Raw genomic sequence first — 56818 nt, 5'->3', positions numbered from 1 at the left:
CCACCGAGTGGCAAGACGCGCAAAAGGCAGACGGCACATACGTATCTGATTACGCGAAAGAGCATCCAGTGCGAGAGGACTTGGCCGAGACAGCCATTTTTGCGTGGACACTGCTTAAGCACCCGGGGCGTTTGCCCCAGGATCTAGAAATCGGCTTGAAACGGCTTATTCCGAACCGACTACGGGTTTTGAATTCTGTGTTCGCCGACTATCAGCGCTCTCATCACACCAAGAAGTCTTTTGATTTTCCATCCTGTCAATCAGAGGAACTGATATTGCCGCCTTAATGGTCCTGCGGGCGCGCCCTTGTGTTCCAACTGGGCTGCAATGCAAAAGTGCTGGAACCGTCACTCCTTAGAGTGTCATTTCGCCCCCAGCCGAAACCGACCCAATTACTCCCGTGTCCGTTTAACCACCAAGACGGCCCCGTTTACCGCTCGCCAAAGCTGTCCTGAAGCGCTTTTACGATTGGTTCGAAAAAATAGCTGATGAGCCGCCGTTCACCGGTAACGACGTCGATCGTGGCGGTCATACCGGGCACGAATTTCATATGCCGTCCAGTAAGATTAATACCAGTCTGCTCAAGCCGCAACCGCACAGCATATACCCATTTTCCAGTGTCGACATTATCGCGTGCGTCGGCGCCAACATTTGTCACCCGCCCGCGCACGATTCCAAAGCGCTCTGCGGGAAAGGCGTCGAATTTGACGAAGGCCTTCTGACTCACTTCGAGGAAGCCGACGTCACGGTTGTCGAAAAAGGCTTCAATCTCGATATCATCTCCAGAGGGAACGATCGACATAAGAGTCGATCCGGCTTCAACAAAACCGCCTACGGTAAAAACCGATAGCCCCTCCACGCGCCCGCTGACCGGCGCTTTGAGTGACAGGCCTTCGAGTTGACTATTGGCAGCGTTCAATTCCGCCTTCAGGCTCTGAAGGGTAATATCGGCTTCATTCAACTGCTTTCTGTAAGTGGAGAGCGCCATCGAAATTACGCTTGCTCGCTGACTGGCAAGCACCTTGACTTCAGCGGCAAGCCCATCCAGTTCGTGCTGAGCGACCAGCCCCTCGCCTTCGACGGCCTTGAGCTCCCTCAGTCGCTCAAGATAATCAAACTCACTAAGCGTCCCGCCCTTCCGCAATCGCTGAGTAGATTGGAACTTCGCTCCAATTATTTCCTGATCGGCGCGGATTTTATCAAGTCTGGCTCTTTGAGTTGCCTGATTTTCCTTGACACGATTGAGTTGCGCACCGGCCTCCTCGACCTGATCGCGCAACGCCGAAAGGACGGCGACAATGAGAGCCTCTGCTTCACGAGCTTGAGGCCTGTTTTCAGAGTGCTCCCGTCGAAAAACGGCCTTACCAGCTTCGACAAAGCCAGGGCTGGTGGGGTCATCATTAGCGAGTGGCTCGACAATCGATCGGGCAACCGCGGCGTCTTGGCGCTGGCGTTCCCTGTTTGCTTCGATACGTTTGATTTGGCTCTCGACCGCCGCGGTGTCGATGGTTACCAGCAGATCACCGGCCCTGACGAATTGGCCTTCCGTGACCAAAATCTTAGTGACCTTGCCATCCAACAACGGCTGTACGGCCTGAACGCGCCCGGAAGGAATAACTTTGCCTTGCCCGCGCGCAACGATTTCGGTCGTAGCGACATAACTACCGGCCGTGGTCACAAGGACAATGAAAACAAGCAACCATGCGGTCAAGCGAATGGTTGGCGAGGCCGGAGGCCCTATCTGATCTTTACTCATACGCTTTTCAGTTCCGTTTGAACCTCAGCGTGAAGCGTCCCCCCGGCCAGAGCGATGACCCGTACCCCCTCACCGAGCAGATTCGGATTGTGCGTGATGACGACAAGGGTCTTTTCCAACGCCAAATGTCAGTACCGGAGCAATACTCCCCAATAGTGCCGTTTGAATCTTCCCCAGGTGCTGCGGCCGCCGGTCTTCCGGGGCGCGCCCCGGAAGACCGGCGGCGCGTCATCGCCGATACTCCTTCCGATGGTCGGAAGGGGGATTTTGGTGATCAAGCTGAGGGAGACAATCATGATCCTGGATCTGCATCAGCAGGGCCTGACGGTATCGGCCATTTCCAGAGAAACGGGCATCGATCGCAAGACGGTGCGCAAATACATTGAGCGAGGCCTTGAGGCTCCGGCCTATGGTCCCAGGAAGGCGCGGGCAACGGTGATCGATCCGTTTGCTTCTTACCTGCGGGAGCGGGTGAAGACCTATCCGGGCCTAACCGGCAGTCGGCTGCTACGAGAGCTCAAGGAGCGAGGCTATACGGGCGGTTACACGGCTGTAACGGATTTTCTTCGCGATGTGCGACCCGCTGCACACCAGGGATACGAGGTTCGTTTCGAGACGCCACCAGGCGAACAGGCCCAGGTCGATTTCGCCCAGTTCCACGTCGTCTTCACCGACGAACCGATGACGCCGAGGATCGTTTGGCTGTTCTCAATGGTGCTGGGTCACAGCCGCCTCATCTGGGCGCGCTTCGTCATGCATCAGAACCTGCCAACCGTCCTGCGCTGCCACATCGCTGCTTTCGAGGCCCTTGGCGGCGTTCCAAGGGAGGTGCTCTACGACCGGATGAAGACTGCCGTCATCGGCGAAGGGCAGACGGAAGGTATCATCTACAATCGCGCACTCATCGACCTGGCACGCCACTACGGCTTCCACCCGAAGGCGTGCAAACCTTATCGTGCAAAGACCAAGGGCAAAGTCGAGCGACCGTTCCGGTACATCCGCGAGGACTTCTTCCTGGCCCGCTCGTTTCGCAATCTCGACGACCTGAACGCCCAGCTCCGGCACTGGCTGGACACCGTCGCCAATCCAAGGAAGCACGCGACGACCCAGCGTGTCGTCAACGAGGCCTTCGCCGAGGAGCGGCCGCACCTGCGACCGTTACCGCTGGCACCGTTCAAATCCGTTCTGAAGCTGGAGCGCCGCGTGTCACGGGAGGGCATGGTCAGCGTCGGTGGCAATACCTACAGTGTTCCGGATGCCACGCGAAGCCGAATGGTTGAGGTCCATTCCCTCGCCGACGAGGTCCGCATCTTCGAGAACGGCATGCTGATCGCAACTCACCCGGTCCTGGAGGGCCGTAAACAGCGCCGGGTTCATCCGGATCATCGGCGACCCATTCAGCCGCAACATGGGCCGGGGAGACGGCAGGATACTCATCTCTTCAAACCCGCCGGCGACACCGTGCTGCAGCGATCGCTTGCCTTCTACGATGCCGTCGGCAAGGTCCTCGCACAGGAGAACCGACCATGAGCGCCACCCTCGACCCCATTCCGTCGATGATCGACCGTATCCGTCATGATCTCGTTGGCCTGAAGATGCCGCGCGCATTGGAAGCTCTCGACCATGTCGTGCGCCGCCTCGAGCATGGTGAGCTATCGGCCCTTGAGGCCATCGATATCCTCCTGTCGGAGGAACTGACCCTGCGCGAGAACAGCCGCATCAAGACCGCGCTGCGCATGGGCAGACTTGCAACGATCAAGACGCTCGCAGGCTTCGACTTCACCTTCCAGCCTTCGCTGGACCGGGATCGCATTTTTACCCTGGCCCAGCTCGGGTTCGTCGACCGTCACGAAGCGGTTCATTTCCTCGGCCCACCGGGAACGGGGAAGAGCCATCTTGCCACGGCGCTCGGCGTCGAAGCCGTCAAGGCCGGAAAGAGCGTGTATTTCACGACGCTCGCCGATCTGATCGGTTCGCTTGCCCGTTCAGAACGGGAAGGCAAGCTGCAGGAACGCATTCGCTTCTTCTGCAGGCCGAGCTTGCTCATCGTCGATGAGATTGGCTATTTGCCGGTCGTCCAGGGCGGCGGCAATCTGTTCTTCCAGCTCGTTAACGCACGCTATGAACGCAGCGCAATGATCCTGACGTCAAACCGCGGTTTTGCAGAATGGGGTGATGTCTTCGGCGACCCTGTCGTCGCCACCGCACTGCTCGACAGACTGCTGCATCATGCCGTCGTCGTGCAGATCGAAGGATCCAGCTACCGGTTGAGGCAGCATGCCGAACTTATGCCGGAGCATGTTCGCTCCAAAGCCCTCATCGCTCCCCCAGCTTTCGCCCCACCACAAAAGCCGCGCGGGCGGCCGCCGAAAAATCCTCAATTCGCCATGTCGTCGACGTCGGCATAACTGGGGAATTTTACTTCGGCACTTCTGGGGAAAATTCACGCGGCATTGACACCAAACGCTTCAGCGTCTTGACAATCTGGTCTGTTGCGTGCGCATCGAGTGCGCTCGTCGGTTCGTCCAGAATGAGTGCTTGTGGATCGCTTAGCAGAGCCCGAGCCAAGGCAATGCGCTGGCGCTGACCGCCGGAAAGTTGGCTGCCCCGCTCGCCAACCTCCGTATGGATGCCCTCAGCCAGTTGCGCGATGACCCGGTCACTCGCGCTGTCGGTGAGAGCGCTACTGATTTCGCTCTGTGTGGCCTCCGGTTTCGCCAGCAACAGATTGTCGAGGATCGATCCGGAAAAAAGCACTGGTTCCTGTGGTAGATAAGCGATCGCCCGCCTTACACTGTGGGGGTTGCAATCCGCCAGATCCTGGCCATTCGCTTCCACGCGGCCTTTCTCCGGTTCGTAGAGGCCGCTCATCAGTTTGGCCAGTGTAGATTTGCCGCAACCGGAATCACCGATGATCAGTGTCGGAACGGCAGGATCGATGTCAATGCAGAGGTCGCTAATGACCGCCTCATCGGGAACGTAACTAAACGACACGTTCTTGAGACTTAGCGACAAGCGTCCGTCAATCCGCAATGCGGGCTTCGCGACATCGGTTTCGGTCGGAAAGTTCAGAAAGTCCCCCAGCCGCAACCGGGCAACCTTCAATCCTTGCCATTGCTCCCAGACCGTCGACAATGAAATGATCGGTCCTGAAACTTTCTCGGCCAGAAGGTGAAAGGCAATCATTTCGCCAAGCGTGATCTCGTTGCGGAACACCGCTTGCGAGCCGAGGAAGATGATCAGGATGACCGAGCCGTTGCCCAGAAGATTGCCGAGAAACTCGTTTATGATGTTGAGCTTCGTGACGCGGAAACCCGCAACAAGGCTTGCGTTTAGCGTTTCGTGAAATCGCCCGACCTGCCGTTCCTCGCAGGCTAACGCCTTCACCGTCACGACGTTCCCGAAGGCCTCCACCATCCGCGATTGATGGTGTGAGCCGGTAAAAAACGATACCTGCATACGACGGCGCAGAAATGGTCCGACAACGCCGAAAGCCATAATCTGCAACGGCAGCATGATCAACACGATCATCGTCAGGGAGGGACTTATAGCTAGAAGCGCGCCGATGTAGACCGCCGCGAACAGAACATCGAGCAACACTCCGGAAATAGTTCCTGTTAAGAACCCTCTGATCGTATCCGTATCTCCGATGCGCGCCAGCGTCTCGCCGACCGGCCATCGCTGCAAGAATTGAAGTGGAAGATTGAGCACATGGCGGAATGTCCGGCGCGCAAGTTCCGCGATCAGCCGGTTAGCGGTGTGGTTCTCAAGATAAGACGCGAGCGCGTCGAGGCCGGCCGAGAAGAGCGTAGTCAGTGCCAGAACAACAACGATAAGTACCAGTGTCGCCTCACGCTGGAAAGGCAGCACCCGGTCAATGATCGTTTGGAACACAAAAGGCTGCACCAATCCGAGAAGCCGAAGCACAATAGCTACCACCATAATCTCGGCAATGAGGGGCGTATATTTGAGAGTTGATTTTGTGAACCACGACAGACGGACTGGATGCGAGGCTAGATCGACCAATGTCTCTATTTCCTGACAATGTATTTATTGTGGCTATAAATCGAACGCACTGGCATTTTTGCTCAAGGCATTTCGCCATCGGCGATAGCGGCGAACTGAACCATCTGGATTACGGTAGATCGAATGGGCGCCATCAGCAGCTGGAAACATTACGCGCTGCAAATCCCTCACAACACTCAAAGCATTGCCAAAAGGGGCAACAATATCGATAAACCAAAGATGGTGCCCTAAATTCCATTTCTCATGCTCTGGCGTATTCCCGTCTGCTAGCAATTTGAGGTGAGTCTCGTCATCAACCAGAGCCCAAGTTGCAAATGCACAGGGGTGGCGCTCTCGATCAAAATATACTTTGCAATGACCCAAAATAATTGCTGGAATGAAATTCGCCTGTAAGTCGGAGATCGACCAAGCACGATGCAACTCGGACTCGAACGCCAGTGCCGTCATGATGCCCAAGACTTCGTAGAATCGAAGAGTTGGCTCAGCAGAATTTTCTCTGTCTGACATAAATGCAGACCCTCCATGGCTCTCTTTCTGCCACTTCATATCATGATCAGGTGCTACTTATAAGAGTAATATAGCATTGACAAATAAGCCGCTGTTCAGCGAATATAGGCCTCGTGGCCCTATGCCATTTGCCAATCAACTGATTGAAAGGGTAAAGTATGCGCATGTTTGGAAGTATCGAAGAACGCCTCGGCATCGCGATTACAAGGGGTGGATCGGGCGGCGGCGGCGGTGGCGGTGGCTCGTCCCAGTCAAAATCGTACGGATACTCGGGTACGTTATCGGGAATTACGCGCGGAATGGATGGGATAAAGCAAGGCACGGATTGCCACTACAGCACACCTGTCGGTAGCTTTACGGTTTCCAAAGGTGGATGGTCCGATTGCGACAAGACCAGTCCAGCACCACGAGGCATCGGCGGCTCGTTAAGCCGATAGCCGATAAGCATACACGCTACCATTAAGTGGGTGATCCTGTGGAAGTTAAGAATAACGTTCTGGTATCTCCGAGCGCTGAGAGAGTCTTACTGAAGCACTACATGGAACGCGACCAGGATCACCCATTTGATTTGAATGTCATGCCAAAACTAATATATGTTCTGGCTTATAAAGATGGCGACGGCAATGTGATTGATGGAGAGCCTTTGGGCTATCGGCTGGTAAGAGGAGAGCCAAAATACACAAACGACAAGTATGCGTTCCCATTTGAGAATGGGAAAAAGTTTTTTATAATTGAATTTTCGGAGGACGATTATGAAAGCGACTGCCAGTACAATTTAGATTATGATGGCGCTTTATTTTCTCTATTAAAGGATAAATTTGATTATCGAACTATGAAGCAACTCACATGATAACATCAAAGAAGTTTCATTTTTTTACTATTGTAATTATATTTTTACTGTTTTTCGTACCATATCTCTATTATATTTGGGTGAGCATCGATAGCGGTGCTCGCAATTCCGCGCTGAAGGTCGATACATTGCCGGACCTGATTTCGGTTCGAGAATTTTACGCCAATACTGACGCACGGTGGGGGTATATTCCCTCCCACGATGGTTCACTTCTTGCGTGGTGGGGGGTGCAATGGGGTCGTGAGACTGTGTTCATCGGTCGTGCCGACAGAATCGACAGCACAGGGCCAGAAGTGGTCTCAACGCTTGATGGCCCCGCCGCTACAATTTTCTGGTCAGCGTTTGAGAACAAGCTTCATGTTGTCAGCGAAGGCCGACTGTGGCTGGTGGACCCGAGTTTGCCAGGTCGCGACCTTTGGATTGATGTCACACCGCGCGGATTCCTGAACTGGGACTTTCTTAAGCAGGCGCGTAGTAGCGATAAATACAACGTCGTTATGTCAAACGATCGCGATCCGGCCCTCGTTGATCTTTACTCAGTGCGCCCAGATGGGGGTGGTAAGGAACTTCTCATTCGAAATGAAGGCACGACGCAAACATGGATAGCGGCGGCAGATGGTTCGCCCGGTATACGCGTCGATAAAGCCGAGAACGGCGATCGGATTTATAAGATCCGCAGATCGCTCGACGCGCCATGGCGGGAGTTTGCTCATGCAAGTCCGTCCGAAACGCTTATCGTGTCTAGCGTTCCACCTACGGGGCTACCCGTAGAAGCGCTTAGTAATCGAGATCGTGATCTTGTGTCGCTTGTAAAAATCGACGAGCAATCCGCCGTAGAAACAGTGACACTGTCGGACCCTCATACTGATGTTGATCAATTTCTCACGTTCTCGTGGGATGCCGGGCCGGCCGACATCGCTATCATTCGAGATGGCTATCCACGCTATGTTGGCCTATCTAAAATGGGGAGCGCCCTTTTACGTTTGCTTGAGACGGAGACTGACCCGACAGATTTCAATATCTTAGGCACCTCACCGGACGGGCGGTTCGTTACCATTGCGGTGTCGAAAGACGAAACGCCATTTCAGTATTTCCTCTTCGACCTTCAGACCGAAGCTTCGACGCATATCTCGGATTCTGCTCTTAGCAAATATAGGGATCAACTAGCCAAAACGAAGCCCGTATCGTTCAGCGCGCGAGACGGCCGTATTATCCCGGCTTTCTTGACGATACCTCACGGTGTGAAGCCGGAAAGACTGCCAACCATTGTGTTGGTCCACGGTGGTCCCGCCGATAGGGATGTCTGGCAGTATGACAATCAAAAGCAATTTCTTGCCAATCGGGGATATGCGGTGCTGTCGGTCAATTTCCGAGGCTCTACCGGCTATGGTCGCGCCTTCAAAGAGGCGGGCTACGGGCAATATGGTAAAGCCATGCAAGATGACATCGTCGATGCGGCCCATTGGCTTGTATCGCAAGGCATTGCCGATTCCAACGCGATGGCAGTTATGGGCGGCAGCTACGGTGGGTATGCCGCTGCGCTAGCAATGACGCGCGACCCGGGCGTGTTCAAAGCGGCGATTGCCGAATACGGCGTGATGGATGTCAAATACCAGATGCAAAACAATCCTTTCTCTTGGGGCTTATTTCTTGACGGGATGAACCAGTATTTCGGAGACCCTGGGAAGCCCGATAGCCTTCAAGAGATGACAGACCGTTCACCGATTTCCCATGCTCAAAATGTGACCGGAGCAATCTTGCTAACAGCGGGTAAGGAAGACCGTATCGTCGGCTTTGAACAATCAGAAGAATTTGAACGTGCACTCAAATCAGCCGGTAAAGATGTCGAATCCGTTTATTTCGAGAAGGAGGGTCACGGGTATCGGCGCTGGCAGACTGAGGTAAAACGGGCACGTCTCCTTGAGGACTTTTTGGCAAAGAAGCTTGGGGGAAGGACCGGTAATTTTGATTTGGCAGAGATTGCCGCAAACTACCTCAATTAAGCTGCTGTGCGCATTCAGCGTATCAGTGCTCAACACTTGTCCATCAAACCACCGGAAAACGAACGCCAAAACCTGTCAGGAAACTATGTCATGAATTCACCCTCATGAAATGCAGGGCAGGTCGAACACCAGCCAACCAACTTCTCCCAGGTGCAACTGGGCCGCTACCCTGCCGGTAGGGTCAAGGACTGCCGTAGGTCCTAGGGACACCCGCCCATCGCGCTCACCAGTAACATCGGCCGAGGCGAGCCAGAGGCCGGTTTGCCGGCATCTGTCACCTCGCGCCTTGTTGTGCAAATCCTTGTACTCCTCCGCTGTCTTGCGTTTGAGCATGTTATTGGCAGGACACACAATCAGAGAGGCGCCAAGGGCCGCAACCTTCTCGGCCGCCTCCGGGAAGTTCGTGTCGTAGCAGATGTTAATTCCGAAACGGAGGCCATCGACCTCAAAGAGGCGGGTGTCGTTCCCAGCATCGAAACATTGCTCACCGCGAAGCAGATGCGTTTTTCGGTATCGTCCGATGAGGGTGCCTCTATGCACGACGGCGGCAGTATTGAACAATCGCCCGCTCTCAATCTCAATCAAGCCGAAGACGGTCATTGGCCCCGTTTTCGGTAGGCGTGCTAGGACAGTCTCGAATTCCCCTGAAGTAAGATCGATAGCGTGGCGTCGTGCCGATTGCTCATCGGTCAAGTACCCCTGAAGAAAGCCTTCAGGCAGACACAAGAGCGCCACACCTTCCGCTTCGGCCCGACCTACGACGATTGCCAGCCATGCTACGGCCGCGTCGATATCCTCCAGGAATTCGGGGGTCTGGGCAGCAGCAATCCTTACGGTTTTCAACTCTTTGAAATCCAAACTTGCAGCGGGGCAAGGCAGGTGATGCCGCTGTTTTGAATCCGTTCGTTGCTCAACGACCAAAACACAACTGGCACGCCAGGAAACCTTGACCCGATGACCTCAAGCGCTCCAATCCCTCCGAGGGGATCGTCGTTCACGGAAAACCAGTTCGACAGGCCGATAGAGGGTCCGGAGTGAAAACATGTAAAACCAGCTTCAATGGTGTCGTTCGGTTGCTTGAACCAGAATTCGACCCGCATATCCGCCAGCAGTGCATCCTGAAAAATACGATTTTCCTGATCCCCACCCCAAGCGGTCTCCCACCGAAGTAACTCATCGGAGGAGGCCACATTTTTCCAACTCGCTGGGAACTTGGATGAGGCTGCCGGAATGCCGCCAAACCAGCTCGCTTTTAGGACTTTTTCAAAGCCCAAATTTTCGAGTGCGAGATCGCAGAAACTATCTTTAATGCCCCATCCCTTGGGAATATCCAGAATTTTAAGACGCTCTATAAGCCGGACAACAGCCGATTGCGCGTTTGGCTCACGCGTAATTATGTTCGGATAAAATGGCGGAGACGGCTTCAGGTTGATCCACGCCGGAGGTGAAAGTTCTTCGACAGAGGCATTGGCGGCACAAACCGCGCTGCACCAAGACAGGTTGTCTGCAATCGCAACCTGAACACCGATTGCCGAATTTTTTGGAATGTTGAGAACTCTGTCGAGGGCAAGATTGATCATACAGTAATATGTGGCGATACCTAAGAACGGTCAATCGAAGACATGTGTTCATAAAACGACCGATTGTTGGACATCAATACCGAGAGGATCAAAGTGCGTCCAGGATTTGTCGTTCACGTCCAATAAATATGTCCAGTAATCTATTGACCAAAAATCGGTATTGAATCAGAATCTAGACATGCTCATCGGTTATGCACGCGTTTCAACCACAGATCAGAACCTCGACCTCCAGCGGGACGCGCTTCAACGTGCCGGTTGCCAGAAGATTTTCGAAGAGAAGAAATCTGGCAGGGCCGGCACCAAGCGGCCGGAGTTCGATGCCGCTCTTGCCTACCTGCGCGCTGAAGATGTTCTGGTCGTGTGGAAGCTTGACCGGCTGGGCCGATCGCTCGTCGAAATGATGCGCACGATCGACGGCCTTCAAAAGGGTGACATCAAGTTTCAGAGTCTGACCGAGCACTTCGATAGCGAGACTGCCCATGGCCGTTTTGCTCTTCAGATGCACGGTGCTATGGCCGAGTATTTCCTGGACCTCAATCGCGAACGCACCATGGAAGGCCTGAAAGCTGCCTTAGCACGTGGCAAGAAAGGTGGGCGGCCGCGCAAGCTGTCGGAGGCCGATCTTGAAGCCGGCAAGGCAATGCTCGTCGCCGGCACTATTCCCGTTGCACAAATCGCCAAGCGGCTGGGCCTCAGCCGGGCCGGGTTCTACAACTACTTTCCACAAGCCCGTGCAACATCCGTGGTCAAGGCGGATCCTTAATGCCGACCCGTTAACTCCTCCATAATCTCGACCAAGGCAGATCAAAGCGATGCTGAAAACTGATACCCGACAGGCGAATTGGCGTCGTGCCAATCCCGGCAAATATGATGCGCACCTTGCCGTGCAGAGAGCGGTGAAAGCTGGCGCACTGGAAAAGCAAACATGTGAGGTCTGCGGGGTCGAAGCAGTCGATGCCCATCATGATCGATACGACGAGCCTCTAACGGTACGGTGGCTATGCAGACGGCATCACACGAGGCTTCACCACTACGGGGAAGATATGTTTCCAATTACGACTCCATGAGTCGGAGGCTCGCCGGTCATGCGATCATAAAGCCGGGCAGAGCAGCTGGTCGGGCTTCAAATCTTGCTCGCCAGGTCGTTGATGTTGGCGAGATGCGCCCGTCGCCTCCCAATTGAGGCCGTGAGCAAGCCTTCAAGCGTATTGTTGTGTGCATCAACCTGCGCCTTCGAGTATCCGACATACTGGCGCAATATTTCCTCCTGACGGTCGATCTCCCGCTTGAGCGTCTCGGGGTCATTTCGCCCCTCCATGCCAATCGTGACGCGACCTGCTTGCACCTCGCCGTATGGAAGTACACTGGAGTAGGGATTGGTGCGCAGGTTGAAGAGGCCGGCATCCCCAGTGAATGCGAAACTGCGTGTGGCGCGCACACCGTCGATAGTCACCCGACCACTAAAGGTATCGCTGACCTGCACCCGTGCTTCACGGGCCTCCTTGTTCGGGTTGTCAAACTCGACCTGAAGCGGCTCGACGCGCGCCTCTGTCATCATGCTCTTCACGATCTCGGCGTCGATTTTTGTAAGATCATCTTTGCCAATATTGCGGCGCACGTGGTCGTCGATTGCACCGACTTGCGCGCGCAAATAGCCGTCAAGATCGTTGTTTCGAAATAGCGGCTTACCGATGATCAAGAGTACCTCCTATACATGATACAGGACATTATCACATATAGGAGGGGCTGCAACGGGCCGGCGACGGCGCTGTGGATTCTGGTGCAAAAGTCGCTATTCTGCGACGGTGCAAAACTCAGTTGCGAAATTGAAATTTTAATCGGGAGTTTTGCGAAAATTCTATCAGGGCCACAACGATGAATATTGGAGTTTTCGATTCTGGAAGCGGCGGACTGACGATCATGCGCGCCTTGGACGAGGCGTTTCCAGATCGGAGCCTTATTTACTTAGGGGACCATGCGAATGCTCCCTATGGGAATAGATCGCCAGATGAAATCTACGCGCTGACCTTGCGCAACCTGGAGCGGCTTTTCGGAGAGGACTGCGCACTCGTGGTCATCGCGTGCAATACCGCTGTTGCGCGGGGTCTGAGGCGGCTTCAAAGGGAATGGCTTCCCTTCTCATATCCCAATCACCGCGTGTTGGGGGTGATCGTCCCTGTCGTGGAAGACGTAACAGGAATGCAGTGGAACGCAGACCAATTGCCAGTTGCCCGCCTCGGCCATGCGCCGGATCTGAACGTGGCCGTCTTTGCGACCCATCACACGGCGGAGAGTGGAGTCTTTGCCGGGGAAATTCACAAGCGCTCGCCTCATATTGAAGTCTGGCAGCAGGCTTGTGCTCGCCTTGTTCCATTGATCGAAGAGGATGCGCCGGAGTTGGTTCTAAAGGAGTGTGTAGAGGGCTATGTTTCACTCCTGAAAAGCCGTATGTCCGGTAAGGAGCCCGATGTTTGCATTCTCGGCTGTACGCATTATCCACTGATCGAACCGCTGTTTCGGGAAATCCTCCCTCAAGGAACACGGATTCTGTCGCAACCATCCGTGACCGCCCGAAGCCTTGTCGCGTACTTGGATCGGCATCGGGAGTTTCCGGCCTCTGGCATTTGCTCGCGCACATTTCTGACGACCGGGAAGCCTGCCTTGGCTTCGCGGATCGCCTCACGCTTCTATGGTCGCGCCGTTACTTTCATTTCCGCAGAGAATATCAGAAGCGAAGAGTGGTCAGCAGCAGGAGCTTGAGTGACGCAAAAATCCTAAGACTTGTTACTTCACAGATTTTAGCCGCAAGAAACGGGTGGCCTGTGGGTCTGAAGATCAGGCCATCTGTCCTCATGTATTGAACATGAGGACAAACGATGTTGAATTCCATCCAATCTGCTCCACTACCCTCCGCATTCAAACGCATAGGCTGGTCGAATCTCTTCGCACAGTTTTCAGAGCAGATAGCGTTGGCAGCGGCTCCATTGGCGGCGGTTTTGTTGCTTAGTGCGGGGCCGGCTGAAACGGGTTGGCTGCAAATGGCGCAAACCCTTCCGTTTTTGCTGCTGTCCATTCCGGCCGGACTTGCCGTTGATCGGGCCTCGCGCAAAACATTGATGGTGGGATCGGAGGTCCTGCGCAGCTTTTCTCTTATTGTTATTGTACTGCTTTTGGCATTTGGGCTGCTGAATGTGCCGCTCCTCGCGGTCCTCGGCTTCATCGGGGCCGTCGGGACGGTTTGCTACAGCGTGGCCGCTCCTGCGATTATTCCCTCGATTGTACCCCGTACACGACTTGGCGATGCGAACCGCTGGCTAGAATTGGTGCGCAGCGCCGCTTTTGCCGCCGGCCCCGCTCTTGGCGGTGCGTTGGTCGGTTGGACCGGCGCTTCTACTGCCTATGTGCTTGCAACCGTGCTTTCCATTCTGGCCGCGCTGTATCTAGCAAGCATTCCAAAAGACAATGTGACAGCACGCCCCTTCAGCAACCCGTTACAAGACCTGAAGGCGGGAGCGTCATTCGTTGCACATCATAAATTCCTGCTTCCGATCCTGTTCACCGCGATTTTCTTTAATACCGCGTGGGTGATCCTGATGGCGGTCTTTGTTGCCTACGCCGTCCAGAACCTAGGCATGAGTGCAACCCAGGTCGGCATTGCGTTGGGAGTTGATGGTATCGGCATGATTGTAGGAGCCATGATCGTGACAATCCTCGCGCGGCTCTTTTCGGTCGGAACCATGATTGTTCTGGGGCCGCTCGGAGGATTTTGTGGGGCTTTCCTCATGTTGTTGACGCTGTGGTTTCCTTCATTCTGGCTGGTATGTATCAGTTTCTTCGTATTCGGCGTCGGGCCAATCCTTTGGAGCATCACGACGATGACACTGCGTCAGGCGGTTACGCCAAACGTCATGCTTGGTCGAGTTTCGGCGCTGATAATGACCGCCACCTATGGTTCAAGGCCGCTCGGGGCTGCGATCGGCGCTGTAGTCGCTGGCTACTTCGGCGTTGCAGCATGTCTGTTCTTGGCAACGGGAGGATTTTTGATTCAGTTTCTGATTATTCTGCTTTCGCCAGTACCGGGACTACGTGCCCTTCCGGTTGAACAAGAGACTGCCATTAGGCAAGTTTAAAGGCGGTCGTCGCAAAAATCCTAATTTTGCAACGCTGCAAAAGTCGGCTTATCATGTCGAGCAAATGTCGGGATTATTGCGACAACCCCCTGCAAATCAAAATACAGAAACCGCTCAGGCGAGCGATGAAAAAATGACGGGATGACCTGGTAAGTGCAAGGCAGCAGGGAACGTTTCTCCCACTCATTTCGGGTAAAGCCCGCCGTAGTGGACGGAGTGGATGCCGTCGAGGCCGACACGACGCTCGCCTACGGTCGCCATATGCACGATCAATTCGGGATCGGCTTGATCGACAGGGGCGCGCAAGTTTCGCTCAGCGGCCGGGGCATGGTCGAAGCAGAAGCGGGCGACATCATCACCGTCAATCCCGGCGAGGTGCATGACGGCGCACCCATCGGCGATGGCGGCCGGGCTTGGCAGATGCTGTATTTCGAGCCGCATACCGTCTCGGCCTTTTTTCACGACATGACGGAAGGACGAACAGGAGCCTTCGAACTGCCCAATCCGGTCATCCGGGATAGGGGCGTTGCGGAGCGCTACCGCTCACTTTTTGCCGCCATGACCGCAAGCTCGGTCACGGCACAAAACATGCAGGCTGAAGAGCGCCTGTTCCTCATGCTTGAGCAGCTTCTTGAGGACAACAAAACAATCAGGGAGGCACCATCCGTCCCGAAGGCGATTGCGGCGGCCATAGCGAAAATCGATGATGAGCCGGACGCGCGCTTCTCCCTGGACGATCTCGCACGACTGTGCGGAATGAGCCGCTTTCAGGTGCTGCGGGGGTTCGCCAGTGCGACCGGGTTGACGCCCCACGCCTACATGATCCAGCGCCGGCTCCAGATGACGAAAAGGATGATCGCGCGCGGGGATGATCTGGCGGAGGCTGCCGCGTCCAGCGGCTTTGCGGATCAAAGTCATATGACGCGACTGTTCGTCCGCACCTACGGCATGTCGCCGGGGTCCTATGCGGCGGCGCGGCGATAGGCTCTGCCTGCAATTTCGTTCAAGACGAAAGAGCGTCGTAGAAGCGACAATGGCTCAAAACCTCAGCGAGCCAGCCACATGTCTATAGATATTCAATATGCCGATACGATGCTGTCTGAATTCCCGGAGCTTGCAACGCGCACCCTCCATGTCGAATCCATCCATCCCGAAACCGATGGTTCTGATGCTATCGCCCGTTTTCATGCGGTTGCCGCCAGCCGGCTCTCCGCATCGTCAGAGGGCGAGTTCCCAGAGATACAGGCGTGGCGGCGTGCTTTCGCCAGGATGGGCCTGAAGCCAACACAATACAGGTGCGCCTCCGAAGCGCTGTTGCGCCGGTTTCGCAAGGAAGGCGATCTGCCGCGCCTTCATCCGCTCATCGACCTGTGCAACGCCGTTTCGCTGGCCTACGCGGTCCCGATCGCGGTCTTCGACGCAGCAACGATCGGCGGCGGGCTGGAAGTCCGGCCCGCAACCGGCGCGGAAATCTATGAGACGTTTTCCGGCGAGATAGAAAACCCGGAGCCTGGCGAAATCATTTTTGCGGATAGGAGCGGCCGAGCGCACGCCCGACGCTGGACGAACCGGCAAAGCGGGTACTCCGCCGTTCACAGCAAAACGATCGCCGCCTTCATCGTCGCAGAGGCATTGCACCCGACCGCAGCGCAAGACCTTGCAAACCTCATGGCGGAACTGAAAGCCGCCCTGCTTCAATCATGGCCGGCGTGCAAGGTGGCAGCGGCATGAGCATCGAGTTTCTGCTGACGACGTTCGTGATCGTCGCCTCTCCCGGCACAGGGGCCATCTACACGCTTGCCGCCGGCCTGTCGGGTGGCGTGCGGGCCACCCTCGTTGCTGCATTCGGCTGCACACTCGGAATAGTGCCGCATATGGTAGCCGCGATCAGCGGTCTTGCGGCTTTGCTCCACACCAGCGCAATGGCTTTCCAGATCCTCAAATGGCTCGGCGTGGCCTATCTGCTCTATATGGCATGGTCCATGTTCCGGGAGCGAGGTGTCCTGCGCATCGACGGCGCTCCAAGCGTCAAAAGCGACCGGCAGGTGATCGGTTCAGCGATCCTCATCAACCTGCTCAACCCAAAACTCTCGATTTTCTTTTTCGCGTTCCTGCCGCAGTTCGTCGCGGTTGGGGAGGCCAGCCCGATTATGCTGATGCTGAAACTCAGCCTTGTCTTCATGGCGCTGACCTTGTTCATCTTTGCGGCTTATGGCGTGTTCGCCGCTTACCTCCGCCGCCATATCGTCTCAAATCCGATCGTTCAGCGCTGGATGCGCCGCGGCTTCGCGGCGGCGTTTGGAGCGCTTGCCGCTCAACTCGCTTTTGCAACCAAATGACGGGCTAACATATCGAAACAAAATTCGGGACTTTTGCGAAAACGAGGTTTAGCAAACTTGATGAGCGAGACAAGCAGCTAGAAAAGAGGAGGTTTCATGTTCCTAATTCTTCCTCCTGCACCCAAGCTCGCCAGGCTGGTACACGCCTACTGGTTCATTGAAGACCTGCCGGGAGAATATGCAGGACACCTAACCCGAACAAGCCCCATCCCTCTGGCGGTGCTATCCGTCAACATGGGCCGTCCCAATGCAGCGGAGGATGGGGGTCTGGTCCCGAGCGTGTCTTTTCTCGGTTTGCAGTCACGAAGCCGCGCCTGGCGTTCGTGGTCAGACACCTATTTTGTCACGGCGATGCTGACGATTCCTGGGCTTGTCCGGCTGTTTCCCCATACCGGACTGGGTAGTGCCGACATGCTGCTTGATCTTGCTGCCCTCACCGGCGAGGCTCCCGCACTGACTTTGAAAAATGGCGTCGGGCTGGAACAGGAACCGAGACGGATCGCAGCCTTGCTGGATCATTGGCTGATTTCCAGGATGGGCAGCACGCGCCCTATTTCGGAGGGCCGGCAGATCGCTATGGCGCATTCAATACTGCAAGGTGGCGGAACCGTCGAAACAGCCGCAGAGACTGCCCAGGTTAGTCGCCGGCAACTCCATCGTCTTTTTATCCGACACCTTGGCATGGGGCCGAAGTCACTCGCAGATTTAGAGCGATTGCATTCCAGCGTGAAGAGCGTTCAGTCCGACAGCGGCGAGCCCGTGCATGGGTTCAGCGACCAAGCGCATCAGATAAGAAGCTGGCAACGGCGGTTGGGCGTAACGCCAGGAGCATATGCCCGTGAGGCTCGCACGCCACTGGCTGATCACTTCGGCGCGCACGGTGGCCCATCGGGGATCGCCTATTATTTGTGAGACCGATTGTCCCATTTATTCAATACTGGCAGCGCCTTTCGGCGAATATCAGATTTTCTCGAAGGGAGACCAAAATAGCCATGCGCCTTTATCTGCTTCACCTGGGCATGATGCAGCCTGGCGATGTGCCCGTTCCGGGTTACCTCGTTCAGACAACGAACGGCATTAACATCCTGATTGATACAGGCTGGCCACGGTCCTTTGTTGAAAATCCTCGTAATCCGCCGGGACTTTCAATCGAAATTAGGCCGGAGGATACGGTGGTCGCTCGCCTGGCGGCCATCGGACTCAAACCTTCCGACATTGATTATCTCGTATGCACCCACCTTGATGACGACCATTCCGGCAACCACGATCTGTTCGCCAGCGCCGAATTCGTCATCCAGCGAAAGCACTATGAACTGGCTAAAGGTGGGTATCCCCGGTTTTCGGCCAACCGAGCGGCGTGGGATCATCCGTCGCTTCGGTATCGTCTCATCGAAGGCGACATCGAGCTTGTGCCGGGTGTGGAATTGTTGGAAACCAGCGGTCATGTCCCCGGCCATCAATCTGTGCTGGTTCATCTTCCCAAGACGGGAGGCATAATGCTTGCTGCCGACGCCGTTATGCACCAGTCGATGGCGGACGCTGCGACGCGTCAAATGTTCATAACCGATATGGATGATGAACCGGCTATTAGACGAAGCACGCAGAAGGTGTCTGACATTGCGGAACGCGATGGCGTGGCATTTGTCGTCTACGGGCATGATGGTCAGCAATGGAGATCTTTACGTCATTCCCCGGCATTCTACGAATGATCTACCTGCCAATCTCCCCGCGAGGCCTCATGGCGGCCATGCCGATGCACAACTCCGGACTTCTGATGCGTTCACTGATCGGTTTGTCACATCATGGCCAAGGATGCTTGGTAGCCAAAAAGGCGCGGGACCATAATCGGACGACATTCATTGGAGGAATGCATGAAAAACTTTGCTGCCTTGCTCGCCACCGGACTGATCTTCTTCCCTCTCACCTCGTACGCGGCCAATAGCAATCCAGCACAAGGAGGCGCTGGCGGTCAAAGCGGCGGGAATGGCGGCATTGGTAGCGGCCATAACGGTGGAGACGGAACTTCAACCATGCCAGGGTGTGGTGGTGGAACCGATCCATCGCCGGACGGAAAGTTCTACATTCCAGGCACCGAGCAGGAATGCAATCCGAGTGATGATGATCGCCAGAAGCTGAAATAACTGCGACACGGGAGAAAGCGTTTGTAAGACGTGAGCATATCATCAATATCCTAATATTTGCGAAGCTGCGGCCTAAACTGTAGTTTCATGGAAATTGACGCTGCTGCGGGGAGCCTCATGGACGGTTGGACATTGCATTGGCTAAGCGCTTCGGGTGAGCTTGATGATCATCGGGCTGACATCGTAGGCAATTTCGAAGCGGCTTACCGGACGTTGTCCCTATTGCTGCCCCCGCCCCGCCTCGATATCCTCGTTCAACGGCTGACAGGGCAAACAATACCTGAAATGGGAATCGTTGGTCGTGCCTACCGTGACACGCTGTTTGCGATGACTGTCGATCCTGATAATCCCAACTTTGCGACCAGCCTTCAGGATGGGGCTTTGCATCGCCAGATCGTCCATGAAGTGCATCATTGCCTACGCATGGCTGGGCCTGATGGCTACGGTTCGACGCTCGGTGAAGCTTTGGTCAGCGAAGGGCTTGCCGGGCAATTTGTCGGCCGCCTGCTTAATACCCTTCCTGAGCCATGGGAAAGAGCTGTGCCGGCAGAACAGTTGCGAAACTCTCCGGTCGATCTGAAAGCGCTTTTTGCCATTAATTATGATCATCCCGCATGGTTCTATGGTAGCGGCTCGCATCCACGTTGGCTCGGCTATACCTTGGGGTATGAAATGGTCGGAAGCTGGCTGAAAATCGCAGGTGAGGTTGACGCCAGTATGTGGATCACGATTCCTGCTGCTACGATTGTCGAAGCCGCTGTGAAAGACGGTCTCGTTTCGCAATATCACTGACTTTTTGATGCATTGCAGAACTTGATACGTTAAACCGCAGCAGCAATAGGGGATGCCGCGCATACTGAAGCAGAACTGCTATTCAGCGATGATTTTGATGAGCCATCTCTGAATCTCCAAAACTGGTTTCCCTATTATCTCCCGCATTGGAGTTCGCAGGAGCGGACAAAGGCACGATATCAGATACAGGATAGTTATCTCCGCCTGTCTATTGAGCATGACCAGCAGCCGTGGTGTCCCGAATTTAACGGCGATGTGAAGGTATCAAATCTTCAAACCGGGCATTGGTCCGGACCGATAGGTAGCTCTCAAGGCCAGCATCGTTTCTGCCCGGCTCTGGTTGTTCGCGAAGCCTTGCCGGAAAGGAGACTTTTCCTACCCCGGTATTGCCGTTTGGAAATGCGCGCCCGCGCAAGGCTTAACCCGTGGAATCTTGCAGCCCTCTGGCTGATCGGATTTGAGGATAAACCGGAACACTCTGGCGAGATCACCGTCTTCGAAGCTTTCGGACATGGCGTAGACCGCGACGGTGTGAAGGTAGGACGCGGCATCAAAAAGATACATGACCCGCAGCTCACCAATGAACTTGACGATGGAAGACTGCCAATCACGGTGAGTGACTGGCACATTTACGGAATGAATTGGACACCCGACAGGATCGAGTTTCTTGTCGATGGAGACGTTGTAACCGTCACCCATCAGAGCCCTGCCTATCCAATGCAGCTTATGTTGAACTTCTACGATTTGCCAAGCGAGCATGACCGCCGCAACCCGATCGAGGGGGCGTTCGAAATTGACTACTTACGTGCCTGGTGTTGAATATTCTGACTTTACGCAATCCCTAGTATTCTCCGTCTATTTGTTTTCCTTCGCTTAAAGTCGTGGTTAGCCATTGCGCAAAGGCTATAGCAGCTTCGGGAAGTTCGGCGAAATTGCGAGCGACTAGCCAATAAGCCCCGTGGGAGACTGAAAGCTCGAACGGCTGGATTAGCCTTCCCGCATTCAGGTCGCGCCGCACAAAAAACTCGTCAATGAGAGCAATGCCCTCCCCTTGGAGAGCTGCCTGGAGGACGAGACCCCCATCAGCGTAGACGGTTCCCTTTTGGACAGTCGTTTGTATGCCAGCGGCGGCAAACCATCTCTGCCATAAATCGCGGCTTTCTTCATGCAGAAGGGGGAATTTCAGCAAATCAGATGGGTTGGTGGATGGTTCCGCCATCAGATGTGGCGCGACGACGGGGATCATGTTTGACGCCGCCAAGTGACGGCTCTCTACTCTGGGCCATTTGGTCTTGGAGGCGCTGTGACGAACGGCGATTACAGCTTGATCAGTTCTGAATTCTATCAGGCGGGAATCAGCGTCAAATATTATGTCGATATCTGGCTGCTCTTTTTGAAACGCCGACAGATTGCGGACGAGCCAAGCAGAGGCAAACGACGGCTCTGCGCTCACCGCGAGGGTTGAAAACCTTTTGGTTTCGCCAATGCCATCAAGCGATGTGGCGATGTCGTCGAATGCCTTGGTCAGAACGGCGAGCAACGTTTCGCCCGCGAGCGTCAGCGAGACACTGCGATGACGCCTTTCGAAAAGCGTTTCTCCTAAACGGCTCTCCAGCTCACGGACCTGACGGCTGATCGCCGCCTGTGAAATATGCAATTCTTCCGCTGCGAGCGTAAAGCTCTGTAGCCGGCCAGCAACCTCAAAACTGCGAAGAGCCGTTAATGGCAGACGCCCACGCTTCATGGATAACCTCAAGTCATGTGATCGGAACGATAAGGTCGTTTGAAAGCGGAAAACAAGTGGCGTCGAATGACGGTAAAGGAGTTGCCGTCATGCTAGGTGATATATTCGAAGTTCTCTGGGAGACCGTTCGCATCCTGACTTTCCAGCCAAGAAATGATAGTACCCATAGAGGGCTAAAATTTCGCGAAAATCAGTCGCGAAAATCAGACTTTTGCGAATGACTTTCGCGACAGAAACACCTCTGAAAATTCAACGTCAGCGATTTTGTCGCGAAAGTTAGGATTTGTGCGAAGAACGTCGATTGAAATTTAACTCGCCACAAACTCGACCTTGATCCGATCGGGGTCCTCAATAAAGAGTGCGTAGTAGTCTGATCCACCGTTCGCAAACGGGTACCTGTCATCGTAAAGGCTTGGTATGTCCTGTTCCAGGCAATACGCCCTAAGAGCATCGACGGCATCACGGTCTTTCACCTTGAAGGCGAGATGGTTGAGACCGACGCCGCTCCTATGGTAATTCTTGGAAGCGTGTCGTTCTTCCACCTGTACGAACGTCAAATACGCCTCATCGCCAATAGCCAGAGTGAAGCCACCATCCCAATGGGCTGTCTTTGCATATCCGATATTATTGAGGAGTTCTGACCAATATTTACACGATTTCTCTAAATTAGAGACATATATTTCAATATGATGAAGCATCTTTCCCTCCAAACTGATAGCAATCTCTCGAATTCGGCACAGATGATATGCACAAATTGTGCGACTGACGAATGTCAGGATTTCCGCGACAGCCCTAAAACATCTTGCATGTCATATTCACCGGGCGCGCGTCCTACGATCCAGCGCGCGGCGGCCAATGCGCCCCGCGCGAACATGCCACGATCGAGCGCCGAATGAGAAAGCGTCACGATTTCTTCAGCGGCTGCGAACATGACGCTGTGTTCCCCGACGATGCCGCCGCCCCGCAAAACCGAAAAGCCGATTTCTCCGGTAGGGCGTTCGCCTGTGATGCCGTCACGGCCCCGCTGCTCGACGGACGCGAGCGAAACGCCTCGGCCGTGTGCAGCGGCTTCGCCTAGCATCAATGCCGTTCCGGAAGGTGCGTCGATCTTCCTCCTATGATGAGCTTCCAGAACTTCTATGTCCCAATTCTCGGCCGGGAAGGTGCGCGCGACTTGGGCGACAAGCCCCACCAGCATATTCACGCCGATTGAGAAATTGCCGGAGCGCACGATTGGAATCTTGCGCGCGGCCTCGCCTATGCGGGCGACTTCCTCCGGCTCGAACCCTGTTGCCCCGATCACCAAGGCTGCCCCGCCCTTTTCCGCGCATAACCCGGCCAACTCTGCAGCGGCGCTCCCCGTCGAAAAATCTAAAATCACGTCCGCCGCCTCAATCGCGGCGGCACGATCGATCAACCCGTCGCCTATGCTACCGCTGCGCCCGATGCTGCCGACATGCAGGAAAGCTCGGTCGGTGGCGAGAAGCGAGATGACAGCACGGCCCATATGACCCCCAGCGCCAGCAACGGCAATTTTGATGGGTGACGTCAAATCATCTCCTTGTCGCGAAATTCCAGATTTTTGCGATGATCCACGCTCTAAACGGTCTCATAAAACTCAGCGATGTCGCTCATTGGGCCAATCTCGATAAAAAACGGCTCTAGCGCCGATCCGGCAGGCATCGTCCAAGCGAAACGATACTCGTTCTGATAAAGATATCGAAGGTTCTTGCTGAAAATCGGAATGAGCTGGTCCCTTCGGATCGTATACGGATCGTAATAGCTTAGCGGCCCATCGATCACTTCGCCGGAAGGAACCTTCGCTTTCACCGCATCGCGAACCCGTGAACTAAAGGCTTCCTGATCTCTGACGACGAGAACAGCTTCGGCCTCGAACTCATGAAACAGCCGGGCATCATAGCTAAGTCCACAGCACCAGACGTAAAAATCAGGGACCATCATGTACCGGAACAGCTCCTTCTTCTGAACCGGCACCTCGACTTCCTTGCCTTCCGCGTTCAAGCCGTAGAGTTTGAACATCAGGTGCTCGTTCGGTGTCACCGTGGCGTGTTCCAGCTCCTTGTCGGCCTGTGCCGAATTCAGGGAAGGATCGTCGTAAGAGCTGGCCGGCATGATCCGGAGAGCACCCCGCTCATAGGCAGCCCGAATGTGATCCCTCTTTCCAAATTTCGCATAGCAGGCCGGTGAGCCGGTGAACGGCGACTTGAGCCGAGGCGGAACGTATCCAGCGGCCGACGCATCACGGAGAGCTTGCTCGCTGAAGTCACGAGCGTCTTCTCCGCCTCTTCCCATCTGCTCGAGCTCCGTATGAAGTAGCAGTCGAAGGAGGCCCTGACGCGATTCAGAACTCCTGGGTGGCGTGACGTTTCCAGCGGCATCGGTGGACCAGAGATTGGCCGCGAGATCGTCAAATCGCCGCTTGAGAACCACGTCATGCACTTCGCGCAGATAGCGCGTCCGCTCATATTCGTAGCGCCAGGTTTCAGGTTCCATGACCTACACCTCTCTGTTCTCAACTCGATCGCGCGCCGGTCGGCGCAAAGCATTCTCTTAAGCGAAACGGCGCGATCTCAGGAAACCTTCTCGCGCAGCCACGATGCCATCACCGCATCGAGGCACATCCTCCGCCATTACCGCCATTACGACGCCATGCTGAATTTCAGCTCGATCCGATCGGCTGTCGTGTGAAGCACCCGCGCTAGTTCCGCTTTGGCCGAACTCAGCACCTCGTCCACGGTCATGCCCATGGAGACGCCGCCTTCGCCCTCTTCCAGAAACTTCTGCGGCACCCCTAGAGCCGTTGCCAGAGCAACCATATTGGCGGGGCGCGGGTAGGTTTGATCAGATTCCCAATTATAAATACACGTTTGGGACGTTCCCACGGCATTTGCCAGATCGGTCTGCGACCAATCCCGTGATTGCCGCGATACGCGGACTCTAGCACCGAAACTCATAGCATTTCCTCCCGAAACCGTCGTTTAGAAAACACCAAATACCCTCAAAAGTGATAAAATACAACATTTTTGTGGTCAGCCTAGAACAGAGGACGTATGGCACGATCCAGACTAATGGAGAACCCGCATCAAGGTGTCGGCTGCTGCTCCGACGCTGCCACGGTGATCGAGCATTTCTGATCCTTGCCGGTCTTGCCTGCTGCCTCCTGGCATGCCGCCACCACGGCCCTGTTCGCCTGAATGAGTTGGTCGGCGGCCGCCACCCGATCCCAGGAGGCCAGACTGTCGAACTTCATGAGGCTCATACCGGCCTGCCATGGCGGCTCCGCCATGATGACGCTGGCGACACGCGGAGCGACGGGGCCTGGCAACATTGCCGGCAGAAACAGGATCGCGAGAATGCCGGCGGCAAAGCCGGTCAGGCCGGAAACCCCAAGCCACCGGTTTTGCGTCCGCCGTTCACGGGCGCTCGCGATCTGTCCGGTCATTTCGCGCGCGACACGCTGGAAATCACGGCTCTCGTTCTGGGACTGCTGCGCGGCCGTCCTCACCAGGCTCTCGCCGCCACGCTCCAGCACGCGGGCATGGTGCTCGGGACCGTTCTTGAGGATCGGCGACGCCTCGACGGCCTTCAGCCGCTCCCCGACCACGGGCCAAGCCCTGGACGAGGCGGCCGAGATCGGCACTGTAGTCGGTGGGCTCCCCGAACGCCTCGAACCGATCGAACGCCGCCTCCACGCCTTTGCGGATCGTCGTCATTTCGCGGGAAAGATCACCGGCGAGGTCTTCGACCGTCTCGCGCAGCGCCTCGAACGCGGCAGCCGGATCGCCGGCCTCCTCATCAGGGCTGTCGATGGCTTCTGGCGCGAATGGCTCCCTGTCGTCGTCCGTCATATCTGCTCCTATCGTTCAAGTCCGATGCTGCGCCCCCGGGTCAGCTGCTGCTCCATTTGCAGGGTGATGCTGCGATCGCGCTGCGGCGAGCCGATCCCGAGTTCCTTCGCGCGGCCGCGCACGATGGATTCCACCTGCGGATCGCGCTCGATCGCGCCGGCGACCTTCCGCATCTGTCCTTCGACCTTCCCCCGCGCCTCGTCCTGCCGCCATCCGCGAAGGGCCTGGCGCTCTTTGTCGAGTTCCTGCCAACGGTCGATCAGCCGATCGGCGCGAACATTCGGGTCCGCCAGCGCCGCACGTTCCCGGTCCATGCCGGCGACGAGCTGGCCGACCCGCTCCCGGCCGGACAGGTCCGCCAGGGCGCGGGCCGCCTCCGGATCGTGCCGCGCGGCCGATACGATCAGCGCCGACGCTCCGGGCCGCGCCTGATCGAGGACAAGCCCTGCCTGATGAAGCTCCTGTTTTTGCGCTTCGAGAACGGGCAACCCCGCGCGCGCCTGCTTGTCGGCCGCGCTGAAAGCCCGCGCATAGCGATCGACGACCTGCTCGAACCCGGACAGGGGCCTTAGACGATCGGGCGAACGATGGATTGGAAGATCCTGCTCTCCTCTGATTTTCTCCGACCGTGCGGCGGGCGCGGGCGAGGCCTTGAGCCGCAACCCGTCGAACATGCCGGGCTGGCGCGCCTCGGCCTCACGCGCCGGCGTCTGGACCTCCTGCGCCCGCCCCTGCTCGCGAGCGGGCACGTCGGTGGCCGCGCTGCGTGACAGCTTCAGCCCGTCGAAGGCACTGCGGCGCTGTTCCTGTCGTGGCTCCTGACGGTCCCGCTGCGCCTCCTGCCGCCGATCGTCGCCGCGATCGACGGCGAGGTCCTGGTGCGGTGTCTCGATGCGCGGCACCTCGGCACGCGGCAGCTCGATGTCGCTGCGAATGCCGAACGTCTCGGCAATCCCTCGCCGCTCGGCGAAGTCGCGGGTGTAATCGAGCGTCGTTTCCTTCGCGCCCGACCGGCTGAGCCGGTTTTCAAGTTGGGCGGAGGCCAGCTCGCCGGCGTCATGGACTTTCCACGCATTGCGCTGCGCCTCTGTGCCGTCCGGAAGACGCACCGTCTCCGATCCGCGATGCTCAAGCCCGATCTTCGCCCCGATCGAAGGCGCGGCCTCGGTCATCGCACGCTGAAGGTCCACGCCCCAGACCGTGTGCTTCTGACCCTTGTCGTTCTCCAGCGTCACGAAATAGCTGTCGCGGTTCCCGGCCTGGTGCTCATAGGGAGCCTTGCCATGCTCGACCAGACGGCCGGGGGCCAACCTTTGGTCGGCTTGCCGGTCGCCGAACTCCTGGGCGTCCGCATAGAGCGACACCCCGTCGCGATGCCGGGTCATGGCGACATAGGTCAGATGCCGGTCCATCGTGCCTGACGCCAGCACGAAGCTCCGATCCACCGTCGCCCCCTGGTTCTTGTGGATGGTCGTCGCATAACCGTGGTCAATGGCGCGATAATCGTTCATCGGCACGGTGATGATCTCAGCGCCACGGCCGTCGAGCTGCGCCACGATCATGGGGCCGGCACCCGGTCGGCCCGGCTCGACCTGATGAACCGTGCCGAGCATTCCGTTCTTGACGCCAAGGTCACGATTGTTCTCCAGGAACACGATACGGTCACCGGGCGCGAACGATCGCTTGCCGTCATTGGTCTGGAACGAGACCTCGCGCCCGAGGGGGCCGTGCCCCTCCTCGCCGCGTGCCAGCCGGTAGCTGTCCTGCAGGGCCGATCGGATCGCGTCGTTGATGGCGCGAACGTCGGCGCGGCGATGTGCCATCGCAACGCGCGTGCCCTCCGGCCGCTCGTCGCGATCGGCAAGGTAGTCGCGGACAATCTCGCCGCGCGCCTCGCCCCGCGTTTCGCTGAGCCGGATGTTTCCATTGTCCCGATAGGCAGCCAGGCCCTCGGCCGTGCGGTGCGTGGCGAAGGCGACGGACGCCTCCCGCTGCCAGTCCACGCGCTGCCGGCGTATCTCCGACAGCTCGGCGTGGCCGATCTGCTCGGCAATGGCGCGGAACGGTGCGCCGGCCCCGATCGCCTGGAGCTGCTCATGATCGCCGATAAGGACGATCTTTGCCCCGCGCTGCTCCGCCTCGTTGATGAACCGGGAGAGCTGCCGGCTCCCGATCATGCCCGCTCGTCGATCACGAACACGTCGCCGCGGCCAAGCTGACGCTTGTCGTTCTGCCAACTCATGTCCCATCACGCGAGCGTGCGGCTCCGGATGCCAGAGCTTTCCTCCAACCCCTCGGCCGCCTTCCCCGACAAGGCCGCGCCATGAACGGTGTAGCCCTGTGCCTCCCATGCCTCCCGTGCGGCGGCGAGCATCGTGCTCTTGCCAGCGCCGGCATAGCCGACGACCGCCGCGATCTGCTCCGGCCCGGTAATATGCTCGATCGCCCGGCGCTGTTCGTCGGAAAGCCGCGCCGAAACATCGCCGGAACTTTCCTGAATGGCGGCATCCTGTCGCTCGATCGCACGGCCGACATGCCGCCGATCGACACCATGGCTTCGGTCATCAGCCATCCGCTCGGCCGATTTCGCCATGCCGGATTCGATCCCCACCATTTCACGGGTCGAATATCGCGCAAGCTCGATCTCGCCCGTCTCCGGGTTAGACCACTCCCCCTGCAATTCTACCAGCGCCGGCGAAGCCATAACGGTGGCAAACGCATTCTGGAACGCCTGCGGATCGTCGTTGATATAACGATGCAGCGTCCGCGCGATGTCGTGCCGATCGAACACGCTCTTTTCGCCCGTGACGATCCCAAGAACCTGCTCCGGCTTTTCCCGGATCAGCTCGGCGTTGCGCCGTGCCGCTTCCTCGTCAAGCCGGGCGCGACACGTCCAGCCCGCGTCGCTGCATCTGCGTGGCATGGACACCCATATGCTCCGTCGGTTCAAGCTCAAGCCCGCGCTCCGAATGCGAACGATGATCGACCCGGACATCGAGCCCCGCCATCGCCAGATGTTCGTTCGCATGGTGCTCCCATGATTGGCGGATATCGCGAAGCTGCATCTGCGTCGTCGGCAACCCCTCGCTCAACAGCCGCGCGTTCTTCCACTCGATATGTGTTTTCTTGCCAAGCCCTTCCTCTGTGACCTGGCGTGTCGTCATCAACAGATGCGCGTGATGGTTCCGAACATCGCTTGCCGAATGCGGTGCATGGATCGCAAAATCGACCGCCCCGTCATAACGGTTCGCCAGGTCCTGCGCGAACGCTCGCGTCAGCTCAAGCCGCTGCTCGGCTGTCATCTCATGCGGAAGCGCGATCTCGACTTCACGGGCGACACGCGCGTCTTTCCGGTTTTCAGCCGCCTCCGCCGCATTCCAAAGCGCCGAACGGTCCTTCGCCCATTCCGCATTCATGCCCTCAGGCAGCACGATCTCCGCATGTTCGACACCCTGCTTGGCGCGGAAATCATGCGTCAGGCCATCGCGCTCGTTCGTCAAGCGCTCGCCGGCACGATAAGCGGCCGACGCTCCTGGCGATGAGGGCATGGATTCCGTCGCAAAAGTCCGTATTCTGAGACGGCGCAGAACTCGGACGCAAAATTGAAATTTTAATCGGGAATTTCGCGACATTGCCGCCACTTCCGCTTTCGGCGCGACGCGAAATTTAACGTCTCAGACTTCAGCACCGCAATCCGCTGGAGTTGACGCGTGAGAAATCTGTTAAAATCCTGCACCATAAGGCAATGTGGATACATGGCCATTGCCAAAGCGCGTGCGGTTCATCGAACGAGAGCGAAATGGGTGTCAGGAACTATTTGATCGAAGGCGTTTCGGGGACTGGCAAGACTTCAGTCGCCACCGAACTGCAGCGGCGCGGTTACCACGTAATCCATGGCGACCGCGAGTTGGCCTATAGAGGCGATCCAGAAACGGGTGAACCGCTGGATGGTTCTGAGCATGAGAGGTTTGTTCTGGATGTGGCCTTTGGCCACGAGCACCACCTTTGGAATGCCGACAAAGTAAAATCCCTGGTCGCCGATCGGAGCCACCCGATCTCCTTCTTCTGCGGCGGCTCCAGGAATTTCCATCAATTTATTGATCAGTTTGACGGGGTTTTCGTTCTCGACGTCGATTTGGACACTTTGAAGAAGCGGCTTGTCAGCAGACGTGAAGACGAGTTCGGCGGAAAACCAGCCGAGCGAGAAGCAGTTGTGCGACTGCATACAACGAAAGAAGACATACCCAAGAACGCGACGACCATTGACGCCACTGCGCCGCTCGCCTCCGTTGTCGATGAGATTCTATCGAGATGCGGCGAGGTTGACTAAGAGCCACGATGTCCGCTTTTGACGCGTACCGCGCTTGCCTTCGTAGAAATCATGACTTTTGCTCTGAAGCTGATGTATGATCAAACCTGAAGTCAGGCTAATCAGGAGGGCGGTGTATTTGTCGACCAAGTCTTTTCGGGTGGCGCTCGCCCAAGTTCTACCGGATACCGACATTGATGCCGTCATTGATGATGCGGCCGATGCAGCGGCAGACGTTGTTGTCTTCCCTGAGATGTTTTCGAATGGATATAGCAAATTTGATCCTCAAGATGCCACCTCGCGCAGGGCTTGGCTCGATGGCGCTGTAGACTTGCAAGGAGCGTTCATCGATAAATTCCGCAACGCAGCGCGTAGAACTGGCGTGGCAGTCGCTGCAACCTTTCTTGAGAAGGCGGAGCACAAGCCTTTCAATTCCGCCGCGCTGATCGACCGCAATGGCAATGTGGTACTCCATCAGAGAAAGCGGCATATCTGCTTTTTTGATGTCCCTGAAGAAGCCTGCGCGGCCGGAGACGAATCTTCAGTTATCCATCTCGACACGCGCCTTGGGCAGGTCGCTGTCGGGATCATGGTCTGTATGGATCGCGAGTTTCCGGAAGTTGCATCCGATCTCGTCCGTTCCGGGGTAGAAATTATTCTTGTGCCGAACAGCAGCCCTCTGGTCGATGACGCCGAGGTAGGAGACATTCGCGTGGCCGGGGTCCGCGCAACAGCTTTTCAGTCAGTGGTAGGGATCGCGGTGGCGAACTACCCAGAGCCAAAGGATGACGGACATTCTTTTGCTGTAGGCGCGTTGGGGCAGGTGCTTGCGATGGGAGATACGCGACAAGGTACCGTGTTCGCAGACTTTGATCTCGACCAACTGAGGGCTACTCAGCAAAAAGAATGGTTTCGTCGCGTCCGGTGATCAGGATGCGTTCGGCTTGGCTTTCGTGCGTCCATCGGGATATTCCGCAGGACCTTTGATCTCGATTTTGTTACCAAACGGATCATGCACATAGAATGAATGGCCAATGCCCTGGCGCCGCCGTGAAAAGCCTCCTGGGAAATCTCAACCCCATGCATGGTTAGATGCTTGCGTAGCTCCTCATGATCAAAGGGGCCTGTTGCGATGCAGATGTGATCGACGTTGCGCCCTCCCCTCATAGGAGAGGCGGCTTTCTGGCCGCCCGGATGCGTTACATCCCACAACACGATCAGCGATGACCCGCACCACACCTGTTCCATTCCTAACGCCGGGTAGGAATAGCCGGGCTGGCATCCCATGACCTTAAAATAGAATTCGAGCGCCCGTTCCAAGTCATCGATCAACAGCACGACGTGATCGATGCCAATAGGGCTAAAAGGGATTGCCATGCTAAATGACTTCCAACAATGGCCTCTATTTGACAACAGTTTCGCTTAGCTGTCGCGAAAATTCTAATTTTGCAGCGCTGCAAAAGTCGGCTTATCATGTCGAGCAAATGTCGGGATTTTCGCGACAAGCACCCGATTGACAATTTTTGAAAATTTGCCCTTCTTGTCGTGTCTCATCCTCTATCGGAGAGAGACGACAATGCGCAAAGCCTTCTATGCCTCCCAAAGTATTTATTCGGAACGCGGCCCGTATCGTGAAGCCTTGATGCTCGGGGGCGACGCGCCGGAGTTGACTGCCCGGTGGATTGGCTCGTTCATGCAGCATCCTCGTGGGGCCGAGTCGAAGGAACGAGGCTTTACCACTAAACAGGTCATCGATCTGGAGCTTCGTTCCGTAACCGAGATTCTGGCTGTCGCCGCCGAGCGCAACTTGCTTGAAGGCGATCCTACGCAGATCAAGATTGGTGGCCTCTGCCGGGATTTCGCAATTCTGGCAGCGAGCGCTTTTCGCGCCAAGGGTATCCCGGCACGTCTTCGCGTCGGTTTTGCCGACTACATCGTTCCCGACTTTTGGGAAGATCACTGGCTTTGCGAATGGCATGATGGCCAGCACTGGAAACGGCTCGATGTGGAATTTGCGGCGGCTGGTGGAGCTTCCTTCAACACATTGGACGTACCGCGCGAGCGGTTTCTAACCGCAAACGAGGCATGGTTTCGGATTAAAGACGAACCGAGCATCGGCTCGCGATTTGGCGTGTCGAGCCTCAACCTTGGGGGGGGAGTGGTTCGTCGCGGGAAGCCTGCTTCGAGAGATCGCAGCCCTGCGTAAGCTGGAACTGAAGCCATGGGATTACTGGGGTCTATCAAAGGACCTTTCCCCGTTTCAACCGAGTTGTCGCAAGAGGCGAGGACAACGCTAGACCAGCTCGCTTCGCGACTGAGGAGCGCCGATGTTGACGGGGACGGCGAGCCGGAAACTACAGCGGACTGGCCTTTACCAAAGGAGGTTATCAGCTTCCCACAAGGCGAGCCTGTGGTTGTCGCGTTGCAAAACTACTGATTTTGCGACTGTGCAGAAGTCGGGCCAACATATCGAACAAAAATCGGGATTTCCGGGACAGCCTGTCAGGAGACCTATATCGTTTGATTCGGTTGGTCACGCAGCATGAAAACCATGAGGCCCGCCCCGACTGCAAGCCCGATTGAGATCAGCCAGACCCACTCATATCTCATGGTCAGGTCGAAGATGTATCCCCCTGAATATGCGCCCGCCGCTGCACCGAGCGAGTGACCTGCCGAGATCAGCCCCATTGCGAGACCCATGACGCGTAGGCCGATATGGCTGGCGACGAGGCTGGCGGTCACCGGAACGGTCGCATAGTCCACAGCGCCGAACAGCATCGCGAAGACGACCAACATTTCATAGCTGGCTCCGACATTCATGAGGATGAGGAAGGTCAGCCCGCGCAGGATGTAGATCGAGCCAAGCAGAACGACCCGGTTCATACGGTCGGTCAGCCAGCCGGCTCCGATCATGCCGAGCAGGTTGACCGCCGACAGCACCCCGTAGGCGGCAGCACTTGGAACAGGCCCGAAGCCGCAGAAAGAAGCGTAAGGCAGGAAATGTGTCTCGATCACGCCCGCCGTTGTGTAGCCGCAAAGGAGAAAGCTCCAGAACAGGACATGGAAAGCCGGTTTCCGGAGAATCGCAGAGAGATCATCTTTCAGGGATACGGATGGCATAGAAGACGAAACGTTTTCCTTGGGGCCATCCTTTGTCGCCAGTGTCCGCCACAGGAGCGCGATGAGCACGAGGCAGGCAAGTCCGATGGTGAAGAAACTCCACCGCCAACTGAATGCAGTCAGAACCGCCGCGACCAGGGGAACGATCAGGAATTGCCCGCCTGTTGAGCCGGAGGTGGCGATGCCCGTCGCAAGCCCACGGTTTGTATTGAATTGCCTTGCGATGGCCGTCGATACCACATGCGTCGCCACGATCCCGAAGCCGAGCGCCGACAATGCGCTGAAAGCCAGAACGAAAACGGCGGCATTGCTGGTCGCCGAGACAATCAGGCATCCGGCCCCGACAAGCGCAAGGCCGAGCGTCAGCGTTGACCGGACTCCGTGACGATCGACCAGACGGCCAGCGAACGGAGCGACCGCCGCCATGACCAGCAGCGCCGCCGCCGCCGATCCAGAAACGAAGCTGCGAGACCAGCCAAGCTCCTGGGACCAGATCGGCATAACCAGGCCGAGCGTGGCTCGCGCCGAGAAGGCCAGAGCGAGAGCGAGAAAACTGAAAGCGACGACTGCCCATTGCTGCATTGATGTCGATGATTGGCTCGAATCCATGAAATTCTCCTGCATGTCTTCGGGAGACAATTCCGTGAGCGGGTAGCGATCAGCAAACGATGGTTTTACTGGACATGTTTAGCTGTGCTAAACACGTCCAATGACAATACCTCTCTCTCTGCTCGAAACATTCGTTACTGTGGCCCGATCAGGACGGATGCTGGATGCTGCCGAGGTTTTGTCGCTGACGCCGGGTGCCATTAGCCAGAGGGTGCGGAGCCTGGAAGAACAGGTGGGGCATCGGCTGTTCAGGAGAACAGCGGCAGGTGTCACATTGACCGAAGTCGGCCAAACGTTGTTCGCTGTCTTGGACGAGCCATTCCGCCGGATCGAGGAAGCGCGTCGCGGATTGGAGCAGCCATCCGCTCATCGCGTCAGGGTGAGCACCATGGCGTCCTTTGCTGCGAACTGGCTGGTCCCGCGCATGTCGCGTTTCGCGAAGCTCTATCCCCAAATCGATATCGAGCTGGAAACCGACAGCCGCATCGTGGACCTGAAGCGCGAGCCGGTGGATATGGCGATCAGGCACGGGCTAGGGGACTATCCGGGGCTTCTGTCGGTCCCTCTCATCGCTCCCGAGTTGATCGTTGTCGCCAGTCCGCAACTTCTTCAGGGCCGCGCCCCTATCAAGGTTCCTGCCGATTGCCTTGCGTTTCCTCTTCTGCACGACCTTGACCGTGCGGATTGGCGGCTCTGGTTCGAGGCATATGGCGGGGACGTGTCTGCACAACTTCCCGGCCCCTCTTTCTCCGACGACCATCTGATGGTGAAGGCGGCCGTAGCGGGACAAGGGCTCGCCCTGGTTCGTGATACCTATGCCGACGACGATCTCCGTTCCGGGCGTCTCGTGCGGCCTATCTCGATCCAGTGGCCGACGAACTTCGCCTATTACGCCGTGAGCACGGCGGCGGCGCTGCAACGACCCGCCGTTGCGCACTTTCGGGATTGGTTAGCTTATGAAGCCCGTACAGATTCGCGAAATTCCTGAATTTCGGACGCTGCAAAAGTCAGTTATAAAATTCGAGCAAATGTCGGAATTTCTGCGACAAGGGAAGAAAGCTCTAAATTCTAGGGCAGCAGCAGAATGCTGCCCGTTGTCTTGCCAGTTTCGAGATCGCTTTGGGCTTGAGCGGCCTCTTCCAATGGATAGTCGCGGCCGGCGCTCGCAATGATACCTTGCCGAATTACGGCTATCACCGCTTGGGTCGCAACGCGGTAAGTTTCCTGCTCTGCGGCATAGGCCATGACGCTTGGACGTGCGAGTGACAGAGAGCGGATCGGCCCCAGTTCTTGCACCGGGATTGCAGGGATCGGCCCGCCTACCTGTCCGATGGAGGCCACAACACCAAATCGCCGAACACAGCCGAGTGTCTTGCCAAGCATATCGCCGCCGATACCGTCGATGGCGAAATCCACGCCTTTGGCATGTGTCAGCCGGGCGACCTCCGCCACCATATCCGCATTGCGGCCGACAATGACGTGATCGGCACCGTTAGCGTGCGCAATGCGGGCTTTTTCGGGCGACCCAACCGTGCCGATCACGATACAGCCCAAGTGTTTTGCCCACCGGGTCAGCGTTGCCCCCAAGCCGCCGGCGGCAGCAGGGATGAGCAACGTAGTCCCGCGTTCGGCTCGATAAGTTCGAGTCAGGAGCATATGTGCCGTCAATCCGCGCAAGAAGGAACCGGCGGCGATTCTCGTGCTGATATCATCTGGCAACTTGATCGCTCGCCAAGCTGGCAGGCGGCGGGTGGAAGCGTACCCACCTGGGATACCGGCGTAGGCAATCCTGTCCCCGACATGAAACTCACCGGCTTCGGAACCAACCGCTTCAACGATGCCGGCACCTTCGACACCCAACACGGCAGGCAGCGGCAAAGGATACAAACCAGTCCGCTGATATATGTCGATGAAGTTTACACCAATGCCCACATGGCGAATGCGCAACTCGTCCGGTCCTGGCGGCTCGGGCTCAATGCCGGAAACCCGGAGGTTATAGATGTCGCCTGTTGCGATCAGTTCTACTTTTCTATCCATGCTGTTCATCTCCGCCTCTATGGCGGTGTCATCGCATCTTGTATTCCGATTGAAAATTCTCTATTTTCTGGCAACCAATGTGAATTATTTAACGAATGAACTGGGACGACCTTAGACATTTCAGCGCCCTGGCCTCCGCTGGCACCTTATCGGCTGCGGCGCGGCTTCTTGGTGTCGAACATGCGACAGTGGCCCGCCGTATCGCCTCATTGGAAGAGCAACTTGGTATCCCGCTCGTTGACCGGAGGGGCCGGCGCTGGACCTTGACGTCTGATGGTGAGCGGATAGCTGCCATTGCGGACAGGATGGAGAGCGAGGCCCGAGCGGTCCGAAGGGCCGCCGATGGTGCGCGGCATGATTTGTCCGGGACCGTCACAATCAGCGCCCCGCCTGCGCTTGCCGTCGAAATCCTGACGGCGCCACTGGTCGATCTGCAAAGGCATCACCCACGCTTGACGATTAGGATCATCGGAGAGGGCCGCACCGCCTCCCTTGATAGAGGCGAGGCGGATATTGCCATTCGCTTGAGCCGGCCAGAGGATGGCGAACTGACCATTACGAAATTGGGAACGATAAATTTCCGGCTCTTTGCCAGCCCCGGATATCTCGCCGTCACCGACAAAGAAAACTGGCGGTTCATCGGGTATGATGCGCCGTTGGCGGGCGTTCCACAGCAAACGGCGATCGAGGTTTTTGCGGGAGGCCGGTCCTTTTCGTTCTATGCCAGCAGCCTTGAGATCCAACAGGCCGCTGCGCGGGCTGGTGCAGGCATCGCGGCGCTGCCGGATTTCATGGGTATGTCCGATGCGGGGCTTATTCCAGCCCCGCCGAACACGCCGCTGATCCACCGGGATATATGGTTGGCCGTGCATTCCGATCTCAGGCGATCAGCACCCGTGCGGACCATCACGCAGCGCCTTCGAGAAATATTCGGCCCAGTATGACTTAGGGGTCCGTCGCGGAAATCCTGATTTTGTAACGTCGCAGAAATCATCTATGAAAATCGCGAAAAAAGTCGGGATTATCGCAACAAGCCGCTCAACAGAAACGGCGAATTCCCTCTTGACCTGGAGCTACTCCAGCTTGCTAACCTGCACGGCATCACAGTCTAGGGCAGGATATGCGGATTTCAGAAGCTGCATCTACAAGCGGGTTGAGTATCGACACCATCCGCTACTATGAAAAATTGGGACTGCTTCCGAAAGTCGGGCGCGGAAGCGACGGGCGGAGAGTTTTTTCAGCCGAAAACATTGAATGGCTTGTTCTTTTGTCCTCGCTGCGAGAGACGGGCATGCCTATGGAACAGATGCGCCATTTTGCGCAGCTCTACCAGCACGGCCACGAAACGCTATCCGAACGCAAGGCCGTGTTACTTGGTCACGCCGAGCAATTGCATAAGCGCCGAGCTGCCTTGGATCACTGCGCCGAACTCCTCGCCTATAAGCTCAAACGGTATGATGAAATGGGGAGGGAAAGGCTATGAGAATTATTGTCGTCGGCGCTGAAGGCGATATTGGGAAAGCCGCCTGCGAGGAACTGCGCGGGCGCCATGAGATCATTAAGGCCGGGCGGTCGAGTGGCGATATTCGGGTTGACATGGCCGACCGCGCCTCGGTCGATGCCATGTACGCCCAATGCGGCAACGTGGATGCCGTCATTTCGACTGCCGGGAACGTTCATTTCGGGCCCCTTGCCGAGTTTACCGAAGAGACATTCATGTTGGGCCTGCGCGATAAGGTCATGGGGCAGGTGAATCTAGTCTTGGCTGGTTTGAACAGGATCAGCGATGGCGGCTCGTTCACATTGACGAGCGGCGTGCTTGATCGCGACCCTATCCGGATGGGAACAGGCGCAGCGGCGGCAAATGGCGCGCTCGGTGGATTTGTTCATGGCGCGGCTATCGAGATGCCTCGCGGCCTTCGCATCAATGTCGTGAGCCCTGGCCTGCTGGACGTGTCCGTGCCGAGATACGGGGAATGGTTCCCCGGCCACGAACCCGTGTCCTCAAAGAGAGTAGGGCTTGCCTACGCGAAGAGCGTGGAAGGGGCGATTACTGGCAAGGTGATCGTAGCCAGCTAGTTTCGCAAAATTCCTGATTTTGCAACGCTGCAAAAGTCGGAGTAACATATCGAGCAAATGTCGGGAGATTTGCGACGACGGTGGTCGGAAATGACGAACGACTAAAACTATTGAAAACGCTCCTGATCGAACATCCTTGTCAGCCATTGCGTCCCAATATCGGCTTCCTGCTCTGAAAGCCCTGAAAACCCGAGCATCAGTCCCGGCGCGGGAGAGCCGGAGACATGCATGGGAGAGATCGGAATGACGATAACGCCGCGCTTTCGCGCAGCGTTCGAAACGGCAACATCGTCACTCCATATTCCGGCACTCCGCACCGTCAGGTGAATGCCCTGCTCCGGACTGGAGACGTTCAAATGGTCACCCATACGTTCCTGTAGGAGGTGGGCAAGCAGGTCACGCGAGGCCCTGTGGCGCTCTCTCAGCCGTCGAAGATGCGCGGGAAAATAGCCTTCGTTCAGAAAATCGGCCACGATGCGTTGCGGTAGCACCGGGGGGAAGCGATCAAGGATCGGACGCACCGCCCGAAATACCTGCGTCAGATCGGGTGGCACCACCAGATAGCCAACCCGAAAACTCGGCAGAAGAGATTTGCTGAAGGTTCCCGCATAAATGACCCTGTTGGCCTGATCGAGTCCCTGCAACGATGCGATCGGATGCCCATCGTAGCGAAACTCGCTGTCGTAATCGTCTTCAATAATCCAGCAGCCGTTTTCCCGCGCGTAAGAGAGGAGTTCCAGCCTGCGCGGGAGGGGGAGAGCCGCTCCCGACGGATATTGATGCGAGGGGGTGACGTAGATGAGCGCTGGCGGGTCTACATTGGCACGGACCAGAGCTTCGGTAATGAGACCGTCCCGATCTACCGGATACCCGACGATTTTGGCTCCTTGAAGGATCAAGGCATGTCTCGCGGGCGGGTAGCAGGGGTCTTCCACGAAAACGGTGTCTCCCGGCGTAACCAGAACGCGAAAGGCGAGATCGAGGGCCTGCTGAGTTCCAGATGTGATGAACACCTGATCACTGGTGCAGCGCACGCCACGCGAGGCGGTGAGATAAGCAACGATAGCCGATCTTAGTTCCCCTTCCCCCTGAATGTCGCCGTATCCATCGCTGGAATAGTTCAGGTATCGGCCGGCAATACGGCTGAGCAAGCGTGTCGTTCGTTCATCATGGACAATGCGGCCTGTTGCAAAGGGCAACTGCTTCGGCGTCTCAAGGCTGGTCGCCAGGGAAAGGGCCTTCGCCGCTGCTACTGAAACGGTACGGCACGGCGAATCTGTGCCCGGCTGCATCGAATTGTCTGGCTGGCTGAATACGTCAGGCAGACCCGGTGAAACATAGGTGCCGGACCCATGCCTGGCGCTCGCATAGCCCTCAGCGATCAGGATTTCATAAGCTTCAGCGACGGAGCCGCGCGATAGCTTCCATTCCTTCGCCGCCAACCGGGTCGAGGGCAGTCTATGTCCCGATCCCAAGCGGCCAGCCATGATGGCGTTACGCAGCGAGAGGTAGAGCTGCCTTACCAGAGAAATTTCCGACTCCAGATCGATTTGTGGAAGAAACGCCGCCGAAAGGCTCTCACGTCTTCGCGTCTGGCTCATTGATTCCTCCAAAAGTGGCTCAAGGAAGGAGCGCGAAGTGGCGCTTAAATAATGAACATTATTGCTATTTAATAGAGCCACTTCAATCTTTTTCGAGGTTCAAATGACTTCTATGCGCGCCGCTTCCGCGCCATTCCTGTTCGCAGGCACCATATTTGCCGCAGCCGGATATGGTGCGACCTTCCTGTTTTCGGCTTACATCCGCGCTCGTGGTGGAGATGACATCGATACCGGCTTGGCCTTGGGCGCAGCGATGATCGGCACATTTGCCGGCGTTCCTCTGGTCGGGTGGTTTTCAGGTCGCATTGATGCCGCACGAATGACGGCAATTGCCGCCCTGTCGATCGCCTGCGGTTTCCTCGTACTGGCCTTTGCTGGCGCCCACGGGATTGCCCTTAGCCGTGTTGCCGGTGCTTTGATCGGCCTTGGCTGGGGCATGTTCTACATCGGCGCGCCCATGGCATTGTCCGAGCGGGTGACGGACGCAGATCGAGGGTTCTGGTTCACGCGCTTCGGTGCATTCCAGATGGCAGGAATCGGTGGCGGTCCTGTGGTCGTCAACCTCGCCATCGGGGATTTCGGGCTGGCTATCGAGACTGCTTTCCTGTTGGTCGCATTTGCTGCGCTTGCCGCGAGCATTTTACTGCTGGCATTCGGCAACAAATCTCCCCTTCCGAGGCAAGGGCAGGCGATCCGCCCGTGGGTGCGTGACATCGCACGCATTGCGCCATCACACACCATCCGGCCAATCTTGATGGTCGGGCTTGGAGCCTGCGTTTTCTCGGGCCTGATGAGTTTCCAGAGTTCACTGGTCGAGGGTACGAAGGCCAACGCCAGTTCGTTTTTCATCTTCTATGCGGTCACGGTTGTCGGAGCGCGTATTACGCTGGCTCGCTTTCTTGCAAGGCTACCGCAGTCTGGCCTTGCGATCGGGCTGCTGCTGGTTATGATTTGCGGTGTGGTGGCGATGTTCGGAGTTCCTTCGTCTCCTGTTTTTCAGATCGTGTCGGCGATACTGACAGGCATCGGCTATGGCCTGGTCTATCCCGTCATTCAGACATGGGCGGTCAATAGCGCCGCGCCAGAGCACCGCCATGCGGCTCTGACCTGGTTCGTCCTCTTTTATTTTGTTGGCATATTCGGCTTCCCCGTTCTCGGCGGCTGGATTCTGGTCAACTTCGGAAAAGAGGCGCTTCTATCGGCATTGTTGGTCGCGGCCGGTCTGGAAGTTGCTATCGCTACATTTGCGATCACTTTCAGGAAAAGCGCTGTGCTACGGTAATGAGAATATGGAACTGCAGTTGGACAGCCTTATGATGGAAAGAAAGAACAATCCAAAAATACGTATTGCCGTGATTTATGGCGGCCGATCGGCCGAGCACAATGTGTCGGTTCTCTCTGCGACCAACGTCATGAATGCGCTGGCCCCTGAAAAATACAATGCCACACCTATTTTCGTCACACGTGAGGGACAATGGCTACTGAGTGTTTTTGAAAGTGGCACGCTGGCAACTCCGTCGATCGGCACAGAGCTTTGTTTCATTCCAGGGGGATATGGGCGGATAATCGCCCTTCCTGTTGATCGCGCTGCCTATGAGCTGCCAAAGATTGATATCCTGTTTCCTGTCTTGCATGGGCTTCACGGCGAGGACGGCGCAGTGCAAGGGCTGGCAGAGGTAGCATCTGTGCCACTGGCAGGATGCGGCATACCCGGCTCCGCCAACGCACTCGACAAGGACATCGCCAAGCGATTGTTCAATGATGCAGGCGTGCCAGCCGCGCGTTCTATCACAATACATCACGGTGCAGCACCAACGTTTGGTGAACTTGCGCGGACGCTCGGGCTACCCATGTTCGTTAAGCCGGCTCGCCAAGGTTCTTCGGTCGGAGTCAGCAAGGTTTCGAACAATGCGGATTATGAGGCCGCCCTTTCAGAAGGTTTTCGGCACGACAGAAAGCTTCTCGCGGAGGAGTTCATTCAGGGGCGTGAGATAGAATGTGCCGTTTTAGAAAATACTGATGGCTCCCTGTTCGTATCAAGGACAGGTGAGATCATTCCGGCTGAAAGCCATGGCTTTTATACCTATGACGCCAAATATATAGACTCGAACGGGGCAGCGCTGAGGGTGCCGGCCGAGTTACCTCACGAAGTCGAGGAGAAAATCCGAGCCTATGCAGCGATAGCGTTCCGTGCATTGGGCTGCGATAGCATGTCGAGGGCGGACTTCTTCGTGACAGAGGACATGCGAATTCTGGTCAACGAACTCAACACGATTCCCGGATTTACGGACGTCAGCATGTATTCGAAGGTCATGGCGGCAAGCGGCGTCAGCTATACCGAAACGATTGACCGACTGGTTGCCCATGGCTTGGCGCGCGCGAGCCGATCTCTCTGAATTTTCGCGAATGTCCTGACATTCACGAATCTCGCAAAGGCACTTGCGAGATATCGGCGGCATGTGGCATCTATCTGACATGATAGACCTCGCCAATATCAGCCTCAGCATCTGGTGGCGCTCCCGTTAGGAGCGGCATGTCGTCATTTTGAAATTGACCCTTTGCCGCCGTGATCCGGCAGGCATGGTCATTTCCCATTAGTCTTTCCGATCACGGCGGCTCCCTTATGGAGCCCCTCATGTCCAATTCCACGAATAAACGCCCGGTCATTCTGACAGGGGATCGAACGACCGGCCCCCTTCATCTCGGCCACTACGTCGGATCTTTGAAGAACCGCGTCACGCTTCAGCATACCCACGAGCAGTTCTTACTTCTCGCGGACATACAGGCTTTGACCGACAATGCTCATGATCCAGAGAAGGTACGGCGCAACGTGCTCGAAGTCGCCTTCGACTATCTGGCTGTGGGCATCGATCCTGCCCTGACGACCATCTGCGTGCAATCGGCCCTGCCGGCGTTGGCCGAATTGACCATGCTCTACATGAATTTCGTGACCGTCGCCCGGCTGGAGCGAAATCCGACGATCAAAACAGAAATCCAGCTTCGCGGCTTCGAACGCGACGTTCCAGCCGGATTTCTTTGCTATCCCGTTGCGCAGGCGGCCGACGTTACCGCGTTCAAGGCAACGATCGTTCCCGTGGGCGAGGACCAGGCCCCGCTTATCGAACAGACAAATGAAATCGTTCGGCGACTGAATCGGCAGATCGGCCGTGACCTCCTGCCGGAAGCCCACGCAATGATCCCAACCGTTGGCCGTCTGCCGGGGATCGACGGCAAGGCCAAGATGAGCAAATCGCAGGGGAATGCTATTCTGCTTTCCGCCTCGCCGGATGAAATCCGTGATGCCGTTCGACAGATGTATACGGACCCTCATCATATCCGCGCTTCTGACCCCGGAACGGTCGAGGGCAATGTTGTCTTCACCTATCTCGATGCCTTTGACGACGATCCGGCCAATATTGAGGACCTCAAGACCCGATATCGTCGGGGCGGGCTGGGCGACATGCCAGTGAAGGGGCAGCTTGAGGATGTTCTGCAATCCCTGCTCGCTCCAATCAGGGACCGCCGTGCCCAATACGCGGAAGATCCGGGCTATGTCATGAACCTCCTGCGGGAGGGCACCGTCAGAGCGCGCGAGCGGACCCAAGCAACCCTTGAGGAAGTGCGAGCCGGACTGGGTCTTTTTTCACTTTAACAATCGTCGCAAATGTCGGTCGCAAAACTTTGACTTTTGCGCCCGACTTTTGCGACAGAAATATCTCTGACATTTCAGCGATGTCGATTTTTTCGCTAATGTTAGGATATCTCGACGTCATCGCTCATCTGCAACCCGCCTACAGCACCCCCCATGCCCGAAACCTTCCCCTGCCCGTCATCTCCCGCAGCGGCAGCTGCGCCGCCAGATGGCGCGCCCCTTGCGGTGTAACATTAAGTTCTTGTGCAATCATGGTCGCGGAAACGACGGGCCGAGCCACGACCAGATCAACGAGCCGCGACAGTTTTGAATTCACGCTTCTGGCGGATGTTTGTCGCTCCAGTTGTTGTCGGGCAAGGAGGATCCGGTCGTGTTCCTTCATCCCCAGTTCGGCTGCTGCAGAAAACGCCTCGAGCATCGCCATTATCCGCGTCATCTGGCTTCCGGCATGCCGCCGCTCGCGCCGCACGCTGCGCAGCCCGATATTGAGGGCCGGCAGGTGGGCCGGCGTCGTGCCATCGCGACGCAGAAGCGAGGCGACGAGCTGACGGCCGAGTTCGGCGCGATGCTGAAGCACCTCGATCGCGTTCCACGCGTCGAGCAGAATTGACGCGCGCAGCACAGGCGAGAGACCATCGGTTTCGCCGAGGACCACGCGCCATTGTTCGAGCCGCTCGTCTTCGTCCCAGTCGGCATCGTAGACCAGTGGATCGCGGTCGCCCGCCGGTCGGGCGACGGCCGATCCGTCGAGGACCGCAGTACTGCGCGCCAGCACCGCATCGATCTCGGCAAAATCATCGTCATGGTCCCGATCGCCAAATGCAAGATCGTCGTCATCTTCGTCGGCCGAGAGCGGCAAGTTAGAGCACGGTAGACCGGGTTCGTCGCCCACTCCCCTGCCCCGCAGCCGGGCGACGCCGGCGGCACTCAGCGCCCATTCGCGCGGATGCGCAAAAATCTGACGGCGGGCGCGCAGGATGGAATGGGCAATGGTCAGCTCATGGGTGGGTGTGCGGATATCGAGGCGGGCGTCGTGCAGGACGAGATCCTCGAGGTGGACGAGTTCGCCATCAACCCACAGGGACGCGATGGCGTCAGCGAAGTTCTGCCGTTCGAGAAAGCCGTCGCGGATCGGCGAGCGGGCGACGCGCTCGTCGAGGCGCGCTAAAGCCTCGCCGGCCCGGGCCGCCGGTAAAATGAGTGCTCGCAGATCGATCTTGCCGATATCATAAACCATTGAATTCAATATGCCGTAGTCATTAAACGAAAGCAATCGAGCCATTTGCTAGCGTCATAGCCTGCTTCTTCGATGAGAGATATTAACTATCGATAGTATCTAAGTATCGATAGTGATGGGTTTCGACTTCCTGACGCTGTATGTCGGCCGCCCTGGATGAACGGAGAGCTGGCTCGGGAAATCTGCACAGGGGGGATAAGTGGAAATTCTGCCTGACTTCGGCTTAGATGCCGGGAACAGGAGATACCATGACGAGACGACCGCGCCGGAACCACAGCCCGGCTTTCAAAGCAAAGGTGGCGCTCGCCGCCATCCGGGGTGAGCAGACACTGGTGGAATTATCCCAACAGTTCGATGTGCACGCCAACCAGATCAAACAGTGGAAAGACCAGCTCCTTGAGGGGGCGACGGGTGTTTTCGGCGATGAAGCCAAGGCGGAACCGGCGGGCCCGACCATCGATGTCAAAACGCTGCACGCCAAAATCGGCGAACTGACACTGGAGAACGATTTTTTGTCCGGTGCGCTCGGCAAGGCGGGATTGCTGGGCGGAAAGAAATGATCGACCGCGAGCACAAACTGTCGGTCGCACGCCAGGCGAGGCTTCTCGGCTTCAGCCGTGGCAGCATCTATTATCTGCCCCGTCCAGTGTCTGAAGGCGATCTCGCCCTGATGCGGCGGATCGACGAACTGCATCTCAACTACCCTTTTGCCGGAAGTCGGATGTTGCAAGGGCTCTTGAGGGCCGACGGGCTGGAAACTGGGCGGCTGCACGTCGCCACGCTGATGAAGAAGATGGGCATCGAGGCGATCTACCGCCGCCCGAACACGTCGAAACCGGCACCTGGGCACAAAATCTATCCTTACCTCTTGCGCAAGCTGTCGGTCACCCGGCCCAACCATGTCTGGGCGATGGACCTGACCTATATCCCCATGGCTCGCGGCTTCGTCTATCTCTGCGCCGTCGTGGACTGGTTCAGCCGAAGGGTTCTGTCGTGGCGGCTGTCGATCACGATGGAAGCGGCCTTCTGCATCGAAGCGATCGAAGAAGCGCTCGCCCGCTATGGCAAGCCCGACATCTTCAACACGGATCAGGGCTCGCAGTTTACCTCGGTGGACTTCACGGCGGTGCTGAAGAAAGCTGAGATCGCCATCTCGATGGATGGCAAGGGCGCATGGCGCGACAACGTCTTCGTCGAGCGGCTCTGGCGGTCGATCAAATACGAGGAGGTCTACCTCCACGCCTACAAGACCGTGTCTGAGGCCCGCGTCGGCATTGGCCGATATCTGACCTTTTACAATAGCAGACGCCCACATTCATCCCTTGACCGGCAGACGCCGGATCAGGCCTACTTCAACGCGCTGGCACCCATGATGGTGGCGGCATAATCGAGGCGAAAATCCACTTAGCAAAACGCCCGAAACTGTTCAGACAAACCCAGCCACCTCTCGGGATCGCTCACGAATGAGGCCCTGCTGCGTTCGGTACTTTGCAGAGACAGTCGCTCCAAATCTGCTTGCTGCAGGCGGCAGGCAAGCGCCCATGATCGACTTGCGGCTCGATCGGGATGGAAGTCGCGGCTGAAGAAACTAGGGTGCTGGCCGCCGGAGGACTTGGTTATCCAGTCTTCGACCTGCTGGGGTGAGATGGAATAATGGCTCGACACCCGCCAATGCCAACAACTGAGAAGTTCGTCGTCACAGGGACGAGGTGCGACGGCCAGCAGCCGTACATGTCTCATGAACTTGCCTGCTGCTGTAGGCGGCGTTCCGATCGTCGCGCCATAGCGACGAGTGGCAGCACGAGGTTGTCACCGTCGAAACTGTCCAGTGTGATTGCCTCCGTACCAGTCCGGACGGCTTCAACCGCCACGGTCTCGATGAGCCGAAAAATCCGGACTGTGACGCCGTCGGTCATGTCCAGCACCTTGCGCCGAACCGCCGCAGAGCCAAGCTGCGACGGCTCACGCAAAGGAAGGATGCTCCCGAGGCTTGCGAGCAGTTGTGCAAGCTGCTGCGTATTGGACCAGCGCTTGAGGTGAAAGGCCTCGAACCGCTCCGCAAGCTGCGGATCCGTCAACAACGCCTGGCGAGCCAGATCCGTGCCGGCGCAAATCAGCGGAACTTTCAGGTCATTTGCGAGAAAGCGAATGACATTGAGGAAGACCCGTTACTGCCGATAGGTCCCAGTCAGCATGGCGTGTATCTCATCGATGATCAGCATCCGCACCCCCATCTTGCGCATCAAGGTGCGGCAAGTGTTGGCCACGATCAACCACCGCAGATCGCAGAATGCTCCACGAAAATGACAGTTGGACGACGCCAGGAATTGAACGGCATTCTACAGAGAGCGGCTGTTTTCGGACCTACTCGGTCGTTGGCCGCCAAAAGACGGTGGTGAAAATCCTGACTTTCGCGCAGTGCTATTAGGGGGCGAGCTTCAGATCTTTCTCAAAGCGATGTGTCGATACGATGAATTTCTTTCTGTCGCCCTCTGGCGTCCAAAGTGCATCTTCGAAGGAATGAGAAAGGTCCCATCCCTCCCGCTTATAGAATCGCTCAGCTCGGAAGTTGCCTGCCGTACAGAGTAACATCGCCTTTGTTATCCCTGCGTCACGCAGAAGTTTTTCCGCGAATGAGAGTAACACGTGGGCTGCACCGGTCCCACGAGCGCGGTTGCTGACGTAGAGTTTGACGACCTCAGCCCCCTTTACGGAGACAAATCCGAGCACGCCAGTGTCATCGGTCGCTACAAAAAATGCGTCTTCCGTCTCCTTCAGCCAGAGAGTGAAGTGGTCCTTGGTCCGAAACGCCAGCACTTCAGTAGGCACGAGGTCAGCATGCGCGTCGTGCCAGCCTTGGTGCCAGAGCTGGACTATCTCCTCGTGATCGGCGGTTTCTGCCGGGCGAATTTTGAGCATCCGTTCTCCCTCGGATTTTGATCGCGGTAGGGACGCCCATCACTGAGCGCCCCCCGCACAGATCCGTACGTGCGGAATTCCCGCATACGGCTCCTACCTCCGGTGTTTGACGGCGAAGCGTTCGCCGGGCCGAGGATGACGGATAAGCGGTTTTGGGAGCCAGTCGTCAGCCAGCTTCTTCATCCGCACCCATGTCATCTTATCCTTTTGGCTGCGTCGTCGGAGCGACCGCCGCCATAGATCAGTGACATAGTGACGGAATACCGCCAGCGCCGCACCATTGTCCGGCACGGCGTGATAGTTGAAGAAACCGGTAACGACCTGCCTCAGCCATTTCCCTTGTTCAGGAATGGGCTGGTGCAGTCGCCGTCTCAACTCCTCTTTTATCTCCTTCAGTCTCGCCTGCATGCGATCCCGTCTGGTTCGCCGCTTGACGACGAATTTACCCCGGCGGGATTTGCTGCAGATGAAGGTGAAGCCAAGAAAGTTGAAGGTTGCCGGTTTGCCGAGTCCGACCTTACCGCGCTGAGCCGCTGCGAAGCGGCCAAACTCGATCAGGCGGGTCTTTTCCGGATGCAACGACAGCGCAAACTCTTGCAGTCGCTCGCGCATCGCTTCCCGGAAGCGGCGGGCATCGTTCTCATACTGGAACCCGACCACAATGTCGTCGGCGTATCGTATGATGATCATGTCGCCCTTGGCTTTCTGCCGTCTCCAGCGGGCAGCCCACAGGTCGAACACGTAGTGCAGATAGATGTTGGCCAGGAGCGGCGATGCCACCGAGCCCTGTCCAGTCCCCGTCTCACTAACCGTGACCACCCCATCTTCCAGAATCCCCGCCTTCAGCCATTTCTGGATCAGGCGGATGATGCGCTGGTCGCCAATCCGATGGTTCAGGAAGCGGACCAGCCAATTTTGGTCGACCGCATCGAAAAACGCTTGGATATCGGCGTCCAGTATGTAGTTCACCTTCCGGTCGTTCAACCCAACCGGGGTGATGTGGTGATACAGGGCGGTGAACCGCTCCGTCTTCCTTTGCCTTGCGGCATTCCGTACGCGTTCGAGCGCCTGTGACACACTTTCCCGGTCCTGAGCCCGGCGCGTGCTTTGCTCGTTCGCGTTCCCCTTGGTCCCGGCCCTTAGCTCCCCCGGCTCCGCCACCGGCTCTCCGGTATTGTTCGTCGGGTTCACAGCTACTATGGCCGAGTCTGACTTCTCATGTCCGTTCATCATCGGCTACGGCTCCTCGCCTTCCCGATGCGGACCGCACGTGGCATCAGCCACGTTCGGCCGGGCATGAGATCTCCCGGTTCCCGTACAAGGAGCGTCTGCACATGCCAGGGTCTGCGACCACGCCGGGTCGTCCGAGCACTTGCGATAGCGTGCTCGTGCGTATTGCCTTCCGTCTTGCAAACAACGTCGGCACCCGGAACCATGACTATTTCGCGGCTCAATGGCTGGCCTATGCATTCCCCTACCGACGCTTCGCCGCCGTCCTCGCGGACGTCAGCGCATGGCTCGGGGCCGGTGTGGGTCGCTAATCCTTCACCGAAATGGACTTGCACCATATACTCCTTGCCGGTCTCCCGGCGCACTCGCAAAAGTCAGACGCAAAACTCAATATTTCGCGACAGAAATTTGCGACTGAAATGGCAGGGCTACCTCGTCGCTAAAACACTCGCCTTGAGCGCAGCCCAAAATGCGAGAACCGCAGATGGCGAGGTGTCGACCATGCCAGTTGCAGCGGCCTTCGGGTTGACTTGGCCGTAGAGACGGACCAGGCGATAGCCGATGGTATAGCCAGCCCATCGCGGCAATTCGTCAGTGCCGTAGAACCAGGCCGCATGATCGTAGTCCTGATTGTCCCGTTCTTGTTCCGCCTGGTCGAGAAGGGCCGCCCAATCCCCATTGATCGATGCGCTCGCCCAAGGCGGAGCGCAAACGCCGGTGACCGTTTCCGAAAATACGTCTGCCAGTCCTTCCGTCACGAAGGCATCGCCCAACGATAGCCCATACCCACAGGCATCCCATCGCATTGCATGATGGAGCTCATGAGCAAGCGTGCGGCCGAAAATGCCTTGAGCCAGACGATCATCGAAGCCGGGGGCTCCCGGATCGAGGTTGATCGTTACGAGCCCGCGCCGAAAGCACGATCCGCCAATGCCGAGTTCGGGAATGGTCTCATCCGGAAGATACTGGATGACAACGTCGATCGCGCGCTGCCGAAATATCGGTGGCACGATCTTGTCGATGCGATGAACAACCGCGTCGGCCTGCGCTTGCAATACAGCGCACCAGGGAGCAAGCAATCCCTCGGCTTCAAGAAAATGGATGTTGAGCTTCATATTCGTCCAATCGCATATGCTGCTTCCCTTTAGAGGCAGTATTCTGGTTCCGAAGGTGTCGAAGGCCCTCGCGGAAGTGATTATGCGATGATGACGAAGCTGATTGAACCGCGCCGGGTTTGCCGGAGGCCATTTCGGTTAAGTTATGCGGCCATGGCTGGTTCGTCCAGCATGGCGTAGTAGCGTTCCTCGGCTTCGGCTGGCGGTATGTTTCCGATGGGCTCCAGAAGGCGTCGGTGGTTGAACCAGTCGACCCATTCCAGGGTAGCGAACTCGACCGCTTCGAAGCTCCTCCATGGTCCACGTCGATGAATGACCTCGGCCTTGTAAAGACCGTTGATCGTTTCTGCGAGGGCGTTGTCGTAGCTGTCGCCGACGCTTCCGACAGATGGCTCTATACCGGCTTCTGCCAACCGCTCGGAATAGCGAATGGACACGTATTGAACGCCGCGATCCGAGTGATGCACAAGGCCACCGCCATGAGCAGGACGCCGATCATGAAGTGCCTGCTCCAGCGCATCGAGGACGAAGCTTGCGTGTGCCGTCCGGCTCGCCCGCCAGCCGACGATGCGACGAGCGAAGACGTCGATCACGAAGGCCACGTAGACGAAGCCCTGCCAAGTGGCGACATAGGTAAAATCCGAAACCCACAGCCTGTTCGGCGCAGGGGCTTTGAACTGGCGGTTCACGCGGTCAAGCGGGCTCGGAGCCGTCTTGTCCGAGAACGTCGTGCGGATAGGCTTTCCCCGAATAACACCTTGCAGGCTCATCGACCTCATAAGTCTGGCGACAGTGCAGCGGGCTACATCGAAGCCTTCACGCTTCAACTGCCGCCAGACCTTCCGAACGCCATAGACACGAAAGTTCTGCTCGAAGACACGGCGTATCTCGATCTTCAGGCTGACATCGCTGCGGGCGCGGATCGACAGGCGATCCACGTCCAGACGTTTGGCGACATTCTCGTAGTAGGTTGACGGGGCGATCGGCAGCAGTCTGCAGATCGGCTCGACCCCAAACACACCACGGTGTTCGTCGATGAACGAAATCATCGCTTGAAGGGGCGGTCGAGCTCCGCCATGGCGAAATAGGCCGAAGCTTTGCGCAAAATCTCGTTGGCCTGACGAAGCTCGCGGTTCTCCCGCTCGAGAGCCTTCATCTTCTCGGCGACATCGCTCGGCAGGCCTGTTCTTTTGCCACTATCGACCTCGGTCTTCTTGACCCATTCGTGCAGCGTGGCTGGCGAGCAGCCAATCTTGGCAGCGATAGATGAAACGGCAGCCCAGCGTGATGGATGCTCGACCTCGTGGTCCAGCACCATACGGATGGCACGCTGACGGACTTCAGGTGAAAACTTGTTCGTTGTCTTGCTCATGGTGGCTCCACTTTCTCAGAAGTTGGAGCCTCCGGCAAACCCGGCGCGGTTCAGATCATAAGCTTACCTTGCCATGATCAGTCCGCCCCGTCAAAGCGGCGCGAATGTTAGGATTTCCGCGACATGCGCCCTTCGCAGCTAGACCATCCGTCTGAACACATCGTTCAAGTAGGCTTGATCTTGGATGCGGAAGTTCGTGGTACCAACTTTCTCGAAGCCCTGCTTCAGATAGAAGGCTATGGCATGACCATTTTCAGAGTTGGTTGTCAGCCAGACCGATGGACTGCCGACATTACGCGCATAAGTCAGCCCTTGCTCCAAGAGCAACCTTCCAAGACCCCTACCATGATGGCGGGGTTGCACATAAAGGGTGGATATTTCCATGGAAGAACAGTTCGCGACGGGTTCCGCCTTTCCGTGGCTAACGCGAATGAATCCATCAAGGCCGTCTTCGTTCTCTGACACGATAACATGCTCGTTCCGATCTTCGAGCAGCGCTCTGAGCTTGTCCGATGTGAACTCATTCAGCGCATATTCTGCAAAAAAGGCGTTCACTCCCCGCCGGATATAAGTCCCGAGCCAAACTTCGATTGATATGGCTGCTAGTATCGGAGCATCAGACGGCCGGGCGACCCGAATTTCATGCGTAAGTTCCGTTATTCGGTAGGTTTTGAGGGTATTTGGACAGTTGCCAGCGGCAGCCATACTCAAAGGGACTGTCGCGAAAACCCAGATCTTGCTCGATATGTTACTCCGACGCTTGCACCGCTGCAAAATTAGGATATCTGCGACGCGCGACCGCTTTATGTTCAGCTGTCAGAACTCGTTCCACTCGACCTTCACGGCCGCGTTTCCATGTGTGGCGAATTTCGGAGCGGTACGCTGAGGGATGCTCCTGTTGGCATTGGTGTTCCCACCTACTTGATATCCTCTGGCGCGACCGTCGAACTGGAATTGGTCCAGAAGCGCAAACAAAGCTTTGGCCTCCTCTGCCAGTCCGTGGCTAGCGGCCGTCTGCTCTTCGACCATAGCGGCATTTTGTTGTGTGCCCTGGTCGACCAAGTTGATGGCCCGATTGATATCGCTCAGCGCTGTCGACTGCTCGCGTGCCGATTCGATGATGGCGCCGATGTCCTTGTTGATATCTTGCACGTTGCTGGCAATTTCCTGCAGAGCTTCGCCCGCCCGGCTGACCAGGGTAACGCCGCTTGCCACCTGCGTGCCGGAAGCGGTGATAAGTGTCTTGATCTCCTTGGCAGCCGATGCCGAGCGCTGGGCAAGCTCGCGGACTTCCTGGGCAACGACGGCGAAGCCCTTGCCCGCTTCCCCGGCGCGTGCCGCTTCGACGCCGGCATTCAGCGCCAGAAGGTTCGTCTGGAAGGCAATCTCGTCGATCACGCCGATAATGTTTGAGATTTCGGATGAGGACTGGTTAATCTTGTCCATCGCAACGATCGCTTCGCTGACGATCTGGCCGGAATGATCGGCATGCGCCTTGGCGCGGCCGACCAGCTGGCCGGAATCTTCGGCACGGCGGCTGGAGTCCTTGACGGTCGTGGTGATTTCTTCGAGCGCGGCTGCGGTTTCTTCGACAGAGGCTGCCTGCTGCTCGGTTCGCTTTGCCAGATCATCGGCGGCGGTGCGGATTTCATGCGCTCCGGCCGAGATGGTTTCGGCATTGGTCATCACGGTCGTCATGGCCTCGCGCAGCTTGGCAGAGGCTGCGTTGAAGTCGCGGCGCAGCTTGTCGAGCGATGGGATGAAGGGTGTTTCAATGTTCTGCGACAGGTCGCCCGATGCCATTCTCGTCAGGGAGGAGGCCAAGCGTTCCACGTTCTCGACGCGGGCGGTGACATCGGTGGCAAATTTTACAACCTTGATGACGCGACCCTTGAAGTCGAAAACGGGATTGTAGGATGCCTGAATGAAGACGTTGCGGCCGCCTTTGCCCATTCTCTTGAACTCGCCAGCAACCAATTCTCCCGCGTTCAGCTTGCGCCACATATCAGCATATTCAGGGCTGGCGGAAAAGCCGGGCTCCACGAACATGCTGTGATGCTTGCCGACGATCTCGGACAGGGAATAGCCGAGTGCCTGCAGGAAGTTTTCGTTGGCGGAAAGGATCGTCCCGTCCGTCTTGAACTCGATCGTGGCCTGGGCTCTCGAGATGGCGTCAATTTTTGCGCCCGTGTCGATACCTTGCATCTTGGTCTGGGTGATGTCGTTGGCGAACTTGACGATCTTCAGAACCTTGCCCGAGCTGCTCTTGATCGGGTTATAGTTTCCACGGATGAAGATCTCTTTTCCGCCTCTGGCAAGGCGGGTGAACTCGCTGCAGATGAATTCACCACCTCGCAGCTTGTTCCAGAAGGAGGCATAGTCGGAAGATCCGGCATAATCTGCATCCAGGAACATGCGGTGGTGCTTACCGAGCAGTTCCGCTTCGGAATATCCCATCAGGTCGCAGAAATTCTTGTTCGCCTTGAGAATCTTGCCGTCGACATCGAATTCGATCACAGCGAAGGAAAGATCCAAGGCGTCGAGGATTTTAGCAGAGTTAGAGCTCAGAAAGCTTGCCATAGTGATTGGTTTCCGCCAGGTGCAGTTCGTTCCATCCTAGCCTAGTTCTCTTAATAAATTAGGAACGCCGGGATGGTTGCAGCCAGTGTAGACGTAAGTAAATGTACCTACCCGTCCCGAGCGGAGCTCCAAAGCGTGAAGATCACGGGACGGTATTGGACAAACTGCCATACCATCTCTTTTAAAGTCTCATTTAATTATTCCGTAAGCTTGCTGCGTTAGGAGAAGTTCAACCATTTCTTGAGCGACGCTGATCTTATGGACTATGAACAAAAGCGCCTTGATGCGCTCAAAAGCCTCAATCTGCTGGATACGCCTGCAAGCGAAAGCTTCGACCGCATCACGCGAATGGCAGGCCAGATCTTTCAGCTTCCTATTGCCGCCGTTTCGCTCACGGACACTGACCGGCAGTGGTTCAAATCGAAGGTGGGCGTCGATCACGATACCATTCCAAGAAAAAAAGCGCCTTGCGCCGAAGTAGCGGATTCGTGCGATTTCTTGGTGATCGAGGATTTCGCGCTCGATAGCCGCTATTGTGACAGCCTGCTCGGGGTGAGCGGTATTCGCTTCTATGCGGGAGCGCCACTCGTGACGCGTGAAGGATATTGCCTAGGCGCCCTTTGTGTCTTGGGGAGGGAACCACGGAAGAGCACGGAGGCCGAAAGGACTGCCCTGCAGGACCTTGCTTCACTTGTTATGTCGCAAATTGAGCTGCAACACGCCTTTGGGCGGATCGACCCGATCAGCGGCCTCCCAAACCGCATGCAGTTTAGCGATGACATGAGCGATCTCGCTCGAGCGACGCCCGATGATGAAAGGGTTGCTGTAGCGCTTGACGTTGCGCAGCCGCATCAGATGGAGCGGCTGTCAGCGGTCATGGGGCCTGCCGCCTATGAGCAAGTCATTCGGGATGCTGCACGCTCAATGAGGATATTCCTGGGTTCGGGGGTCGCGGTTTACCATGTGTCTCCGATGCAGTTCATCTTCTTAGCTCCTCCTAGCGTCGATGCTGACAGCTACAGGGCGTGCCTACTGAAGCTTCTCGGTTCAGAGCTTGTCGGGGCCGAGATCAAGTACGCTGTGACACCCGTCTGTGCCATGACCCCATACAAACTCAATTCAACGTCACCGAGCGACTGCCTCAGGGCACTGTCGAGCGCGGTGCAAGAAACCCGAGCAGCTGAACAGTCTGTCGGCTTGTTCTCCGACAGCCACGATTGCGATTACCGCAGGAAATTTCGGCTCCTGAACGATTTTGAGGCCGCCCTGAACGATCAAGAACAGCTTCGCATTCTCTTTCAGCCTCGCGTCGATCTGGCGTCTGGTGAAATCGTCTCGGCGGAAGTGCTGCTGCGTTGGCGGCATCCTGAACTCGGTGACATCTCGCCTGGAGAATTTGTACCCGTCATTGAGGACAGTGCGCTTGCTTGGCCGATGACAAAGTGGGTGCTGGCGACTGCGTGCAGGCAACTGGGCAAATGGTACAGACAGGGGATGAGCACCAAGCTTTCTGTGAACTTCGCAGCCAGCAATCTTAAGGAAGACGTTGTAGGTGAGGTCATCAACAGCCTCGCAGCCCACGAACTTCCGCATCAGGCACTTGAGATCGAGCTGACCGAGGGTTCGTTGATGCAACATAGCGCACAAATCCTCCAAAAGCTCGATCAGCTGGTAGAAAATGGAATCGGGATTGCGATCGATGACTTCGGGACCGGCTATAGCAGCCTTTCCTATCTCCAAAGACTTCCCGTCAGCGTGATCAAGATCGACCGATCTTTTATCCAGGCGCTTGGTGATGGCTCGCGGGAGCAGAAGCTTGTGCACTCTATGATCAAGCTTTCCCATGAGATGGAGTACAGGGTCGTCGCAGAGGGAATTGAAGTTCTAGAAGCTGCTGAGCTTCTGCGCGTCATGGGCTGCGACGAAGGGCAGGGCTATTTCTTTGCACGACCACTGGAAGCTCAAGCGTTCGAAGACTTATTGACGACCGCCCAAACGCAGCCAGCTTGGGTGTCTGCTGCTTAATCCCTAATAGGCTTTAATATGTCTGTTCAGCAGGCAATCCACCTAGCGCGCAAGAACCCGCAGTTGTTGAAAGAATGCTTCAATAAGCGCGCTGTTGCGCGTGACAGATGCATCAAAGCCGCACATGCAGTTCGGTCTCGTTCAGGATTGCGGCGAACCCGACCTGCGCGGCGCGGATGTCGGCGATGGTCTGGCTCTTGTAGGCCGCGAGAGCCCATGCGCGGGCAAACTGGATCAGGAACAAATAATCCTGAACGAGATAGGTGCGGAAAGCCGCTTCCGGCAGCGTGCCATCGCCCAGTTGCCGCACGAAGGCGTGGTCGACGTAGCTATTCCATTCAGGCACGGCTGCCGATACGAGGCGATCGAAGACATCCATGCGCCTACGCTCCAGTCACGTAGACCGCGTCGAAGAAGGCGAGTTCAAGCGCTACGGCGCGCAGGAAGAAATCCTGACTCACCCTGGCCTCGGCTGGCCCGACCCTGTCCAGCTCAGCGCGCAGGAAGGCGACGAAGTCGCGGAAGTCGGGACTGTCGTGGAGCGTGATCCATTCGGCGTGAACGAAGTTCTCCGGCAGGGGCTTTTGCGCGCGCGACGCCCAATCGAGATAGAGCCACTCGGCGACGTTGAGGACCGCAAGCGCTGCCGCGTAGGAGCGCGTTGTGGCGGCCTCGCGCATGATCGCCTGAAAGCCTTTCGTCGGTTCCATGTCCGCAATAGTCGCGCGCTGCTCCTGCGTCACGCCGAGCGCGTCGAAGGCCCGCAGGAAATAGGTGTTCTCCTCTCCGGAAATGAGACCGGCGAAGCGGCCGAAGCGCACCCGGGCCTCGAACGTGTCGGCGGTAGCGATGGTTGCGCCGAGCAGGGTCAGGAAACTGTCGAGGAAGCGATGGTCCTGGACGAGGTATGAGGCCATCACTTCGTCGGAGATCGCACTGGTGAACAGGTCGGCGACGAAGCGGTGCTCGACCGCCTTCGTCCAGGTCGGCTCACTGGCCTGCTTCAGGGTGTCGGTGAAACGTTCGGTCATGTGCTGCCCTTTCGTTGGCTGGCAGCGAGACCGCGTGTTATCTGTCATGGTGCGGCCTCGCATGGAGGCCTGACCTGCCACTGAGAATTTCCTCCAGACTTGATTAGAGTTCGGCCTGACGAAGGACGGACGAATGAAGAAGCAGAGATTTACGGAAGAGCAGAT

At 57.0% G+C, this 56818-nt stretch carries 54 protein-coding genes, 4 pseudogenes and 1 other annotated feature (1 of these 59 cut by a window edge); of the genes and pseudogenes, 30 read left to right on the top strand and 28 right to left on the bottom strand.

Annotated elements, in window-relative coordinates; all coding sequences use genetic code 11:
• Positions 1-287: the final stretch of a hypothetical protein gene (locus C8J36_RS19950; protein ID WP_132537099.1), read on the top strand. It extends 442 nt beyond the left edge of the window; only the last 287 of its 729 coding nucleotides appear in the window; its start codon lies off the left edge, out of view; its stop codon occupies positions 285-287.
• Between the two features lie 143 nt (positions 288-430).
• Here C8J36_RS19950 and C8J36_RS19945 read toward each other — a convergent pair whose 3' ends face one another.
• Positions 431-1756, bottom strand: a complete 1326-nt coding sequence (locus C8J36_RS19945; RefSeq protein ID WP_132537098.1) for an HlyD family type I secretion periplasmic adaptor subunit — start codon at positions 1754-1756, stop codon at positions 431-433.
• 270 nt (positions 1757-2026) lie between these two features.
• On the opposite strand from C8J36_RS19945, the gene istA reads away from it, so the two are divergent.
• Together istA and istB are read left to right on the top strand one after the other, a co-directional pair.
• Positions 2027-3286 carry an IS21 family transposase gene (gene istA / locus C8J36_RS19940; RefSeq protein WP_132537219.1) on the top strand — a complete coding sequence of 420 codons (1260 nt, stop codon included), beginning with the start codon at positions 2027-2029 and terminating at the stop codon, positions 3284-3286.
• Positions 3283-4164, top strand: a complete 882-nt coding sequence (istB, locus tag C8J36_RS19935; RefSeq protein WP_110802908.1) for an IS21-like element ISRel3 family helper ATPase IstB — start codon at positions 3283-3285, stop codon at positions 4162-4164. The genes istA and istB overlap by 4 nt, the downstream gene beginning before the upstream one ends.
• A 10-nt stretch (positions 4165-4174) precedes the next feature.
• Here istB and C8J36_RS19930 read toward each other — a convergent pair whose 3' ends face one another.
• Both C8J36_RS19930 and C8J36_RS19925 read right to left on the bottom strand, forming a co-directional pair.
• Positions 4175-5698 carry a peptidase domain-containing ABC transporter gene (locus tag C8J36_RS19930; protein ID WP_132537218.1) on the bottom strand — a complete coding sequence of 508 codons (1524 nt, stop codon included), beginning with the start codon at positions 5696-5698 and terminating at the stop codon, positions 4175-4177.
• Between the two features lie 117 nt (positions 5699-5815).
• Complete coding sequence (locus C8J36_RS19925) at positions 5816-6328, bottom strand: toxin-activating lysine-acyltransferase (protein ID WP_245506650.1); 513 nt, start codon at positions 6326-6328, stop codon at positions 5816-5818.
• A gap of 499 nt (positions 6329-6827) precedes the next feature.
• Between C8J36_RS19925 and C8J36_RS19920 the strand changes: the two genes are divergently transcribed.
• Both C8J36_RS19920 and C8J36_RS19915 read left to right on the top strand, forming a co-directional pair.
• On the top strand, positions 6828-7139 hold the full coding sequence (locus tag C8J36_RS19920; RefSeq protein ID WP_132537097.1) for a hypothetical protein: 312 nt from the start codon (positions 6828-6830) through the stop codon (positions 7137-7139).
• On the top strand, positions 7136-9142 hold the full coding sequence (locus tag C8J36_RS19915) for a S9 family peptidase (RefSeq protein ID WP_132537096.1): 2007 nt from the start codon (positions 7136-7138) through the stop codon (positions 9140-9142). Before C8J36_RS19920 ends, C8J36_RS19915 begins: the two co-directional genes overlap by 4 nt.
• A 102-nt stretch (positions 9143-9244) precedes the next feature.
• Here the strand turns inward: C8J36_RS19915 and C8J36_RS19910 are convergent, their stop codons facing one another.
• Together C8J36_RS19910 and C8J36_RS19905 are read right to left on the bottom strand one after the other, a co-directional pair.
• Positions 9245-9985: a carbon-nitrogen hydrolase family protein gene (locus C8J36_RS19910; RefSeq protein ID WP_132537216.1), complete on the bottom strand. Its 741-nt coding sequence runs from the start codon at positions 9983-9985 to the stop codon at positions 9245-9247.
• Entirely contained in the window at positions 9982-10722 is a 741-nt protein-coding gene (locus C8J36_RS19905) for a hypothetical protein (RefSeq protein ID WP_132537095.1), read from the bottom strand. Before C8J36_RS19905 ends, C8J36_RS19910 begins: the two co-directional genes overlap by 4 nt.
• Before the next feature lie 178 nt (positions 10723-10900).
• On the opposite strand from C8J36_RS19905, the gene C8J36_RS19900 reads away from it, so the two are divergent.
• Entirely contained in the window at positions 10901-11485 is a 585-nt protein-coding gene (locus C8J36_RS19900) for a recombinase family protein (protein ID WP_132537094.1), read from the top strand.
• 49 nt (positions 11486-11534) lie between these two features.
• On the top strand, positions 11535-11789 hold the full coding sequence (locus tag C8J36_RS19895) for a hypothetical protein (protein WP_132537093.1): 255 nt from the start codon (positions 11535-11537) through the stop codon (positions 11787-11789).
• 56 nt (positions 11790-11845) lie between these two features.
• Here the strand turns inward: C8J36_RS19895 and C8J36_RS19890 are convergent, their stop codons facing one another.
• The gene (locus C8J36_RS19890) at positions 11846-12421 is read right to left on the bottom strand and encodes a hypothetical protein (protein WP_132537092.1); all 576 of its coding nucleotides are present in this window, start codon (positions 12419-12421) and stop codon (positions 11846-11848) included.
• Between the two features lie 176 nt (positions 12422-12597).
• Between C8J36_RS19890 and murI the strand changes: the two genes are divergently transcribed.
• The 10 genes from murI to C8J36_RS19840 all read left to right on the top strand — a co-directional run bounded on the left by murI (position 12598) and on the right by C8J36_RS19840 (position 20943).
• Positions 12598-13482 carry a glutamate racemase gene (gene murI / locus C8J36_RS19885; protein ID WP_132537091.1) on the top strand — a complete coding sequence of 295 codons (885 nt, stop codon included), beginning with the start codon at positions 12598-12600 and terminating at the stop codon, positions 13480-13482.
• A gap of 116 nt (positions 13483-13598) precedes the next feature.
• Entirely contained in the window at positions 13599-14852 is a 1254-nt protein-coding gene (locus tag C8J36_RS19880) for an MFS transporter (RefSeq protein ID WP_132537090.1), read from the top strand.
• A 216-nt stretch (positions 14853-15068) separates the two neighbouring features.
• Positions 15069-15836 (top strand): AraC family transcriptional regulator, encoded by a 768-nt coding sequence (locus tag C8J36_RS19875; protein ID WP_245506649.1) that lies wholly within the window; start codon positions 15069-15071, stop codon positions 15834-15836.
• 84 nt (positions 15837-15920) lie between these two features.
• Positions 15921-16583, top strand: coding sequence for a phenylalanine--tRNA ligase beta subunit-related protein (locus tag C8J36_RS19870; RefSeq protein ID WP_132537214.1), 663 nt, complete (start codon positions 15921-15923; stop codon positions 16581-16583).
• Complete coding sequence (locus tag C8J36_RS19865) at positions 16580-17191, top strand: LysE family translocator (protein ID WP_132537089.1); 612 nt, start codon at positions 16580-16582, stop codon at positions 17189-17191. The genes C8J36_RS19870 and C8J36_RS19865 overlap by 4 nt, the downstream gene beginning before the upstream one ends.
• Before the next feature lie 96 nt (positions 17192-17287).
• Complete coding sequence (locus tag C8J36_RS19860) at positions 17288-18103, top strand: helix-turn-helix domain-containing protein (RefSeq protein WP_132537088.1); 816 nt, start codon at positions 17288-17290, stop codon at positions 18101-18103.
• An 80-nt stretch (positions 18104-18183) separates the two neighbouring features.
• Positions 18184-18900 (top strand): N-acyl homoserine lactonase family protein, encoded by a 717-nt coding sequence (locus C8J36_RS19855; RefSeq protein ID WP_132537087.1) that lies wholly within the window; start codon positions 18184-18186, stop codon positions 18898-18900.
• Positions 18901-19062: 162 nt separating this feature from the next.
• Positions 19063-19332 (top strand): hypothetical protein, encoded by a 270-nt coding sequence (locus C8J36_RS19850; RefSeq protein ID WP_132537086.1) that lies wholly within the window; start codon positions 19063-19065, stop codon positions 19330-19332.
• Between the two features lie 117 nt (positions 19333-19449).
• Positions 19450-20124 (top strand): DUF2268 domain-containing putative Zn-dependent protease, encoded by a 675-nt coding sequence (locus C8J36_RS19845; RefSeq protein WP_132537085.1) that lies wholly within the window; start codon positions 19450-19452, stop codon positions 20122-20124.
• Positions 20125-20517: 393 nt separating this feature from the next.
• Positions 20518-20943, top strand: coding sequence for a glycoside hydrolase family 16 protein (locus C8J36_RS19840; protein ID WP_132537084.1), 426 nt, complete (start codon positions 20518-20520; stop codon positions 20941-20943).
• 22 nt (positions 20944-20965) lie between these two features.
• On the opposite strand, the gene C8J36_RS19835 is transcribed toward C8J36_RS19840, so the two are convergent.
• The 8 genes and pseudogenes from C8J36_RS19835 to traA form a co-directional block, all read right to left on the bottom strand.
• On the bottom strand, positions 20966-21868 hold the full coding sequence (locus C8J36_RS19835; RefSeq protein WP_132537083.1) for a LysR substrate-binding domain-containing protein: 903 nt from the start codon (positions 21866-21868) through the stop codon (positions 20966-20968).
• Positions 21869-22176: 308 nt separating this feature from the next.
• Positions 22177-22566: a VOC family protein gene (locus tag C8J36_RS19830; protein ID WP_132537082.1), complete on the bottom strand. Its 390-nt coding sequence runs from the start codon at positions 22564-22566 to the stop codon at positions 22177-22179.
• Positions 22567-22640: 74 nt separating this feature from the next.
• Positions 22641-23420 carry a 4-hydroxy-tetrahydrodipicolinate reductase gene (gene dapB, locus C8J36_RS19825; protein WP_132537081.1) on the bottom strand — a complete coding sequence of 260 codons (780 nt, stop codon included), beginning with the start codon at positions 23418-23420 and terminating at the stop codon, positions 22641-22643.
• A 47-nt stretch (positions 23421-23467) separates the two neighbouring features.
• Entirely contained in the window at positions 23468-24382 is a 915-nt protein-coding gene (locus C8J36_RS19820; protein WP_132537080.1) for a hypothetical protein, read from the bottom strand.
• 146 nt (positions 24383-24528) lie between these two features.
• Positions 24529-24843: a helix-turn-helix transcriptional regulator gene (locus C8J36_RS19815; RefSeq protein ID WP_132537079.1), complete on the bottom strand. Its 315-nt coding sequence runs from the start codon at positions 24841-24843 to the stop codon at positions 24529-24531.
• A 128-nt stretch (positions 24844-24971) separates the two neighbouring features.
• Positions 24972-25493, bottom strand: a complete 522-nt coding sequence (locus tag C8J36_RS19810) for a DUF6118 family protein (protein WP_281029256.1) — start codon at positions 25491-25493, stop codon at positions 24972-24974.
• 64 nt (positions 25494-25557) lie between these two features.
• A pseudogene (locus tag C8J36_RS25650) lies at positions 25558-25737 on the bottom strand (DUF6118 family protein); the annotation flags it as partial.
• A gap of 8 nt (positions 25738-25745) precedes the next feature.
• Positions 25746-29285, bottom strand: a pseudogene (gene traA / locus C8J36_RS19805) (Ti-type conjugative transfer relaxase TraA).
• A 251-nt stretch (positions 29286-29536) separates the two neighbouring features.
• On the opposite strand from traA, the gene C8J36_RS19800 reads away from it, so the two are divergent.
• Complete coding sequence (locus tag C8J36_RS19800) at positions 29537-30067, top strand: AAA family ATPase (protein WP_132537078.1); 531 nt, start codon at positions 29537-29539, stop codon at positions 30065-30067.
• A gap of 76 nt (positions 30068-30143) precedes the next feature.
• Positions 30144-30974 (top strand): carbon-nitrogen hydrolase family protein, encoded by an 831-nt coding sequence (locus C8J36_RS19795; protein WP_245506647.1) that lies wholly within the window; start codon positions 30144-30146, stop codon positions 30972-30974.
• Here C8J36_RS19795 and C8J36_RS19790 read toward each other — a convergent pair.
• Positions 30941-31423 carry a VOC family protein gene (locus C8J36_RS19790; protein WP_245506646.1) on the bottom strand — a complete coding sequence of 161 codons (483 nt, stop codon included), beginning with the start codon at positions 31421-31423 and terminating at the stop codon, positions 30941-30943. The genes C8J36_RS19795 and C8J36_RS19790 overlap by 34 nt on opposite strands.
• Before the next feature lie 199 nt (positions 31424-31622).
• Between C8J36_RS19790 and C8J36_RS19785 the strand changes: the two genes are divergently transcribed.
• Complete coding sequence (locus tag C8J36_RS19785; protein WP_245506645.1) at positions 31623-32252, top strand: transglutaminase-like domain-containing protein; 630 nt, start codon at positions 31623-31625, stop codon at positions 32250-32252.
• Between the two features lie 305 nt (positions 32253-32557).
• Here the strand turns inward: C8J36_RS19785 and C8J36_RS19780 are convergent, their stop codons facing one another.
• Complete coding sequence (locus C8J36_RS19780) at positions 32558-33775, bottom strand: MFS transporter (protein ID WP_132537077.1); 1218 nt, start codon at positions 33773-33775, stop codon at positions 32558-32560.
• A gap of 100 nt (positions 33776-33875) precedes the next feature.
• On the opposite strand from C8J36_RS19780, the gene C8J36_RS19775 reads away from it, so the two are divergent.
• On the top strand, positions 33876-34763 hold the full coding sequence (locus C8J36_RS19775) for a LysR substrate-binding domain-containing protein (RefSeq protein ID WP_132537076.1): 888 nt from the start codon (positions 33876-33878) through the stop codon (positions 34761-34763).
• An 80-nt stretch (positions 34764-34843) separates the two neighbouring features.
• Here C8J36_RS19775 and C8J36_RS19770 read toward each other — a convergent pair whose 3' ends face one another.
• The gene (locus C8J36_RS19770; RefSeq protein WP_132537212.1) at positions 34844-35812 is read right to left on the bottom strand and encodes a quinone oxidoreductase; all 969 of its coding nucleotides are present in this window, start codon (positions 35810-35812) and stop codon (positions 34844-34846) included.
• A gap of 95 nt (positions 35813-35907) precedes the next feature.
• Between C8J36_RS19770 and C8J36_RS19765 the strand changes: the two genes are divergently transcribed.
• From C8J36_RS19765 to C8J36_RS19755, 3 genes are all read left to right on the top strand, one after another.
• Positions 35908-36756, top strand: coding sequence for a LysR family transcriptional regulator (locus C8J36_RS19765; protein WP_132537075.1), 849 nt, complete (start codon positions 35908-35910; stop codon positions 36754-36756).
• Positions 36757-36932: 176 nt separating this feature from the next.
• The gene (locus C8J36_RS19760; RefSeq protein ID WP_132537074.1) at positions 36933-37295 is read left to right on the top strand and encodes a MerR family transcriptional regulator; all 363 of its coding nucleotides are present in this window, start codon (positions 36933-36935) and stop codon (positions 37293-37295) included.
• Positions 37292-37891 carry a short chain dehydrogenase gene (locus tag C8J36_RS19755; protein ID WP_132537073.1) on the top strand — a complete coding sequence of 200 codons (600 nt, stop codon included), beginning with the start codon at positions 37292-37294 and terminating at the stop codon, positions 37889-37891. Before C8J36_RS19760 ends, C8J36_RS19755 begins: the two co-directional genes overlap by 4 nt.
• A gap of 107 nt (positions 37892-37998) precedes the next feature.
• Here the strand turns inward: C8J36_RS19755 and C8J36_RS19750 are convergent, their stop codons facing one another.
• The gene (locus C8J36_RS19750; protein WP_132537072.1) at positions 37999-39492 is read right to left on the bottom strand and encodes a PLP-dependent aminotransferase family protein; all 1494 of its coding nucleotides are present in this window, start codon (positions 39490-39492) and stop codon (positions 37999-38001) included.
• A gap of 103 nt (positions 39493-39595) precedes the next feature.
• Here C8J36_RS19750 and C8J36_RS19745 point away from each other — a divergent pair, with 103 nt between their 5' ends.
• From C8J36_RS19745 to trpS, 3 genes are all read left to right on the top strand, one after another.
• Complete coding sequence (locus tag C8J36_RS19745; RefSeq protein WP_207897568.1) at positions 39596-40774, top strand: MFS transporter; 1179 nt, start codon at positions 39596-39598, stop codon at positions 40772-40774.
• A 31-nt stretch (positions 40775-40805) separates the two neighbouring features.
• Positions 40806-41888, top strand: coding sequence for a D-alanine--D-alanine ligase family protein (locus C8J36_RS19740; protein ID WP_245506643.1), 1083 nt, complete (start codon positions 40806-40808; stop codon positions 41886-41888).
• Positions 41889-42127: 239 nt separating this feature from the next.
• Positions 42128-43144 carry a tryptophan--tRNA ligase gene (gene trpS / locus C8J36_RS19735; RefSeq protein ID WP_132537071.1) on the top strand — a complete coding sequence of 339 codons (1017 nt, stop codon included), beginning with the start codon at positions 42128-42130 and terminating at the stop codon, positions 43142-43144.
• Between the two features lie 139 nt (positions 43145-43283).
• Here the strand turns inward: trpS and C8J36_RS19730 are convergent, their stop codons facing one another.
• Complete coding sequence (locus C8J36_RS19730; RefSeq protein WP_132537209.1) at positions 43284-44381, bottom strand: RHE_PE00001 family protein; 1098 nt, start codon at positions 44379-44381, stop codon at positions 43284-43286.
• Positions 44382-44629: 248 nt separating this feature from the next.
• Between C8J36_RS19730 and C8J36_RS19720 the strand changes: the two genes are divergently transcribed.
• A protein-coding gene (locus tag C8J36_RS19720; protein ID WP_165915117.1) for an IS3 family transposase occupies positions 44630-45768 on the top strand; the annotation gives its coding sequence in 2 pieces (ribosomal slippage) (positions 44630-44888 and positions 44888-45768; 1140 coding nt in all).
• Positions 45769-46117: 349 nt separating this feature from the next.
• Here C8J36_RS19720 and C8J36_RS25645 read toward each other — a convergent pair.
• From C8J36_RS25645 to C8J36_RS19700, 3 genes and pseudogenes are all read right to left on the bottom strand, one after another.
• A pseudogene (locus C8J36_RS25645) lies at positions 46118-46648 on the bottom strand (TniB family NTP-binding protein).
• A 157-nt stretch (positions 46649-46805) separates the two neighbouring features.
• Positions 46806-47300 carry a GNAT family N-acetyltransferase gene (locus C8J36_RS19705; RefSeq protein WP_132537068.1) on the bottom strand — a complete coding sequence of 165 codons (495 nt, stop codon included), beginning with the start codon at positions 47298-47300 and terminating at the stop codon, positions 46806-46808.
• Positions 47301-47393: 93 nt separating this feature from the next.
• A complete protein-coding gene (locus C8J36_RS19700; protein ID WP_165915116.1) occupies positions 47394-48533 on the bottom strand; it encodes a reverse transcriptase domain-containing protein in 1140 nt (379 codons plus the stop codon).
• Between the two features lie 101 nt (positions 48534-48634).
• On the opposite strand from C8J36_RS19700, the gene C8J36_RS25035 reads away from it, so the two are divergent.
• The gene (locus C8J36_RS25035; RefSeq protein ID WP_165915115.1) at positions 48635-48841 is read left to right on the top strand and encodes a hypothetical protein; all 207 of its coding nucleotides are present in this window, start codon (positions 48635-48637) and stop codon (positions 48839-48841) included.
• Positions 48842-48958: 117 nt separating this feature from the next.
• On the opposite strand, the gene C8J36_RS19690 is transcribed toward C8J36_RS25035, so the two are convergent.
• The 4 genes from C8J36_RS19690 to C8J36_RS19675 form a co-directional block, all read right to left on the bottom strand.
• On the bottom strand, positions 48959-49645 hold the full coding sequence (locus C8J36_RS19690) for a DUF2268 domain-containing putative Zn-dependent protease (protein ID WP_132537067.1): 687 nt from the start codon (positions 49643-49645) through the stop codon (positions 48959-48961).
• A gap of 143 nt (positions 49646-49788) precedes the next feature.
• Positions 49789-51017 (bottom strand): IS3 family transposase gene (locus C8J36_RS19685; RefSeq protein WP_132537066.1). Its coding sequence is split into 2 segments (ribosomal slippage): positions 49789-50723 and positions 50723-51017, totalling 1230 coding nucleotides; the frame shifts between segments, so codons are not numbered across the junction.
• Positions 50620-50736: a sequence feature (AL1L pseudoknot), on the bottom strand. It overlaps the preceding gene by 117 nt.
• Before the next feature lie 138 nt (positions 51018-51155).
• A complete protein-coding gene (locus C8J36_RS19680; protein WP_132537207.1) occupies positions 51156-51722 on the bottom strand; it encodes a GNAT family N-acetyltransferase in 567 nt (188 codons plus the stop codon).
• Positions 51723-51833: 111 nt separating this feature from the next.
• A complete protein-coding gene (locus tag C8J36_RS19675) occupies positions 51834-53597 on the bottom strand; it encodes a methyl-accepting chemotaxis protein (RefSeq protein ID WP_132537065.1) in 1764 nt (587 codons plus the stop codon).
• Positions 53598-53837: 240 nt separating this feature from the next.
• Between C8J36_RS19675 and C8J36_RS19670 the strand changes: the two genes are divergently transcribed.
• Positions 53838-55622 carry a sensor domain-containing phosphodiesterase gene (locus tag C8J36_RS19670; RefSeq protein ID WP_245506642.1) on the top strand — a complete coding sequence of 595 codons (1785 nt, stop codon included), beginning with the start codon at positions 53838-53840 and terminating at the stop codon, positions 55620-55622.
• Between the two features lie 115 nt (positions 55623-55737).
• Here the strand turns inward: C8J36_RS19670 and C8J36_RS19665 are convergent.
• Positions 55738-56001: pseudogene (locus tag C8J36_RS19665) on the bottom strand (thiaminase II); the annotation flags it as partial.
• 4 nt (positions 56002-56005) lie between these two features.
• Positions 56006-56653, bottom strand: a complete 648-nt coding sequence (locus tag C8J36_RS19660) for a TenA family protein (RefSeq protein WP_132537064.1) — start codon at positions 56651-56653, stop codon at positions 56006-56008.
• Positions 56654-56818 lie beyond the last annotated feature (165 nt).

The sequence above is a fragment of the Rhizobium sp. PP-F2F-G48 genome, assembly GCF_004342335.1.
In the GTDB taxonomy this organism is placed as follows: Bacteria; Pseudomonadota; Alphaproteobacteria; order Rhizobiales; family Rhizobiaceae; genus Ferranicluibacter.
This window is presented reverse-complemented; position numbering and strand designations above follow the sequence as displayed.

Coding starts and splice junctions, on each gene's coding strand:
- C8J36_RS19930 (WP_132537218.1), bottom strand. CDS start 5,698: ATGGTGGTAGCTATTGTGCTTCGGCTTCTCGGATTGGTGCAGCCTTTT.
- trpS (WP_132537071.1), top strand. CDS start 42,128: ATGTCCAATTCCACGAATAAACGCCCGGTCATTCTGACAGGGGATCGA.
- C8J36_RS19785 (WP_245506645.1), top strand. CDS start 31,623: ATGCGCAAAGCCTTCTATGCCTCCCAAAGTATTTATTCGGAACGCGGC.
- C8J36_RS25035 (WP_165915115.1), top strand. CDS start 48,635: ATGCCAGGGTCTGCGACCACGCCGGGTCGTCCGAGCACTTGCGATAGC.
- istB (WP_110802908.1), top strand. CDS start 3,283: ATGAGCGCCACCCTCGACCCCATTCCGTCGATGATCGACCGTATCCGT.
- C8J36_RS19880 (WP_132537090.1), top strand. CDS start 13,599: ATGTTGAATTCCATCCAATCTGCTCCACTACCCTCCGCATTCAAACGC.
- C8J36_RS19865 (WP_132537089.1), top strand. CDS start 16,580: ATGAGCATCGAGTTTCTGCTGACGACGTTCGTGATCGTCGCCTCTCCC.
- C8J36_RS19780 (WP_132537077.1), bottom strand. CDS start 33,775: ATGGATTCGAGCCAATCATCGACATCAATGCAGCAATGGGCAGTCGTC.
- C8J36_RS19895 (WP_132537093.1), top strand. CDS start 11,535: ATGCTGAAAACTGATACCCGACAGGCGAATTGGCGTCGTGCCAATCCC.
- C8J36_RS19660 (WP_132537064.1), bottom strand. CDS start 56,653: ATGACCGAACGTTTCACCGACACCCTGAAGCAGGCCAGTGAGCCGACC.
- C8J36_RS19700 (WP_165915116.1), bottom strand. CDS start 48,533: ATGATGAACGGACATGAGAAGTCAGACTCGGCCATAGTAGCTGTGAAC.
- C8J36_RS19675 (WP_132537065.1), bottom strand. CDS start 53,597: ATGGCAAGCTTTCTGAGCTCTAACTCTGCTAAAATCCTCGACGCCTTG.
- C8J36_RS19770 (WP_132537212.1), bottom strand. CDS start 35,812: ATGGATAGAAAAGTAGAACTGATCGCAACAGGCGACATCTATAACCTC.
- C8J36_RS19680 (WP_132537207.1), bottom strand. CDS start 51,722: ATGGCTGCCGCTGGCAACTGTCCAAATACCCTCAAAACCTACCGAATA.
- C8J36_RS19730 (WP_132537209.1), bottom strand. CDS start 44,381: ATGGTTTATGATATCGGCAAGATCGATCTGCGAGCACTCATTTTACCG.
- C8J36_RS19755 (WP_132537073.1), top strand. CDS start 37,292: ATGAGAATTATTGTCGTCGGCGCTGAAGGCGATATTGGGAAAGCCGCC.
- C8J36_RS19905 (WP_132537095.1), bottom strand. CDS start 10,722: ATGATCAATCTTGCCCTCGACAGAGTTCTCAACATTCCAAAAAATTCG.
- C8J36_RS19745 (WP_207897568.1), top strand. CDS start 39,596: ATGACTTCTATGCGCGCCGCTTCCGCGCCATTCCTGTTCGCAGGCACC.
- C8J36_RS19915 (WP_132537096.1), top strand. CDS start 7,136: ATGATAACATCAAAGAAGTTTCATTTTTTTACTATTGTAATTATATTT.
- C8J36_RS19850 (WP_132537086.1), top strand. CDS start 19,063: ATGAAAAACTTTGCTGCCTTGCTCGCCACCGGACTGATCTTCTTCCCT.
- C8J36_RS19830 (WP_132537082.1), bottom strand. CDS start 22,566: ATGCTTCATCATATTGAAATATATGTCTCTAATTTAGAGAAATCGTGT.
- C8J36_RS19795 (WP_245506647.1), top strand. CDS start 30,144: ATGATCAAACCTGAAGTCAGGCTAATCAGGAGGGCGGTGTATTTGTCG.
- murI (WP_132537091.1), top strand. CDS start 12,598: ATGAATATTGGAGTTTTCGATTCTGGAAGCGGCGGACTGACGATCATG.
- C8J36_RS19855 (WP_132537087.1), top strand. CDS start 18,184: ATGCGCCTTTATCTGCTTCACCTGGGCATGATGCAGCCTGGCGATGTG.
- C8J36_RS19790 (WP_245506646.1), bottom strand. CDS start 31,423: ATGGCAATCCCTTTTAGCCCTATTGGCATCGATCACGTCGTGCTGTTG.
- C8J36_RS19945 (WP_132537098.1), bottom strand. CDS start 1,756: ATGAGTAAAGATCAGATAGGGCCTCCGGCCTCGCCAACCATTCGCTTG.
- C8J36_RS19860 (WP_132537088.1), top strand. CDS start 17,288: ATGTTCCTAATTCTTCCTCCTGCACCCAAGCTCGCCAGGCTGGTACAC.
- C8J36_RS19845 (WP_132537085.1), top strand. CDS start 19,450: ATGGACGGTTGGACATTGCATTGGCTAAGCGCTTCGGGTGAGCTTGAT.
- C8J36_RS19835 (WP_132537083.1), bottom strand. CDS start 21,868: ATGAAGCGTGGGCGTCTGCCATTAACGGCTCTTCGCAGTTTTGAGGTT.
- C8J36_RS19740 (WP_245506643.1), top strand. CDS start 40,806: ATGATGGAAAGAAAGAACAATCCAAAAATACGTATTGCCGTGATTTAT.
- C8J36_RS19925 (WP_245506650.1), bottom strand. CDS start 6,328: ATGAAGTGGCAGAAAGAGAGCCATGGAGGGTCTGCATTTATGTCAGAC.
- C8J36_RS19920 (WP_132537097.1), top strand. CDS start 6,828: ATGGAACGCGACCAGGATCACCCATTTGATTTGAATGTCATGCCAAAA.
- C8J36_RS19900 (WP_132537094.1), top strand. CDS start 10,901: ATGCTCATCGGTTATGCACGCGTTTCAACCACAGATCAGAACCTCGAC.
- C8J36_RS19775 (WP_132537076.1), top strand. CDS start 33,876: ATGACAATACCTCTCTCTCTGCTCGAAACATTCGTTACTGTGGCCCGA.
- C8J36_RS19800 (WP_132537078.1), top strand. CDS start 29,537: ATGGGTGTCAGGAACTATTTGATCGAAGGCGTTTCGGGGACTGGCAAG.
- C8J36_RS19760 (WP_132537074.1), top strand. CDS start 36,933: ATGCGGATTTCAGAAGCTGCATCTACAAGCGGGTTGAGTATCGACACC.
- C8J36_RS19815 (WP_132537079.1), bottom strand. CDS start 24,843: ATGAGTTTCGGTGCTAGAGTCCGCGTATCGCGGCAATCACGGGATTGG.
- C8J36_RS19750 (WP_132537072.1), bottom strand. CDS start 39,492: ATGAGCCAGACGCGAAGACGTGAGAGCCTTTCGGCGGCGTTTCTTCCA.
- C8J36_RS19690 (WP_132537067.1), bottom strand. CDS start 49,645: ATGAAGCTCAACATCCATTTTCTTGAAGCCGAGGGATTGCTTGCTCCC.
- C8J36_RS19820 (WP_132537080.1), bottom strand. CDS start 24,382: ATGGAACCTGAAACCTGGCGCTACGAATATGAGCGGACGCGCTATCTG.
- C8J36_RS19765 (WP_132537075.1), top strand. CDS start 35,908: ATGAACTGGGACGACCTTAGACATTTCAGCGCCCTGGCCTCCGCTGGC.
- C8J36_RS19705 (WP_132537068.1), bottom strand. CDS start 47,300: ATGCTCAAAATTCGCCCGGCAGAAACCGCCGATCACGAGGAGATAGTC.